This is a genomic window from Pseudonocardia ammonioxydans, assembly GCF_900115005.1.
In the GTDB taxonomy this organism is placed as follows: Bacteria; Actinomycetota; Actinomycetes; order Mycobacteriales; family Pseudonocardiaceae; genus Pseudonocardia; species Pseudonocardia ammonioxydans.
Genome location: NZ_FOUY01000038.1, coordinates 1 through 55,950, shown reverse-complemented (window position 1 = coordinate 55,950; position 55,950 = coordinate 1). Strand labels below are relative to the sequence as shown.

57 protein-coding genes and 1 tRNA gene (1 of these 58 only partly in view) are annotated in these 55,950 nt (G+C 72.1%); 21 read left to right on the top strand and 37 right to left on the bottom strand.

What is annotated here, in order from left to right:
• Both BM093_RS26935 and BM093_RS26930 read left to right on the top strand, forming a co-directional pair.
• Positions 1-739, top strand: the 3' portion of a protein-coding gene (locus tag BM093_RS26935) for a LysR family transcriptional regulator (RefSeq protein ID WP_177238730.1). 149 nt of this gene lie to the left of the window's left edge; 739 of the gene's 888 nt are visible here — the last part of the coding sequence; its start codon lies beyond the left edge, outside the window; its stop codon occupies positions 737-739.
• Positions 736-1,632 (top strand): serine hydrolase, encoded by an 897-nt coding sequence (locus BM093_RS26930; RefSeq protein ID WP_093352056.1) that lies wholly within the window; start codon positions 736-738, stop codon positions 1,630-1,632. Before BM093_RS26935 ends, BM093_RS26930 begins: the two co-directional genes overlap by 4 nt.
• A 19-nt stretch (positions 1,633-1,651) precedes the next feature.
• Here the strand turns inward: BM093_RS26930 and BM093_RS26925 are convergent, their stop codons facing one another.
• A complete protein-coding gene (locus tag BM093_RS26925; protein ID WP_093352053.1) occupies positions 1,652-2,881 on the bottom strand; it encodes an amidohydrolase in 1,230 nt (409 codons plus the stop codon).
• A 60-nt stretch (positions 2,882-2,941) separates the two neighbouring features.
• A complete protein-coding gene (locus BM093_RS26920; protein WP_245773828.1) occupies positions 2,942-3,175 on the bottom strand; it encodes a type II toxin-antitoxin system Phd/YefM family antitoxin in 234 nt (77 codons plus the stop codon).
• Positions 3,176-3,395: 220 nt separating this feature from the next.
• On the opposite strand from BM093_RS26920, the gene BM093_RS26915 reads away from it, so the two are divergent.
• Entirely contained in the window at positions 3,396-4,715 is a 1,320-nt protein-coding gene (locus BM093_RS26915) for an MFS transporter (RefSeq protein WP_093352044.1), read from the top strand.
• Here the strand turns inward: BM093_RS26915 and BM093_RS26910 are convergent.
• The 7 genes from BM093_RS26910 to BM093_RS26880 form a co-directional block, all read right to left on the bottom strand.
• Positions 4,639-6,201 carry an FAD-dependent monooxygenase gene (locus BM093_RS26910; RefSeq protein ID WP_093352040.1) on the bottom strand — a complete coding sequence of 521 codons (1,563 nt, stop codon included), beginning with the start codon at positions 6,199-6,201 and terminating at the stop codon, positions 4,639-4,641. The two genes, BM093_RS26915 and BM093_RS26910, sit on opposite strands and share 77 nt — an antisense overlap.
• Entirely contained in the window at positions 6,198-6,698 is a 501-nt protein-coding gene (locus BM093_RS26905; protein ID WP_093352036.1) for a cupin domain-containing protein, read from the bottom strand. The genes BM093_RS26910 and BM093_RS26905 overlap by 4 nt, the downstream gene beginning before the upstream one ends.
• On the bottom strand, positions 6,695-7,333 hold the full coding sequence (locus BM093_RS26900; RefSeq protein ID WP_218162945.1) for a class I SAM-dependent methyltransferase: 639 nt from the start codon (positions 7,331-7,333) through the stop codon (positions 6,695-6,697). Before BM093_RS26900 ends, BM093_RS26905 begins: the two co-directional genes overlap by 4 nt.
• Before the next feature lie 161 nt (positions 7,334-7,494).
• The gene (locus tag BM093_RS26895) at positions 7,495-8,103 is read right to left on the bottom strand and encodes a plasmid pRiA4b ORF-3 family protein (RefSeq protein WP_245773827.1); all 609 of its coding nucleotides are present in this window, start codon (positions 8,101-8,103) and stop codon (positions 7,495-7,497) included.
• Positions 8,104-8,332: 229 nt separating this feature from the next.
• Positions 8,333-8,659, bottom strand: a complete 327-nt coding sequence (locus BM093_RS26890; protein WP_093352026.1) for a HepT-like ribonuclease domain-containing protein — start codon at positions 8,657-8,659, stop codon at positions 8,333-8,335.
• A complete protein-coding gene (locus BM093_RS36785; protein WP_218162944.1) occupies positions 8,656-9,597 on the bottom strand; it encodes a nucleotidyltransferase family protein in 942 nt (313 codons plus the stop codon). Before BM093_RS36785 ends, BM093_RS26890 begins: the two co-directional genes overlap by 4 nt.
• 214 nt (positions 9,598-9,811) lie before the next feature.
• The gene (locus BM093_RS26880; protein WP_093352021.1) at positions 9,812-10,417 is read right to left on the bottom strand and encodes a TetR/AcrR family transcriptional regulator; all 606 of its coding nucleotides are present in this window, start codon (positions 10,415-10,417) and stop codon (positions 9,812-9,814) included.
• Between the two features lie 72 nt (positions 10,418-10,489).
• Here BM093_RS26880 and BM093_RS26875 point away from each other — a divergent pair, with 72 nt between their 5' ends.
• Positions 10,490-11,584, top strand: a complete 1,095-nt coding sequence (locus tag BM093_RS26875) for a DUF2332 domain-containing protein (RefSeq protein ID WP_177238729.1) — start codon at positions 10,490-10,492, stop codon at positions 11,582-11,584.
• 19 nt (positions 11,585-11,603) lie between these two features.
• Here BM093_RS26875 and BM093_RS26870 read toward each other — a convergent pair whose 3' ends face one another.
• Entirely contained in the window at positions 11,604-13,163 is a 1,560-nt protein-coding gene (locus BM093_RS26870; RefSeq protein ID WP_093352014.1) for a class I adenylate-forming enzyme family protein, read from the bottom strand.
• Between the two features lie 48 nt (positions 13,164-13,211).
• Entirely contained in the window at positions 13,212-13,862 is a 651-nt protein-coding gene (locus BM093_RS26865; RefSeq protein WP_093352009.1) for a nitroreductase family protein, read from the bottom strand.
• Positions 13,863-14,026: 164 nt separating this feature from the next.
• On the opposite strand from BM093_RS26865, the gene BM093_RS26860 reads away from it, so the two are divergent.
• Together BM093_RS26860 and BM093_RS26855 are read left to right on the top strand one after the other, a co-directional pair.
• Positions 14,027-15,934 carry a flavin-containing monooxygenase gene (locus BM093_RS26860; RefSeq protein ID WP_245773826.1) on the top strand — a complete coding sequence of 636 codons (1,908 nt, stop codon included), beginning with the start codon at positions 14,027-14,029 and terminating at the stop codon, positions 15,932-15,934.
• 47 nt (positions 15,935-15,981) lie between these two features.
• Positions 15,982-16,581 (top strand): TetR/AcrR family transcriptional regulator, encoded by a 600-nt coding sequence (locus tag BM093_RS26855; protein ID WP_245773825.1) that lies wholly within the window; start codon positions 15,982-15,984, stop codon positions 16,579-16,581.
• A gap of 18 nt (positions 16,582-16,599) precedes the next feature.
• Here BM093_RS26855 and BM093_RS26850 read toward each other — a convergent pair whose 3' ends face one another.
• Both BM093_RS26850 and BM093_RS26845 read right to left on the bottom strand, forming a co-directional pair.
• Positions 16,600-17,316 (bottom strand): YwaF family protein, encoded by a 717-nt coding sequence (locus BM093_RS26850; RefSeq protein WP_093352004.1) that lies wholly within the window; start codon positions 17,314-17,316, stop codon positions 16,600-16,602.
• 17 nt (positions 17,317-17,333) lie between these two features.
• Positions 17,334-18,290, bottom strand: coding sequence for a DUF808 domain-containing protein (locus BM093_RS26845; RefSeq protein WP_093351998.1), 957 nt, complete (start codon positions 18,288-18,290; stop codon positions 17,334-17,336).
• 166 nt (positions 18,291-18,456) lie between these two features.
• Here BM093_RS26845 and BM093_RS26840 point away from each other — a divergent pair, with 166 nt between their 5' ends.
• Positions 18,457-19,857, top strand: coding sequence for a glycoside hydrolase family 140 protein (locus BM093_RS26840; protein ID WP_093351993.1), 1,401 nt, complete (start codon positions 18,457-18,459; stop codon positions 19,855-19,857).
• 39 nt (positions 19,858-19,896) lie between these two features.
• Here BM093_RS26840 and wrbA read toward each other — a convergent pair whose 3' ends face one another.
• Positions 19,897-20,502: an NAD(P)H:quinone oxidoreductase gene (wrbA, locus tag BM093_RS26835; RefSeq protein WP_093351983.1), complete on the bottom strand. Its 606-nt coding sequence runs from the start codon at positions 20,500-20,502 to the stop codon at positions 19,897-19,899.
• Positions 20,503-20,586: 84 nt separating this feature from the next.
• On the bottom strand, positions 20,587-21,294 hold the full coding sequence (locus BM093_RS26830; RefSeq protein ID WP_177238728.1) for a type 1 glutamine amidotransferase: 708 nt from the start codon (positions 21,292-21,294) through the stop codon (positions 20,587-20,589).
• A 163-nt stretch (positions 21,295-21,457) separates the two neighbouring features.
• Between BM093_RS26830 and BM093_RS26825 the strand changes: the two genes are divergently transcribed.
• The gene (locus tag BM093_RS26825; protein WP_093351973.1) at positions 21,458-22,210 is read left to right on the top strand and encodes an IclR family transcriptional regulator; all 753 of its coding nucleotides are present in this window, start codon (positions 21,458-21,460) and stop codon (positions 22,208-22,210) included.
• Between the two features lies 1 nt (position 22,211).
• Here BM093_RS26825 and BM093_RS26820 read toward each other — a convergent pair whose 3' ends face one another.
• The 5 genes from BM093_RS26820 to BM093_RS26800 are packed head-to-tail and all read right to left on the bottom strand — an operon-like array spanning position 22,212 to position 26,449.
• A complete protein-coding gene (locus BM093_RS26820) occupies positions 22,212-22,859 on the bottom strand; it encodes a TetR/AcrR family transcriptional regulator (protein ID WP_093351968.1) in 648 nt (215 codons plus the stop codon).
• 41 nt (positions 22,860-22,900) lie between these two features.
• Complete coding sequence (locus BM093_RS26815) at positions 22,901-23,680, bottom strand: SDR family NAD(P)-dependent oxidoreductase (protein ID WP_093351965.1); 780 nt, start codon at positions 23,678-23,680, stop codon at positions 22,901-22,903.
• A complete protein-coding gene (locus BM093_RS26810) occupies positions 23,677-24,939 on the bottom strand; it encodes a cytochrome P450 (protein ID WP_093351960.1) in 1,263 nt (420 codons plus the stop codon). Before BM093_RS26810 ends, BM093_RS26815 begins: the two co-directional genes overlap by 4 nt.
• The gene (locus BM093_RS26805; RefSeq protein ID WP_093351956.1) at positions 24,936-26,066 is read right to left on the bottom strand and encodes a thiolase family protein; all 1,131 of its coding nucleotides are present in this window, start codon (positions 26,064-26,066) and stop codon (positions 24,936-24,938) included. Before BM093_RS26805 ends, BM093_RS26810 begins: the two co-directional genes overlap by 4 nt.
• Complete coding sequence (locus tag BM093_RS26800; RefSeq protein ID WP_093351951.1) at positions 26,063-26,449, bottom strand: Zn-ribbon domain-containing OB-fold protein; 387 nt, start codon at positions 26,447-26,449, stop codon at positions 26,063-26,065. Before BM093_RS26800 ends, BM093_RS26805 begins: the two co-directional genes overlap by 4 nt.
• Positions 26,450-26,663: 214 nt before the next feature.
• On the opposite strand from BM093_RS26800, the gene BM093_RS26795 reads away from it, so the two are divergent.
• The 6 genes from BM093_RS26795 to BM093_RS26770 all read left to right on the top strand — a co-directional run bounded on the left by BM093_RS26795 (position 26,664) and on the right by BM093_RS26770 (position 32,884).
• A complete protein-coding gene (locus BM093_RS26795; protein ID WP_093351946.1) occupies positions 26,664-27,773 on the top strand; it encodes an LLM class flavin-dependent oxidoreductase in 1,110 nt (369 codons plus the stop codon).
• Positions 27,774-27,816: 43 nt separating this feature from the next.
• The gene (locus BM093_RS26790) at positions 27,817-28,686 is read left to right on the top strand and encodes an SDR family NAD(P)-dependent oxidoreductase (protein ID WP_245773824.1); all 870 of its coding nucleotides are present in this window, start codon (positions 27,817-27,819) and stop codon (positions 28,684-28,686) included.
• Positions 28,687-28,732: 46 nt separating this feature from the next.
• Positions 28,733-30,157: a phenylacetate--CoA ligase family protein gene (locus BM093_RS26785; RefSeq protein WP_093351940.1), complete on the top strand. Its 1,425-nt coding sequence runs from the start codon at positions 28,733-28,735 to the stop codon at positions 30,155-30,157.
• A 28-nt stretch (positions 30,158-30,185) separates the two neighbouring features.
• Entirely contained in the window at positions 30,186-30,509 is a 324-nt protein-coding gene (locus tag BM093_RS26780; protein WP_093351936.1) for a hypothetical protein, read from the top strand.
• 156 nt (positions 30,510-30,665) lie between these two features.
• Positions 30,666-31,910, top strand: coding sequence for a glycosyltransferase (locus BM093_RS26775; RefSeq protein ID WP_093351931.1), 1,245 nt, complete (start codon positions 30,666-30,668; stop codon positions 31,908-31,910).
• A gap of 101 nt (positions 31,911-32,011) precedes the next feature.
• Entirely contained in the window at positions 32,012-32,884 is an 873-nt protein-coding gene (locus BM093_RS26770) for an alpha/beta fold hydrolase (RefSeq protein ID WP_143105538.1), read from the top strand.
• A 12-nt stretch (positions 32,885-32,896) separates the two neighbouring features.
• Here BM093_RS26770 and BM093_RS26765 read toward each other — a convergent pair whose 3' ends face one another.
• The 9 genes from BM093_RS26765 to BM093_RS26725 all read right to left on the bottom strand — a co-directional run bounded on the left by BM093_RS26765 (position 32,897) and on the right by BM093_RS26725 (position 41,855).
• The gene (locus tag BM093_RS26765) at positions 32,897-34,060 is read right to left on the bottom strand and encodes an NAD(P)/FAD-dependent oxidoreductase (protein WP_218162943.1); all 1,164 of its coding nucleotides are present in this window, start codon (positions 34,058-34,060) and stop codon (positions 32,897-32,899) included.
• Between the two features lie 17 nt (positions 34,061-34,077).
• A complete protein-coding gene (locus BM093_RS26760) occupies positions 34,078-34,272 on the bottom strand; it encodes a ferredoxin (protein WP_093351918.1) in 195 nt (64 codons plus the stop codon).
• 44 nt (positions 34,273-34,316) lie between these two features.
• Positions 34,317-35,600, bottom strand: coding sequence for a cytochrome P450 (locus BM093_RS26755; protein WP_093351914.1), 1,284 nt, complete (start codon positions 35,598-35,600; stop codon positions 34,317-34,319).
• 241 nt (positions 35,601-35,841) lie between these two features.
• Positions 35,842-37,101 (bottom strand): acyl-CoA dehydrogenase family protein, encoded by a 1,260-nt coding sequence (locus BM093_RS26750; RefSeq protein WP_218162942.1) that lies wholly within the window; start codon positions 37,099-37,101, stop codon positions 35,842-35,844.
• A 165-nt stretch (positions 37,102-37,266) separates the two neighbouring features.
• Positions 37,267-38,073, bottom strand: a complete 807-nt coding sequence (locus tag BM093_RS26745) for an IclR family transcriptional regulator (RefSeq protein ID WP_218162941.1) — start codon at positions 38,071-38,073, stop codon at positions 37,267-37,269.
• A 174-nt stretch (positions 38,074-38,247) separates the two neighbouring features.
• Positions 38,248-39,330, bottom strand: coding sequence for a helix-turn-helix transcriptional regulator (locus BM093_RS26740; RefSeq protein ID WP_093351905.1), 1,083 nt, complete (start codon positions 39,328-39,330; stop codon positions 38,248-38,250).
• A gap of 29 nt (positions 39,331-39,359) precedes the next feature.
• Positions 39,360-40,445: a VOC family protein gene (locus BM093_RS26735; protein ID WP_093351901.1), complete on the bottom strand. Its 1,086-nt coding sequence runs from the start codon at positions 40,443-40,445 to the stop codon at positions 39,360-39,362.
• A 226-nt stretch (positions 40,446-40,671) separates the two neighbouring features.
• Positions 40,672-41,439 (bottom strand): SDR family NAD(P)-dependent oxidoreductase, encoded by a 768-nt coding sequence (locus tag BM093_RS26730; RefSeq protein ID WP_093351897.1) that lies wholly within the window; start codon positions 41,437-41,439, stop codon positions 40,672-40,674.
• Positions 41,436-41,855, bottom strand: a complete 420-nt coding sequence (locus BM093_RS26725; RefSeq protein WP_093351892.1) for a tautomerase family protein — start codon at positions 41,853-41,855, stop codon at positions 41,436-41,438. Before BM093_RS26725 ends, BM093_RS26730 begins: the two co-directional genes overlap by 4 nt.
• Positions 41,856-42,053: 198 nt before the next feature.
• Here BM093_RS26725 and BM093_RS26720 point away from each other — a divergent pair, with 198 nt between their 5' ends.
• The 6 genes from BM093_RS26720 to BM093_RS26695 all read left to right on the top strand — a co-directional run bounded on the left by BM093_RS26720 (position 42,054) and on the right by BM093_RS26695 (position 47,542).
• Positions 42,054-42,953 carry an acetaldehyde dehydrogenase (acetylating) gene (locus BM093_RS26720; protein WP_093351888.1) on the top strand — a complete coding sequence of 300 codons (900 nt, stop codon included), beginning with the start codon at positions 42,054-42,056 and terminating at the stop codon, positions 42,951-42,953.
• A complete protein-coding gene (gene dmpG / locus BM093_RS26715; protein WP_093351885.1) occupies positions 42,950-43,996 on the top strand; it encodes a 4-hydroxy-2-oxovalerate aldolase in 1,047 nt (348 codons plus the stop codon). Before BM093_RS26720 ends, dmpG begins: the two co-directional genes overlap by 4 nt.
• The gene (locus tag BM093_RS26710) at positions 43,993-45,456 is read left to right on the top strand and encodes an aldehyde dehydrogenase (protein WP_093351877.1); all 1,464 of its coding nucleotides are present in this window, start codon (positions 43,993-43,995) and stop codon (positions 45,454-45,456) included. The genes dmpG and BM093_RS26710 overlap by 4 nt, the downstream gene beginning before the upstream one ends.
• A gap of 70 nt (positions 45,457-45,526) precedes the next feature.
• A complete protein-coding gene (locus BM093_RS26705) occupies positions 45,527-45,910 on the top strand; it encodes a RidA family protein (protein ID WP_093351871.1) in 384 nt (127 codons plus the stop codon).
• A gap of 46 nt (positions 45,911-45,956) precedes the next feature.
• Entirely contained in the window at positions 45,957-46,760 is an 804-nt protein-coding gene (locus BM093_RS26700) for a 2-keto-4-pentenoate hydratase (protein WP_093351869.1), read from the top strand.
• Positions 46,760-47,542 (top strand): 2-keto-4-pentenoate hydratase, encoded by a 783-nt coding sequence (locus tag BM093_RS26695; RefSeq protein WP_093351866.1) that lies wholly within the window; start codon positions 46,760-46,762, stop codon positions 47,540-47,542. The genes BM093_RS26700 and BM093_RS26695 overlap by 1 nt, the downstream gene beginning before the upstream one ends.
• Before the next feature lie 68 nt (positions 47,543-47,610).
• On the opposite strand, the gene BM093_RS26690 is transcribed toward BM093_RS26695, so the two are convergent.
• On the bottom strand, positions 47,611-48,399 hold the full coding sequence (locus BM093_RS26690; RefSeq protein WP_093351862.1) for a hypothetical protein: 789 nt from the start codon (positions 48,397-48,399) through the stop codon (positions 47,611-47,613).
• A complete protein-coding gene (locus tag BM093_RS26685; protein WP_093351859.1) occupies positions 48,396-49,211 on the bottom strand; it encodes an IclR family transcriptional regulator in 816 nt (271 codons plus the stop codon). The genes BM093_RS26690 and BM093_RS26685 overlap by 4 nt, the downstream gene beginning before the upstream one ends.
• A 104-nt stretch (positions 49,212-49,315) precedes the next feature.
• Here BM093_RS26685 and BM093_RS26680 point away from each other — a divergent pair, with 104 nt between their 5' ends.
• Entirely contained in the window at positions 49,316-50,317 is a 1,002-nt protein-coding gene (locus BM093_RS26680) for an AraC family transcriptional regulator (protein WP_093351856.1), read from the top strand.
• Between the two features lie 52 nt (positions 50,318-50,369).
• Here the strand turns inward: BM093_RS26680 and BM093_RS26675 are convergent, their stop codons facing one another.
• The 6 genes from BM093_RS26675 to BM093_RS26645 form a co-directional block, all read right to left on the bottom strand.
• Entirely contained in the window at positions 50,370-50,852 is a 483-nt protein-coding gene (locus BM093_RS26675) for a flavin reductase family protein (RefSeq protein WP_093352077.1), read from the bottom strand.
• Between the two features lie 53 nt (positions 50,853-50,905).
• Positions 50,906-52,489 (bottom strand): 4-hydroxyphenylacetate 3-hydroxylase N-terminal domain-containing protein, encoded by a 1,584-nt coding sequence (locus BM093_RS26670; RefSeq protein WP_093351853.1) that lies wholly within the window; start codon positions 52,487-52,489, stop codon positions 50,906-50,908.
• A gap of 442 nt (positions 52,490-52,931) precedes the next feature.
• Positions 52,932-53,007 (bottom strand) — tRNA-Arg (locus BM093_RS26665).
• 207 nt (positions 53,008-53,214) lie between these two features.
• Positions 53,215-53,862 carry an SRPBCC family protein gene (locus tag BM093_RS26660; protein ID WP_177238727.1) on the bottom strand — a complete coding sequence of 216 codons (648 nt, stop codon included), beginning with the start codon at positions 53,860-53,862 and terminating at the stop codon, positions 53,215-53,217.
• Positions 53,863-54,316: 454 nt separating this feature from the next.
• Positions 54,317-54,949, bottom strand: coding sequence for a maleylpyruvate isomerase family mycothiol-dependent enzyme (locus BM093_RS26650; RefSeq protein ID WP_093352068.1), 633 nt, complete (start codon positions 54,947-54,949; stop codon positions 54,317-54,319).
• A gap of 91 nt (positions 54,950-55,040) precedes the next feature.
• Positions 55,041-55,550, bottom strand: coding sequence for a hypothetical protein (locus tag BM093_RS26645; RefSeq protein ID WP_093351850.1), 510 nt, complete (start codon positions 55,548-55,550; stop codon positions 55,041-55,043).
• Between the last annotated feature and the right edge of the window lie 400 nt (positions 55,551-55,950).

Genomic DNA, 55,950 nt, shown 5'->3' with positions numbered 1-55,950 from the left:
CCGGGGGCCCGGTGGCGTGGCACCGACCGCGGCCGGCCGGGACCTGCTGCCCCGGGCCCGCGCGCTGCTCGAGGACGCCGACGCGCTCGGCCGCGCCGCCCGGCGGCATGCCGAGGCCGCGCAGGTGTTGCGGATCGGCGTCGTCCCCGACCTCGGGCCGCGGGCCTCCGCCCGGCTGGCCACCCGGGCCCGGGCTGCGGCGGGCCGCCGCACCACGCTGCGGGTCGGGCCGACGGTCGGCCTGGTGGACGCGGTGTCGGCGGGCACGCTCGACGTCGCCGTCGTCGCCCACCCGGCCGTCCTGGAGTCGGCCCGGGCGGGTCCGGTCGTGGCGCTGCCGACCGCCGTCCTGCTGCCCGCCGATCATCCGGCCGCGGACGGCGACGGCGAGGTGGTCCTGCGGACGCTACGCGACCTGGACCTCGTCACCGCCCCGCGCACGCACGCCCCGGCCGCGCACGACCTGCTCCTGGACACGTTGGACACCCGGGGGCGCCCGGTCCGCGCGGCCGACGCCACGACACCGGCCGAGGCCCTCGCCCTCGTCGCCACCGGCGCCGCGTTCGCGCTCACCCCCGACCCGGACCTGGGCGCCGACGGGGTGGTCCGGCGGTGGCCGGCGGGGGAGCCGATGCCGTTCCGGGTGCGGGTGGTGTTCCGCGACGACACCCCGGACGGCGTCGTCGACGCCCTCGCCGCCGCGCTCCGGGAAGCCGCCGCACTGCGGGAGCACGGATGAGCGGACCGCAGGAGCAGGTCCGTGCGGTGTTCCGGGACGCCGGTGTGCGCGGCTGGCTGCACGCCCGCCCGGTGACCACCGACGGCCGCGCGCCCGGTGAGGTCGCCGTGGGGGCGGACGTCCCGGTCGTGATGGCGTCGGTCTACAAGATCCTCGTGCTGGTCGCGTACTGCCGGGCGGTCGACGAGGGCACGATCGACCCGCGGGAGCCGGTCGTCGTCCCGCCCGCCCGCACCCCGGGCGGGACCGGGCTCTCCGCGCTCGCCGATCCGGTGACGATGAGCTGGCGGGACCTGGTCACCTCGATGGTCACGGTGTCGGACAACGCCGCCGCGGACGTCGTGCACACGCGGGTGGGGCGCGAGCGGGTCGCGGCGCTGCCCGCGGAGCTGGGGCTACCCGGGACCCGGGTGGCCGGCGGGACCGAGGACGTCTTCGCCGACCTGGTCGCCGACACCGGCACCGACGACGTCGCGGCGGCCTTCGCCGTGCTGGCCGACAACGACGTACCGGTCGAGGTCCGCGCGCTGAACCCGGCCTTCGGGTCGTCGACGACGGCCGCCGACACGACCCGGCTGCTCGCCCTGCTCTGGCGCGGGGAGCTGACCTCGGCCGCGGGGACGGCCTTCGCCCGGCGGGTGCTGGCGGCGCAGATCTGGCCGCACCGGCTGCGGGCCGGGTTCCCGGCCACGGCCGCCGTGGCCGCCAAGACCGGGACCGTCGGGGCGGTGCGCAACGACGTCGGTGTGGTGAGCTACCCGGGGGAGCATCCGGTCGCCGTCGCGGTGTTCACCCATGCCGCCCGCAGCGATGCGAGCGTCCCGCGCGCGGACGCCGCGATCGGTGCCGCCGCGCGGGCCGCGGTGCAGGCACTGCGCACCCCCGCGCTCTGACCCGCGGCGCCGCGAACAGCTACCGCGCGACCGGCAGCCACTCCCGGGCCGCGGCGACCAGCGCGGCGACCCCGGTGCTCAGCGTCGGTTCGATCACCGGGGCGTAGCGCGGGGAGTGGTTGGACGGCAGCTCGGCGATCCGGGCGCGGATGTCGTCGACCGAGGCACAGCCGGCGAACTCCTCCGGGTCCGCCCCGCCGAGCAGCCAGTACACGCACGGCACCCCGGCCGCGGTCGCGAACCGGCCGACGTCCTCGCTGCCGGTGACCGGGCCCGGGTCGAGGACCGGCAGCGCCGTCACCGCCGCGAGCGCACCCCGGGTGCGGTCGACCGCGTCGGCGTCGTTGAGCACCGGCGGGAACGAGTCGACGACCCGGATCTCCGGATCCCGCGGCGCCCCGGAGGTGGCGGCCTCGCCGCGCACGATCCGCTCCACGGCGCCGAGCACCCGGTCCCGGACGGTGGCGGTGTAGGACCGCACCGACAGCCCCAGCTCCGCGGTCTCCGGGATGATGTTCGGCGCGGTCCCCGCACGCAGGGTGCCGACGCTGAGCACCGCGGTATCGGTCGCCGCGACCTCGCGGGAGACGACGGTCTGCAGCCGCAGCACGGTCGCCGCCGCGAGCACCACCGGGTCCACCGTGGTCTCCGGCCGGGAGCCGTGCCCGCCGGTGCCGTGCAGGGTCACGCGGACCGTGTCGCTGCCGGCGAACGCCGGGCCGGCGGCGACCGCGAGGACACCGGCCGGCAGCGGCGCGACGTGCTGGCCGAGCACCACGTGCGGCGTCCCGAACCGGCCGAACAGGTCGTCGTCGAGCATGGCGTCCGCGCCGGCGCCGTGCTCCTCGGCGGGCTGGAACACCACCAGCAGCGTCCCGGCCCAGGTGTCGCGTGTGGACGCCAGCTCGGCCGCGGCCCCGACCAGGCAGGTGACGTGCACGTCGTGGCCGCAGGCGTGCGCGACCGGGGTGGGCTCGCCGTCGGCGCCGGGGGCGTGCACGGTGCTCGCGTAGTCGAGACCGGTGTCCTCGGCGACCGGCAGCGCGTCCATGTCGGCCCGCAGCAGCGCCGTCGGGCCGTCGCCGTTGCGCAGCACGCCGACCACCCCGGTCCGGCCGACGCCCTCGGTGACCTCGTACCCGGCCGCGCGCAGCCGGTCGGCGGCGATCCCGGCCGTGCGGATCTCGGCGAACGAGAGCTCGGGGTGGCGGTGCAGGTCGCGGTAGAGATCGGCGAGGTCGGTGCTCACCGGGCCGAACCTACTGCCCCGCACTGCCGGGGCGGCTCCGCCGGACGTCCGGTGGGTCGCTCAGCTCCCGGACGTACCTCCGCCGTTCTCGAGGCGATCGATCGAGGTCAGGAGCCGCCGTGCGTTCTCCGGGCTCCGGAGCAGGGAGGCGGTCTCCTGGAGGGACTCGTAGTCGTCGAGCGCCACCAGGACCACCGGGTCGTGGCCGGAACGGGTGATCACGACCTCCTCGCGGTCGGCGACGACGGCGTCGAGGGTCTCGGCGTAACGGTCGCGGAACTCGGAGGAGTTCATCGTCCGCACGGCGCCCTCCCTCCACGGCTCGTTCGGCGTCGCTCGACGGGATCGGGCACCACGATGCCGGGCTCACGGACCGTCGTCGAGCGGTTCCGCGAACAACCCGTTTGCGACACAGTATGCAGTATGTTCCGCGTGGCACCGTTACCCTCCGGAACGTAGGGTGCCTCCCACACCAGGACGCAGATTCCGCATCGCGGAAGTCGCGGAGGATCCGATGACGCATCCCGCCCCGACGACACCCACGCCGAAGGAGACCCGCCGGGTCGCCCTCGCGACGCTGATCGGCACGTCGATCGAGTGGTTCGACTTCTTCGTCTACGGCGCGGCCGCCGCGCTCGTGTTCAACGAGCTGTTCTTCCCGACGGCGAACCCGCTCACCGGCACGCTGCTGGCCCTGTCGACGTTCGGTGTCGGCTTCGTCGCGCGACCGTTCGGCGGAGTGATCTTCGCGCACTTCGGTGACCGGATCGGCCGCAAGTCGATGCTCGTGCTGTCGGTGGTCTTGATGGGCGGCGGCACGTTCCTGGTCGGGCTGATGCCGACCTACGAGACGATCGGGATCGCGGCACCGATCCTGCTCGTGCTGCTCCGGATCATCCAGGGCATCGGGCTCGGTGGTGAGTGGGGCGCGGCCGCGGTGATGGCGGTGGAGTACGCGCCGCCGCACCGGCGCGGGTTCTTCGGCAGCTTCCCGCAGACGGGCGTGCCGGCCGGGATGCTCACCGCCAACCTGTCGCTGCTGGTGATGTCGGTCGTGATGTCCGACGCGGCGTTCGTGTCCTGGGGCTGGCGGGTGCCGTTCCTGGCCTCGATCGTGCTGGTCGTGCTGGGGATCGTCATCCGGCTGAAGGTCCACGAGTCGCCGGTGTTCGAGGCGGCCCGCTCGGCCGGGAAGATCGAGCGCCAGCCGGTGCTCGCGGTGCTGCGCCGCCAGCCCGGGAACGTGCTGCGGGCCGCGGGCCTGCGGTTCGCCGAGAACAGCACCTTCTACATCCACACCACGTTCGTGCTGACCTACGGCACGGTCGTGCTCACCATGGAGCGCAGCCAGCTGCTGCTGGCGGTGATCATCTCGTCGGCGATCGGGCTGGCGAGCATCCCGTTCTACGGCTGGGCGTGCGACCGCTGGGGGCGCCGCCGGACCGTGCTCTGGGGCTCGTTCGTGCTGCTCGCGATGAGCTGGCCGTACTTCTGGGCGCTCGACACCCGGTCCCTGCCGCTGATCGTGCTGGCCACCGTGATCGCGGTGAACGTGGGCAACTCCGCGGTCTACGCGCCGCAGCCGGCGTACTTCTCCGAGCTGTTCGAGCCGGAGGTCCGCTACAGCGGCGCGTCGATCGGTGCGCAGAGCGCGAGCGTGTTCGCCGGCGGGCTGGCGCCGGTGATCGCGACGGCGTTGCTGAACGCCACCGGCGGCTACGACATGATCGCCGTCTACATGTCGGCGATGGTGCTGATCACGATCGTGGCGGCCGCGCTGTCGCCCGATCCGTACCGGGCGGCGTTGAAGAAGGGCGAGGTGGCCCCGGTCTGATCCCCGCCGTGGCGAGCCGCCGGGCCAGCCGGGCCGGGTCCGTCCCGCGCCACAGCAGGTGGCCGTCCGGGCGGACGAGCAGCACCTCGTCGCCGTCGTGCGCGGAGTCGGTGGCCGTGGCGACGGCGCCGGGCAGGGCGTCGCGCAGGACGTCGTGGAAGCGCTCCGGCGCCCCGGCGTCCCCGCTGAGCAGCACCCAGTCCGGGCCGAGCGCACCGGTCAGGCTGCCCGGTACGCCGCCCGCGAGCAGCACCGCACGGTCGCGGACCCGGTCCCCGGGGCGTGGTGACCGGCCGCGGCCGCCGAGCGGGCCCCGGCGGTAGGTCAGGCCCAGCTGGGACGCGGTGCGGGTCGCCTGCCGCTGGGCCGCGGGCAGGTTCAGGATCCGGACGACGACGTGGTCGCGCAGCAGCCGGGCCACGGCGCCCTCGGCGACCAGGGCGCGGGTGCTGGTCGTGGTGCGCCGCAGCACCTCGGCGGCGGCCGGCCGCCGCTCGGCGGTGTAGGTGTCGAGCAGCTCGCCACCGGCGTCGCCGCGCACCACGAGCGCGAGCTTCCAGGCCAGGTTCTCGGCGTCGCCGATGCCGGTGTTCATCCCCTGCCCGCCGAACGGGGAGTGGATGTGCGCCGCGTCGCCGGCGAGCAGGACGCGCCCGGCCCGGTAGTCCGCCGCCAACCGGCGGTGGATGCGGAACACCGAGGTCCACACGGCGTCCCGGACCCGCGCGCCGGTGATCCCCGCCCGCACCGGGAGCATCCCGGCCAAGGCCCGGACGATCTCGTCGGCGGTGAGGGTGCGGCCGTCGTCCGGGACGTTGGCCATCAGCCGCCACAGGTTCCCGGACGCGTCCGGCATCGGCATCGCCATCAGGATCCCGTCGCGGTGGTACCAGCCGGCGGAGTGCTCGCGGTCGGCGATGTCGTCGGCGTGCACGTCGGCGAGCAGGAAGCGCTCGACGACGGGTGTGCCGGGGAAGTCGATCCCGGCTAGCTCGCGGACCCGGCTGTGCGCGCCGTCGCAGCCGGCCAGCCAGGACGCCCGCACCGCGCCGCCACCGGCCGTCCGGACGGTGACGCCGTCGGCGTCCTGCCCCAGGTGTTCGACGCCGTGCCCCCACTCGACCTCGACACCGAGGGCGCCCAGGCGCGCGCGCAGGCGCTGCTCGACGACCGCCTGCGAGACGAACAGGGCCTGCACGGTCTCCCGCTCGTCGGGGGCGAAGGTCATCGTGGTGAGGTGGCGGCCCTTGACGTGCATCCGGATGCCCACCGGGGCCACGGCCCGCTCGCGCAGGTCGGCGAGGGCGTCCAGGCGGGCGAGCACCTCGGCCCCGCGGGCGTGCAGGATGTTGGCCCGCGAGGTGGTGGCCGGGCCGGCGGCGCGGTCCAGCACGCGGACCCGGGTCCCGGCCGCGGCGAGGCCGCAGGCGAGCGCGAGACCGGTCGGCCCGGCCCCGGCGACGACGACCTCGGCCGTCCCGTTCATGTGCTGTCCTTCCCGGATGGTGCCGGCAGCGCGGCGAGCAGGCGCCACAGTGGACGCTGGAGCGCTTCGGGCACGCCGTGCAGCACGAAGTCGAGGTCGTGGGCGACGTTGATCCGGGCGAGCCGGCGCAGCGGCGGGAGCCGGCCCGCCGCGGCGAGCGCGTGGAACTGCTCCTCCAGCGGTCCGGCCGGTGTCTCGCAGGTCCGGATCCGGACCGGCCGGTCGGTCGGGTTGGCGAAGGCGTGCACGACCCCGGGGGGCACGGTCACCGCCTCGCCGGGGCGGAGCAGGCGGTGCTCCCGGCCGACGCGGACCTGCAGTTCGCCGTCGAGCACGGTGAACGTCTCGGACTCGAGCCGGTGCCGGTGTGCGGGCGGGCCGGCGAGCCCGGGCGGGAGCACGGCCTCGAACTCGAACCCGGCCCCGCCGCTGCTCGCGCCGTTGCGCAGCACGGTCAGCGTCTCGCCGGTCGGCAGGTCGATGCGGTCGAGACTCATGGTGCCTCCGTGGGCGTGGGGCGGACGGTGTCGGTGCTATCGGGGCCGGACGGCAGGTGGAACCGGTACCAGCACGGGTTTGTCCGGTTCATCGGCCACCCCAGCCCGGTGGTGCCCGCCGCGTCGGCCGTGTCGAGCTCCCAGTCCGGGAACGCGGACTCGACCTCGGCCTGCGACACGCCGCCCACGAGCGACCGCCAGCGGCTCGCGCCGAAGCTCAGCTGCAGCATCGTCGCGCCGGGCGCGGCCAGCCGGGTGACCGCCCGGCCGTACGCCGACCGCCGGCCGGCGTCGAACCCCTGGAAGCAGCCGATGTCGAGGAGCAGGTCGAAGGCCCCCAGCCCGTCCGGCGGGTCGAGCACGTCCCCGAGGACGTAGGTGACGCCGTCGGGGGCCCGCTCGCGTGCCGCCTCGATCGCGGCCGGGACGTTGTCGATGCCCACGGCCGCTCCGCCCCGCCGGGCCAGTTCCGGTGTGAACAGCCCGCGGCCGCACCCCAGGTCGAGGGCCCGGCCGGGCTGCGGTCGTCGGGCCCGCTCCTGGTCCAGCCGCGTCGCGAGTTCCGCACGCGCGGTCGCCGCGTAGCGCTCCCACGGGGTGATCCCGAAGCGGTACAGGCGGGCGTAGTCCGGCACGTGCGGCCTCCTGGGGCTCAGGCTGTGCGCTCCCTCGGCGGCGAGCGGAAAGCGCGCCAGTGAGTGCAATAGTGCACGAGATGTAGTTGTTCAGCGAGTGCTTTACAGGTCGTTGCCGGAGCCGGTGCGTGCCACGCACCTCGACCGGGTTCGTCCCGGGGTCAGGACCTCGACGTCGAGCTCGACCCGCTCAGCGGGGTCCAGGCCAGCCGCGCCAGCGCCTGGTTGGTCGCGTCGAGGTCGAAGTGGTGCGGGTCGAACCGGTCCGATCCCCACCACTCGACCCGATCAGCATGATCGGCGTGGTCCGGGTCGGCGAGCGCGTCGAGGAACTTCGGGTAGCCGAACGTCCCGCCCACGTTCTCGGGTGGGCAGGCTCCCTGGCCATCGACACAACGCGGGTAGCGCACTCCGGGTTCGGGGACGCTGACAGCCTCGACGACGAGCAGGTGGTGCCAGTTGTCGCCGAAGTCGTAGACATAGCCCGCGTCGTCCCCGGCAGCGAGGACCCGGAACAGCTTCGTCCTGGCCCCGTCGAGCAGGTCCTCGTCCGCATCCGGGTCGAGGGGTCCGTAGCGGGCATGGTCGACCTCGAACTCGTGCAGGTGGGAGTTCGTCCAGCCCATCGACTCCTGCAGGACCTCGTGCAGGGCGGCGAGGCTGGCCTCGCCCGGAACCTCGATCACCCGACGCACGGTCGGTTCGACATCGACCAGCACGATCTCGATCCGGAAGATCTTCGATTTCGCCGTCACCCTGGGCCTCGCCATACCCGCGATGCTCCCATCGGCCCTGTCCGGGCTCGGACCCGCTCCGCTACTTCTGCAACGACCTCTGTCGCCGGCAGGGCAGCCGCCGGTCCGTGGAGATCGGGGCCGACGGTGCCGTGCCGCGAAGACGGGATGACGGGCCGCGAGTCCGATCCAGGCGGGCCGGTCGGGGCGAGAGTCGTCAAAGATCGTCACACCCGGTGTCGCCTGCCTCGAGGGAGGGTATGAGTCACAGCCTTTCGCGTAGTCGCGCGACGGCCTCATCGAGGGCCGGGAGCCGCTGGTCGATGGTGAGTTGGACGATGTCGGGCCGGGTCGCGAAGTAGTGGTGGGCGAGGAAGTCGCGCATGCCGGCGGCTCCGCTCCAGTCCACTTCGGTTTCTGGCGCGGTCAGTTCGGGGCTGAGTCCCTTGACGGCCTCGCCGATCTCCAGCAGCCGCATCGCGACGGCATCGATCACGATCTCGACCGAGATGGGGCCGTGTTCAAGGTGCGATCGGATCGAGGTGATGGCGTTGGCGATGTCGTCGAGCCGGTCGGCGTCGGAGCGACTCACAGTGGCCGCAGGTCCGTCGATGCCGCGGTGCGCACTCGTTCTTTCAAGCCGACACGCGGAATCAGGTCGACGGGTGCTCCAAGGACCTCTTCGAGCTCGCGCTTGATGCGGACCATGTCGAACAGGTCGGTCCCCGGCGCGAGGTCGACGAGCAGGTCAAGGTCACTCCCGTCGCGGTCATCGCCCCGTGCGACGCTGCCGAAGATCTCGGCGTTGGTCACCCCGTGTCGACGCAGAACGTCGAGGAGTTCCTGGCGGTGTTCGACGACGCGACGACCCGTCGGACCGGAGAGCGGTCGGTAGGTCGGACGTGCTGTGGTCGACATGGACCAATCGTATCCGTCGGCGCCGAGGGCGCCGTCGAGTTCGAGCCGGGCGAAGTTGTCGCGCACGGCCCGGTTGTACTCGCCGGGCACGGTCTCGCGCAGGCGCGCGGCGCTGATCTCACCGGAGCTGATGGCGGCACGGACCTTGGCGACGAAAGTCGCCCAGACGGCCTCGACGTAGACCTCGGGGGCGCGCAGCAGTTCCAGCAGCGCGATCTCCTTCTCGTTGAGGTCGGCGCGGGCGAGGTTGCGGCGCGAGTGCTGGACCACGCCGTCGAGCGGCTCGACCGTACGCAGGGTTGCCACGTGCCACACCGGCGGCACCTGGGTGGTCACACCCCAGGCGCGTGCTGCGGAGTAGCCGGCCGGGCCGACGCCGCGAGTGCCGAGCACTGCGCGGGCGATCTCGTCGGGTCGTGGTGCGACCACGCCGTAGCGGGTGCGGAGACCCCGGTAGTACAGCCCTCGGCGTACCGGCAGCAGCAGGCAGTCCTTGGCGGCCCGCGAGGCTGCCTTGCGGGCAGCGGTCGAGGAGCCGGGGAGCCTGTCCACATGGACGAAGGACTTCTCCGGCGTCTCTCGGATCACGGCGGCGGGCGACAACGTGGCCATGTCACTAAAGTATATCGGGAACGTGACATCGTCAGCGGGATAAATCATGAGTGGGCCGCCTTGTCCTCCGCTGAGCCCGGCCAGCCGGGGCGTGGGCACGCTGTGGGGGCGCTACCCGGGACCCGGTCCTCATGCCGAACGGCGGCGCGAGTTCCGCACGGGTGAGCACGTGCCGGGCGGTGTGGAAGACCGGGTCCACCGTGTCCGTGCGCCGCTACCCGTCCCGGCGGCGTCCCCACATCCCGATCTCGACGGCGCGCCGCATCGCCTCCCGCAGGACCGCGGGCGGGTCGCCGCGGTCGATCGAGAGGGTCGCCGCGGCGTAGCTCGCGGCCATGACGGCGGCGACGGTGGCCCGCGCGCCGAGCTCGTCGATCTCGTCGCGGAACCGGTCGTGCAGGGCGGCGGCGAACAGCGCCTCCGTCTCGAGCCGGCGGCGCAGGACGTTCATCCGCACGGTCGGGGCCTCCTGGGCGATCCGGTACCGCAGGTGCCCGAGCCGGGTCTCCTCCGGCCGGCCGTCGTCGATCATCACGCGCATCGCCCGCGCGAACGCCTCGTCGGGGCCCTCGCCGGGGACCTGCTCGGCGATCGCGCGCAACCCCAGCTCCGTCCGGGCGTCGCCCTCACCGGCGAGCACGTCCTCCTTGGTCGGGAAGTGCAGGAAGAACGTGCGGGTGCTGACGTCGGCCTTCTCGGCGATCTGGGCGACGGTCGTCCCGTCGAAGCCGTGCTCGGTGAACAGCTCCGCCGCGGCGTCGATCAGCGCGCGACGGGTGGCCAGCTTCTTGCGCTCCCGTCGCCCCAGCTCTTCCGGCACGCCGCGGAGTATCTCAGTAGGGACCGCGCCGGAACTCCCGCCGGACCTCGGACAGTGGCTAGGGTCGGCCCGGTGTCAGGGTCGGCCGCAGCGGCACCCCGGGGTGGGGTCCGCACCCCCGCGCAGGTCTACCGGCGCTTCGGTGAGGTCGACGCCGCCCGGACGTCACCGCTGTACGCGCACCTCGCCGTCGCCCTGAGCGCGTCGACCGAGGCGATGCGCGCGATCGGTGCGGCGCCGGCCCGCCGGCGGCACCCCGCGCTCGTCCTCGCCGCGCTGCACGACCTCGCCCTCGCCGGGCGCGCACCGGCACTCGCCGCGGCCTACGCCGCCGCGGACCGCGACCGCGCCACCGACGCGGCGATCGAGACCCTGCTGGCCAGGACCGACGAGGTCGTGGCCGTCGCCGGGCGCCGCCGCCTGCTGCCCGACGAGACCGGGCGCCACGCCGTCCTGCACCCGCTCGTCGCCGAGGCGGCACACCGGGTGGGCGCGACGGCCGTCGGGCTGATCGACGTGGGGTGCTCGGCCGGGTTCTCCCTCACCCTCGACCGCGTCGCCCTCACCTACGACGACGGGCCGCCGCTCGGCGACCCGTCGTCGCCCGTCCGGCAGGCGGCGTCGGTCGTGGGCGACCGGCCCGTGCCGGGGCGGGCGGTGCCCGAGGTCGTCGCCCGGATCGGGGTCGATCTCGACCCGGTCGACGTGACCGACCCCGACGACGCCCGGTGGCTGCGCGCCTGCCTGCCCCCGGACCGGCCGGAGCGGGCCGCCCGGCTGGACGCGGAGATCGCCCTGACCGCGTCGGCCCCGCCGGTGCTGCTGCAGGGCGATGCCCTCGACGTGCTGCCCGACGCCGTCGCCCGGGTACCCGCGCACGCCCTGCCCGTCGTGAGCACGACGTGGACGCTGGCGCAGTTCCCGATCGAGGGCCGGCTGCGCTTCCTGCACCGCCTCGACGAGGTGGCCGCCGGACGGCCGGTCGCGTGGGTGTCGGCGGAGGGCGTCGGCGTCGCACCGGCGATACCGACCTTCGGCGACCGCCGCGCCTCGGGCCACAGCATCCTCGGTCTCGCCGTGCTCGGGCACTCGAGGATGCAGGCCGAGGCCGTCGGACGGTGCTGGTCGCGCGGGCGCCTGCTCGCCTGGACGGCCGGCTCCGGCTAGTACGCCGGCCCCGGTCGGGTCAGGGGGTCCGGGCCGCGACCGGCTCGCGCAGCCGCCGCTTGAGGATCTTGCCCTGCGGATCGACCGGGAGCTCCCCGACGAGGTGGACGGCCTTGGGCACCTTGTAGGACGCCAGGTGGGCGCGGCAGTGCTCGAGGAGCTCGTCGGCGGTCAGCTGGTGTCCCGGCCGGACGACGACGAACGCGGTGACGGCCTCGGACCAGTAGGCGTCGGGCAGGCCGACGATCGCGGCCCGCTCCACGGCCGGGTGCTCGTGCACGACCCGCTCGACCTCCTGGGACGACACGTTCATGCCACCGGTCTTGATCATGTCCTTGAGCCGGTCGTGGAAGAACAGGTTGCCGTCGGCGTCGATCCGCACCATGTCGCCGGTCCGTACCCAGCCGCCCCGGAACGCGGCCGCGGTCCGTTCGGGGTCGTCGAGGTATCCCAGCATCGCCGACGGGGTGCGGCAGATCAGCTCGCCGACCTCGGCGTCGTTGTCCTCGGCGTCGACCACCCGGATCTCCAGGTGGGTGACCGGCCTGCCGATCCAGGTCGGGTCCCCGCCCGGGACGTCGTCGAGCGTCCGGAAGAAGCCCACCGTGCCCAGCTGGGACAGCTCGGACTGGCCCCAGTAGGTGCCCCACATGACCTCGGGCGCCGCGGCGGACCAGGCCTCGACGACGTGTGGTGGGATCTGCCCGCCGTAGGTCATGCACCGCCGGACCTGTCCGACCGCCCGGGGGCCGAATCCGTCCTGGGCGGACAGTGCGATGTAGAAGGTCGGGGTCTGGGCGATGACGGTGACCCGCTCGCGCTCGATGATCCGCAGCGCGGCCGCCGGCTCGACGGTGGCGGGCAGTACCAGGGTGGCGCCCATCAGGGTCAGGCTGGTCATCGAGCCGAGACCGGCGATCGTGTGGAACGGCATCACGAACAGCCAGGTGTCGCGCGGACCGGTGTCGAGGCCCCAGCCCCAGGCCGGTGCGGTCGAGGCCAGGTAGTTGCGGTGCGGGATCAGCACGCCCTTGGGTGCGGCCTCGGTCCCGGAGGTGTAGACGATGAGCGCGACGTCGTTCTCGTCGAGCTCGACCTCCGGCTCGGTCACCGGCTGCTCCTCGAGCCGGGCGTCCAGGGCGGTGCCGTACTCGAGGCGGTCCAGACCCTCCGGCCGGGCGGCGTCGACGACGGCGGCGAAGGCCCCGTCGGTGAGGACCAGGTCGGCGCGGCTGTGGGTGAGCTGGTGGGCGACCTCGGGTTCGCGGTACAGCGGGTTGACCCCGGTGAACGCCGCTCCGATCTTCAGGGCGCCGTAGTAGGCGGCGACGACATCGACGGAGTTGCGCGCCATCGACGCGATCCGCCCGCCACGGCCGATCCCGCGCGCGGTGAACAGGTGTGCGAACCGGTTCGCCCGCTCGTCGAGTGCGCCGTAGGTCGTCTCGGTACGGGCCCCGTCGGCGGCGTACGCGACGAACGCGATCTTGTCCGGCTGGGTGCGCGCGTGCCGGCGGAGCTGGTCGCCGATGGTCGCTCGGCCGAGGAGTGTGCGGTGGTGCGGGGCGAGGTCGGCCACGATGTCGTCCTGTTCTCCTGGGCGCGCTGGTCAGACGGTGCTGGGGGTTCAGACGGTGCTGGGGGTGAAGTACGGCTGCCCGTACGTCTCGGCGGAGACGATGTCCTCAACCGGGCTGCGGGTGAGTGCGGTCGGGAACGGCCGTGCCGGGTAGCCGATCGCGATGTGCGCCGCGGTGAGGACGCCGTCGGGGATCGCCAGCAGTGCGCGGACCTGCTCCTCGTGGTGGCACAGCAGTGTGGTCAGCGCCGAACCCACACCCTGGTCGCGCAGCGCCAGGCAGAGGTTCTGCACGGTCGGGTAGATCGACGCGCCGCCCACGACCGAGGGCCGGTCGAGATCGAGGTCGGTCGGGTGCAGGCCGTCGACCTCGGCGCAGACGACCACGATCGCCGGCACGGTCGCGAGGTGCTCGGCGAAGTGGTCGGCGTCGCGCACGGTCTTCGGCAGCGCACCGACGCCGACGGTGCCGTCACCGACGCCGTTCAGGTACGCCTTCCACGTCGGCAGGTACAGCTCGGCGAGAGCCTGCTTGCGCGCCGCGTCCCGCACCACGACCCAGCGGACCGGCTGCCGGTTGCCGCCCTGCGGACCGAAGCGTGCGGCATCGAACGCGCGGTGCAGCACCGCGTCCGGCACCGGGTCGTCCGTGAAGTAGCGGGTGGTCCCCACGGTGCGCATGGCCTCGGTCAGCTCCATCGCCAACTCCTACCTATCAATGGTTAGGTTTCTGCGGCGATCGTGCTGGGACGTCGCCGCCGTGTCAAGAAGTGGGCAGTTCGTCCCTCAGACCTTGACGGCGAGCGGTTCCGGATGGGCAGACTGGTGTCGTCGTTAACCTAACGGTGGATAGATTGATCTGCGTGGGGGATGCCGTGGGAGCAACCGGATCGGCCGGGTCGGGACGGGTCGAGCTCGTCGAGGCGCTGGAGCACGCGAACCTGCCGTCGCTCGTCCCCGTCCTCCACCAGCTGACCGGTGACGAGCGGTGGCTGCACGATCCGTACCGCCCGACCCGCAGCCGGGGGATGGACGACAACGACTCCGGTGGCTTCGCGCCCGAGGTCGGCGCGGAGATCAGGGCGGCGGTGGCCGACGCCGTCGAGCAGTACGAGGCCGGCCGCGCGCCCGCGGTGCCCGCGCCGACCGGGGAGCGCCTGCGGGAGCTGCTGGAGCTGGCCAACGGCGAGCCGACCCCGATCGAGTACGCCGACATGCTGGCCGAGGACATGGGGTTCGTGCCCGCGCCCGCCCGTACCGCCCCGCCGACCGAGATCACGGCAGTGATCATCGGTGCCGGGGTGTCCGGCATGCTCGCCGCCATCCGGCTGGCCGAGGCGGGGATCGAGCACGTCGTCCTGGAGAAGAACGACGACGTCGGTGGCGGCTGGTACGAGAACACCTACCCCGGCGCCGGGGTGGACACCCCCAGCCACCTCTACTCGTACTCGTTCTTCCCGCGGAACTGGTCGACCCACTTCGGCAAGCGCGACGAGGTCCAGCAGTACCTGCGCGACGTCGCCGACGGTCACGAGCTGCGCGAGCGGATCGAGTTCGGCACCGAGGTGGTCGAGGCGGTCCACGACGAGGAGTCGGGGAACTGGACGACGCGGACCGCCGACGGCCGCGCGTTCGTCTCCCGGATCCTGATCAGTGCGACCGGTGCGCTGAACCGGCCCCGGGTGCCGGCCATCCCGGGCCTCGACACGTTCACCGGGCGGATCTTCCACACCGCACAGTGGCCGGACGACGTGGACCTCGACGGCAGGCGGGTGGCCGTCGTCGGCGCGGGTGCCAGTGCGATGCAGGTCGTACCGGCCGTCGCGGCGACGGTCGGGCACCTCACCGTGCTCCAGCGCTCCCCGCAGTGGATCGCCCCGAACGACGTCTACTTCGCACCGATCGACCGGGCGGTGCACCTGCTGATGGACCGGGTGCCCTTCTACCGGCACTGGTACCGCGCGCGGCTGTCCTGGAACTTCAACGACCGGGTGCATCCGAGCCTGCAGGTCGACCCCGCGTGGGAACACCCACAGCGGTCGGTCAACGCGGTGAACGACGCCCACCGGCGCGTCTTCACCCGCTACATCGAGTCCGAACTGGAGGGCCGCCCGGACCTGGTGGAGAAGTCCGTGCCCGGCTACCCGCCCTTCGGGAAGCGGATGCTGCTCGACAACGGCTGGTACCGCACGCTGCGCCGGGAGAACGTCGAGCTGCTCACCGAGGGCGTCGCCGAGATCACCCCGACCGGGCTGCGCGGTGACGACGGCACCGAGGTCGAGGCGGACGTGATCATCCTGGCGACCGGCTTCCACACCCACCGCTACCTGTGGCCGATCGAGGTGCGGGGCCGCGACGGCGCCCGTCTCGCCGACGTGTGGGGCGACCAGGACGCCCGGGCCCATCTCGGCATCACGGTGCCCGGCTTCCCCAACCTGTTCCTGACCTGCGGGCCGGGCACCGTGCTCGGGCACGGCGGCAGCTTCATCACCATCGCCGAGTGCCAGGTCCGCTACATCACCGACCTCGTCGTGACGATGGCGGAGAAGGGACTGCGCACGGTCGAGGTGCGGCCCGAGGTGGAGGACGACTACACCCGGCGCCACGACGAGGCGCACGCCCGGATGCTGTGGACCCACCCGGGGATGACGAACTGGTACCGCAACGCCGACGGCCGCGTCGTCTCCACCATGCCGTGGCGGATCGTCGACTACTGGCGGATGACGCACGAGGCCGACCTGGCCGACTACCGCGTCGTCCCGGGGGTGTGACCGGCCCGCAGGCCCGCCGGACCGCCGGTCCGGAAAGACTGTCCCCCGTGCAGGAGCGCGGTGGCAGGCGGAAGCGGACCGTCGAGCGGCGGGCCGAGATCACGACCAGTGCGGCCCGGATCTTCGCCGACCAGGGCTACGCCCACGTCGGCATGCGCGACATCGCCGAGGCGATCGGGATCCGCGGGGCGAGCCTCTACCACCACTTCCCCTCGAAGGAGGAGATCCTCTACGCGATCTGCCTGACGGTCACCAAGGAGCCGGTGGAGGAGAACCTCCCCCTGCTCGACGCCGCCGGGACCCCGACCGAACGGTTGACCGCGCTGGTCGGCGCGCACGTCCGGCACCTGCTGCGGCGGCGCACGGAGTACCTCGTCGGCCTGCACGAGCGCCCGTCGCTCACCCCGGAGCACCGCGCGGACATCGACGGACACCTGCAGTACTACAACCGCCGGGTCAAGGACGTCCTGGCCGCGGGGATGCGCAGCGGCGAGTTCCGCACGATGAACCCGTCGCTGGCCTCGCTGGGCATCCTCGACATGCTCAACGGCGTGAGCAGCTGGATCCGGGGCGAGGCCGACTCCGATGCCGATGAGGTGGTCGACACCTACGTCGCCCTGCTGTTCGCGGGGCTGCGCGCGGACTGAGCGCCGGCAGGTGCGGTGTCAGCGAACATCCTCCTGCCGCGCGGTGCTGCGCCGCCGGGTCCACGGCAGGGTGATCAGGCTCCACCCGGCGACGACGAGCGCGAACTCCACCGCGACGTACCACGGCCACGGCCCGAGCAGGTCGAGCAGCGACGGGTTGGTCGGCTTGTGGTTGAGGAACCCGTAGTTGGTGCCCGCGACGGCGTTGAACGTCATCGTCACGGCCGCCCAGGCCAGGGTGATCGCGAGCGTGCTGCGCATGCCCCGCCAGGTCGGGCGGATGCCCATGCCCCAGGTCAGGTGGATCGCCGCCCAGGACACCAGCAGGTGCAGGCCCCAGAAGGCGACGAAGTCGGTGTGCGGGAAGTCGGGTGCGTCCAGCGCCGGGGTGAACATGGCCTGCGGGGTCAGGGTCAGGCCCCAGTAGTAGACGGCCGCGCACGCCCACCGGCGCCCCGTCCACAACGCGTACGCCGAGGTCATCCAGGCAAGGTCGGACAGCTGCAGCGGCAGCGAGGTGTGGATGTCCCACTGCTGCGGGGTCAGCGCCCGGATCTGCATCGCGATCTCGAAGGCGCCGATCACGAGCGCGAACCCCCGGGCGAACGTCCGCGCCGCCGGCCGGTCGCGCAGCCGTCGCCCGATCAGCACCAGCGCCACCGCGCCGGCCACCCCGATCCCGAGCACCACCAGGTGGGAGGGGCCGTAGGGCACGAAGACGTCGTCGGGCGCCATCGGGTGATCGTGCCCGATCAGGCGTGCGTCGTGTCCTTCCGCCGCCTCGGCAGCAGGTGCGCGACCGCGACGACGAGCGCGCCCACGACGATCCCGAGGATCGCCGAGCCGACGGTGTTGGTGAGCCAGCCGAGGAACCCGCCGAGCGCGCCGGTGGCGTCGTGCACGGCCACCTCGAGGTGGTGCACGAGCGCGTACGGCGGTCCGAAGCCGAGCTCGTCGAGGCCGACCAGCAGGATGTGCCCGCCGACCCAGAGCATCGCGACCACCCCGACGACCGAGAGCACCGTGAGCACGATCGGCATGGCCCGGACCAGCCCGCGGCCGAACGCACTCAGCGCACCCGAGCCCCGCGCGGCGAGGGCGAGCCCCAGGTCGTCCATCTTCACGATGAGCCCGACCACGCCGTAGACCAGCACGGTGATCGCGACCGCGACCACGGCCAGGATGAGCGCCCGGCTGACGAAGCCCTCCGACGCGACCTCGTTCAGCGCGATGACCATGATCTCGGCCGAGAGGATGAGGTCGGTGCGCACCGCGCCCGAGACGACCTTCTTCTCGTGCTCGGCCGGGTCGGCGGCGGCCTGCTCGTCCTGGGTCTCGGCGGCGGGTGCGTGCCCGGCGAGCTTCTCCCAGATCTTCTCCGCGCCCTCGTAGCAGAGGTAGGCGCCGCCCAGCATGAGGATCGGGGTCAGCAGCCAGGGCGCGAACTGGCTCAGGATCAGCGCGACCGGCAGGATGATCAGCAGCTTGTTGCGCAGCGAGCCCTTGGCGATCCGCCAGATGATCGACAGCTCGCGCTCGGGCTTCAGGCCGTGCACGTAGCGCGGGGTGACGGCCGCGTCGTCGACGACCACCCCGGCGGCCTTCGCGCCGGCCCGCCCGGCCGCGCCGGCGACGTCGTCGAGCGAGGTCGCGGTCAGCCGCACGAGCGCCGCGACGTCGTCGAGCAGCGCGAACAGCCCGCCGCTCACCGGTTCGCCGTCCGTCGCAGGGCCGTCTGGGTCATCCGCACGGGCGAAGCCTAGAGCGTTGCAGGGCGACACCACACGATCGACGCCGCGTCGGATCACCCCGGCCCGACATCGGGGCGGGTACGTTCGCGTCGATCATGAGCCGGACGACTCGCACGGAGGGCACATGTCGGGCACGACCCCGGGGCGGACCCGGCGCATGCTGCGGGCACTGGGGGTCGCGACGTCGCTGGGCGTCCTCGCGGCGGCCTGCGTGACCGGGGCCGGATCACCGCCCCCACCGGCCGGGCCCGACGAGAAGACGCCGGCGCCCCCGCCCGCGGCCGCCGGGCCGCCGCCGCTGGAGATCGACGGCCGCTACTTCACGGCCGGCGGGAAGCCGTTCTTCTGGCTGGGCGACACGGCGTGGGCGCTGCTGGGCAAGCTGGACCGTGAGGAGACCGTGCGCTACCTGGACGCGCGCCGCGCCCAGGGCTACAACGTGATCCAGACGGTGGCGATCTTCCCGCAGGCCGGGGCCGACCGGCCGATCAGCGGCGACGTCGGCAGCGTCGACCGGCACGGCGAGTTCTGGGACCACCTGGAGTTCGTGATCGACGCCGCCGCGCAGCGCGGCATGTACCTGGCGATCCACCCGGTCTGGGGCGACAAGCAGACCGGGACGGTCGTGCGCGAGAGCAACGCCGGCGAGTACGGCCGGTTCCTGGGCGAGCGGTTCGGCGACCGGCCCAACGTCACCTGGACCCTCGGTGGTGACCATCCGGCCGACGGCGAGGAGACGCTGTGGGGCAACCTCGCCAAGGGTCTGGACGCCGGCGGCGCCACCCAGCTCACGACCTACCACCCGCAGGGCGACCAGTCGTCGGCCCAGTGGTTCGCCGGTGCCGAGTGGCTGGACTTCCACATGATCCAGGGCGGGCACTGCCTGCGCTACGGCGTCCGCCGGGAGCTCGTCGAGTCGACCTACGGGGCCCGCCCGGTGAAGCCGTTCATCGACGGCGAGCCGATCTACGAGGACCATCCGTACTGCTGGAAGCCGGAGAAGGGCTTCTCCACCGCGCAGGACGTGCGCCGCGACGCCTACTGGGCCGTCCTCGGCGGCGCCGCCGGGCACACCTACGGCGCGCACGCCGTGTGGCAGTTCAACGACGGCGGCAGCGGCGAGCTGGGTGCGCGCGGCAGCTGGACCGATGCGCTCGACCTCCCGGCGGGCAAGCAGATGGTCCACCTGCGCGACCTGATGACGTCGTTGCCGTTCCGGCTGGGCGAGCCGGACCAGTCGGTGATCACCTCGGAGACCGGGTCGGGCGCGGACCGGATCGTCGCCAACCGCGCCTCCGACGGCTCCTACCTGCTGGTCTACACGCCGTCCGGGGGCGGATTCGAGCTCGACCCGGCCGCGACCGAGGGGATGACGCGGGTGCAGTGGTTCGACCCGCGCACCGGCGAGTACCGCAACGCGAAGGCCTCCGGCGGGGACGGCCAGGCCTCCGGCGGAGACGCGCAGGCCGCAGGCGGGTACGAGCCGCCCACGGACGAGGACTGGGTGCTGGTGGCGCGCCGGTAGCACCACCAGCACCGGCAGCGGCCGGTCCTCGGGCGGGCGTTAGGCCGCGAGGCGGTCCGCGACGGTCACCACCCGGCCCGCGAGGTGGCGCAGCGCGTCGACCTCGGGGTCGCCGAGCGGGGTGTCGTTGTTCGCACCGGTCACGTGCGAGGCGCCGTAGGGGTTGCCGTCGACGAACTTCAGCGGGTCGGTGTAGCCGGGGGCCACGATGATGCCGCCGAAGTGGTGGATCGTGTTGTAGAGCGCGAGCAGCGTCGTCTCCTGGCCGCCGTGGGCGGTCTGGCTGGCGGTGAACCCGGCGTAGACCTTGTCGGCGAGCAGGCCCTGGCCCCACTGCGGGCCGAGCGAGTCGAGGAAGGTCTTGAGCTGGCCCGCGATGTTGCCGTAGCGGGTGGGGGAGCCGAACAGCACGGCGTCGGCCCAGACGACGTCGTCGGCCGTGGCGGCCGGGGTGTCGAGGGCGTTCTCGGCGTGGGCGGCCTGGGCGTCACTGGTGGCGCGCTCGCCGCCGGTGGCCTGGCGGGCGACCTGGCGCAGGCGTACCTCGGCGCCGGCCTTCTCCGCGGCCTCGGCGGCGTGCCGGGCCATGGCGTCCACGGTGCCGGTGGCCGAGTAGTAGACGACGGCCAGCTTGACGTCGGTCATGTGTCCTCCCGTCGGGATCGCTGTCGGGGGAGCCCCGTTCCCTCGAGGGCTTCCCGGTGCGGACGGGGGAAAACCCGGCCCCGGTCAGACGCGCGAGGTGGACCCGCTCACGGCCCGGGCGAGCACGCGGTCGGTCAGCTCGTAGGCCCGCGCCCGCGCACCGGCGACCGTCCGGTGCGTGAGCGCGGCCATCTCGTCGTAGCTGGTGCCCAGCCCGGGCAGCAGGTCGCGGTAGTGGTCGGCCCAGGACAGGACGCCGTCGGCGGTGGCCTCCGGGTGGAACTGCACCCCGAGGTGGCGGCCCTGGCGGTAGGCGTGGGTGCCCCAGCCGGTCCGCGCGAGCTCCTCGGCGCCCGGCGGCGTGCTCATGACGTCGAGGTGCCAGACCAGCCACGGTCCGGGCTCGATCAGGCCGGCGGCCGCGGGGGTCGTTTCGACCTCCAGCCAGCCGATCTCCGGGCCGATCGGGGACGGGGCGACCTCGCCACCGAGCACCCGCGACAGCAGCTGCGCACCGAAGCAGATGCCGAACACCGCGACGTCGGCCTCGATCGCGCCGGCGAGCAGCTTCCACTCGTTCGCGAGGTAGGGCAGCGAGTCGTCGTAGGCGGAGTCGTAGCAGCCCAGCGGCACGACCAGGTCGTAGTCGGCCGGGTCGGGCAGGCTCGGTGCCTGGGCCCGCACGACCTCGACCGTCGCGCCGTGCTGCGCGACCCGGTCGCCGACGAAGCCGGGCGGGGCGTCGTCCTGGTGCTGGATGAACAGAACGCGGGCACTACGGAAGTCGGTCACGGGAAGCTCCGTCACAAGAGGCGCTACTGACACGGGGCGTCGGATGCGGCTCGCCGAGCGACGACGGTCGGCCCATATCCCTGGTGGAGATAGCATCTCCCCCACGGAGAAAGGTTAACCCGCATCCGAGCGGGATCACCACCGAGCCCGGCAGGGAGGCGTCGTGGCCAGGACCGGGAGACCGGCCGTCCGCCAGGTCGAGTCGGTGCAGCGCGCGATCAGCGTGCTCGACGTGCTCGCCGAGGCCGGTGCCGACCTGGGTACCAGCGAGATCGCCCGCCGGACCGGGGTCAACGTCAGCACCGTGTCCCGGTTGCTGGCCACCCTGGTCCAGGGCGGGCTGCTGCAGTACGTGCCCGCGACCGGGCGCTACCGGATGGGCGTGCGGATCCTGCAGCTCGCCAGCGCCGCGCGGGAGAGCCTCGACCTGCGCGACCTGGCCCGCCCGCACCTCGAGGACCTCGCGGCCGGCACCGGGGAGACCGCGACGCTGTCGATGCCCGGCGAGCACCACGTGTCCACGGTGGACGTCGTGACCAGCGACGCGTCGGTGCGCAGCGTCGCCGCGATCGGATTCACCAGCGCCCCGCACGCCACCGCCGTCGGCAAGGTGTACCTGGCCTGGGGCGGCACCCGGCCCGACGGCGATCCGGTCGCGTTCACCGAGCACACGATCACCGACCCGGCGCTGCTCGAGCAGGAGCTGCGCCGCATCACCGAGCAGGGGTGGGCCGAGGCCGTGCGGGAGCGGGAGCCGGAGCTGTCGGCGATCGCGGTGCCGGTGCTGGACTCCGCGGGCCGGCTGGCCGCCGTCCTGGGGGTGCAGGGGCCCTCGACCCGGTTCACGTCCGAGGCCATGCGCGCCGCCGTGCGGCTGCTGCGGGAACGGGCGGGACTGATCGGCTCGGTGGTGTAGGTCAGCCCCCCGGTGGCACCACCGGTGCCGCGGTGCGCCCGATCCCCTTCGTCACACCGTGCACGCCGCCGGCGGCGTGCAGGCCGCCGAGGGCCAGCGCGAACAGCTGGTCGGCCAGCCGGGCGTCCGCCTCCTCGCCGTGCGGGGTGAACCAGTGCTGCATCCAGTCGAGCATGCCGACGATCGCCCGGGCCGCCACGGCGGGTTCGCCGGCGAGGGAGAACTCGCCGGTGCGGACACCCTCCGCGAGCAGCGACTCGATCGCGGCGATGTAGTCCTTGTCCATGTCGTCGAACTGCGCGAACGCCGGCGACCGGAACCGGCCGACGTGCTGCAGGTAGACGAACGCGGCGGGGTAGTAGTCGGCGAAGATCCGCACCTGGGTGTGGACGAGCTCGCGCAGCCGCATGGCCACGCTGCTGCCGGTGTCGGCGCGCAGCCGGTCGAGCTCGGCCAGCAGCGCGCGGGCCGGCTGCTCCACCACGGCGAGCAGCAGCTCCTCCTTGCTGCCCACGTAGTTGTAGACGCTGCCCTTGAGGATCCCGACGCGCGCGCCGATGCTCTCCAGGGTGGCGTTGTCGTAGCCACGCTCCCGGAACTCCTCCCCGGCGGCGTGCACGAGGTCCGGCCAGCGACTCGGTCGCGGCATCGCTCACTCCTCCCTGAACCGTCCGGGCCGTCCGGCGGCCGTCAGTGCATCGTCCAGCCGCCGTCGACGCACAGCGTCGTGCCGGTGATGTACGAGCCGGCCCGTGATGCCAGGAGCAACAGCGGCCCGGCGAGCTCCTCCTGGTCGCCGAAGCGCCCGAGGGGGATGCGGGCGACCGCGTCCGCCAGCCCTTGCTCGTGCTCGAGCAGCGGCGCCGTCATCTCCGAGGCGAAGTATCCCGGGGCCAGCGTGTTGACCCGGATGCCGTGCCGCCCCGACCACTGCGCCGCGAGGTCCCGGGTCAGGCCCATCAGGCCCGCCTTGGACGCCGAGTAGGCGGCCTGCGGGACGCTACCGGCCGTGAGCCCGAGCGCCGAGGCGATGTTGATGATCGATCCGCCCCGCCCGGCGTCGATCATCACCCGCCCGGCTGCGACGGCCATCTGGTAGGCGCCGAGCAGGTTGACCTCGAGCAGGCCCGCGGCCCGGCCGGGGTCGTCCTTCTCGGCACGGGCGCCGTAGCCCACCCCGGCGTTGTTGACCAGGACGTCCACCCGGCCCCACTCGGTGACCGCGGCGTCGACCAGTGCCCGGCACCGGGCGGGGTCGGACACGTCCGTCGCGACGGCGACACACCGGCCGCCGTCGGCGAGGATCGACCGCCGCACGGTCTCCAGCTCCTCCGCCCGCCGTGCCCCGATCGCGACCGCGGCCCCCGCCGAGGCCAGCAGCCGGGCGAAGTGGGCGCCGAGCCCGGAGGAGGCGCCGGTCACGACGGCCACCTCGCCGTCCAGCCGGAACCCGCCGGGGACCCCGGTCACCGGCCGGCCCGTCCGCGTGCCGGGTCGAACCGGACGGGGAAGCTGTGCATGCCCCGGGAGAGCAGCACGGGCGCCCACTGCAGCTGCTCCTCCGAGTAGCGCAGCGACGGCAGCTTCTCCAGCACCCGCGGGACGGCGACGGACGCCTCCAGCCGGGCCAGCGGTGCGCCGAGGCAGTAGTGCAGCCCGACGCCGAAGCCGAGCTGGCGGCCCTGGCGGCGGGTGATGTCGAAGGTGTCGGGGTCGTCGAACACCTCGGGGTCGCGGTTGGCCGCAGACGGGCTGAGGAACACCCGGTCGCCGCGGCGCAGCGTGCGTCCGCGCAGCTCCACGTCCTCGGCCATCACCCGCGCGACGGTCTTCGCGGGGCCGTCGAACCGCAGGACCTCCTCGATCGTCCCGCCGAGCAGCTCGGGGTCGCCGGAGAGCCGGACCTGCTGCTCGGGGTGGCGCAGCAGGGCCAGGACACCGCTGGCGATGAGGTTGGTGGTCGTCTCGTGGCCGGCGAAGAGCAGCAGCACCCCGGTGGAGATGACCTCGTCGTGGCTGAGCGAGTCCTGCTCGTCGCGCGCGGCGATCAGGGCCGAGAGCAGGTCGTCGGCGGGTTCGCGTTCGTGCGCGGCCACCAGCTCGGACAGGTAGCCGGTCAGCTCGGCCATCCCGGTCGCGCCGGTGGCGTGCCGGTCGGCGTCGCCCATCCCGCCGAAGACCAGGCCGGTGATCTGGTCCGACCACCGCTTGAAGTGGTCCTGGTCCCGGCGGGGGACCCCGAGCATCTCGGCGATCACCGCCGCCGTCAGCGGGTAGGCGTAGTCGTGCACGAGGTCGACGCGGCCGGTCCCGGAGGCGAGCGCGGCGTCGAGCAGCTCCTCGGCCAGCTCCTCGATCCGGGGCCGGATCCGGCTCACCGCCCGCGGGGTGAACCCGCGGCTGAGCAGCTTGCGCAGCCGGGTGTGGTCCGGCGGGTCCTGGAAGACCATCCAGTCCTCGAGCACGCCGAAGGCCGCCCGCAGCGCGGGGTCGGCGTCCGGGCCGTCGAGCTTGGCGCGCCGGTAGGGCGCGATCCGGTCCGAGGAGAACCGGGTGTCGCGCAGCGCGTCGCTGACGTCGTCGAAGCGGGTGATGAACCAGGACCGGTACTTCGCGCTCCAGTGGACCGGGTCGTGCTCGCGCAGCGCGGCGAGGGCCGGGTAGGGGTCGGCGACGGCGTCCGGGCCGAGCAGGTCGATCTGTCCGACGTCGATCCGGGACGTGCTCACGGTGCCTCCAGTACAGCGACAACGCAGGCGTTCCCGTCGAGCACGGACACCCCGCCACCCATGGTCTCGATCAGGCCGATCCGGGCGGAGTCGACCTGCCGCCCGCCGGCCTCTCCCCGCAACTGCCACACGATCTCCGCGAGCTGGGCGAGCCCGGTCGCGCCGAGCGGGTGCCCGCGGGAGAGCAACCCGCCGGACGGGTTGACCGGATGGCGCCCGCCCAGCGCCGTCACGCCGGTGGCCGCGGCCGCGCCGCCCTCGCCCTCCGCGACGAGGCCGAGCGCCTCGGTGGTGACGATCTCGCCGATGGTGAAGGCGTCGTGCACCTCGACGACGTCGACGTCGGTGACCGAGTCCAGGCCGGCCGCGGCGAGCGCGTCGGCGGCGGTGTCGCGCACGATGTCGAAGCCCCACACGTGGGGCGAGTCGTGGTTCCACGGCGCCCCGCTGCGCAGGGCCACACCGCGCAGCCCGACCTCCCGGCCGCCACCGGACGCGGGCGCGAGCACCGCGGCGGCGGCCCCGTCCGAGGTCGGGCAGCACTGCAGGAGGGTCAGCGGATCGGAGATCATCTTCGAGTCGAGCACCTCCTCGACGGTATAGCGGCCCGAGTACTGGGCGCGGGGGTTCTCCAGGGCGTGCGCGTGGTTCTTCACCGACACGGCCGCGAGCTGCTCGGGGGTCACCGCGCCGAGGTGCAGGTAGCGCGCCGCGCTCATGGCGTAGAGCGCGGGCAGCGCGAGGCCCGCGTGCTGCTCGGGGTCGGTGGGCTCGGGGGTGATGGCGCCGGAGAACGCGGTGCTCATCTGCTCGAGGCCCAGCGCGAGGACCCGGCCGAAGCGTCCGGTGCGGACGGCCTCGGCGGCCTCGGCGAAGGCCGTGGTCCCGCTCGCGCAGGCGTTCTCGACGGTGATCACCGGGACGCCGGTGATCCCGAGGGCGCGCAGCGTCCGCTGGGCGATCCCGGGTGGGCCGAAGACCGTGCCGACCCAGACCGCGTCGACGGAGTCCGTGCCGGCGTCGGCGAGGGCCTCGGTGACGGCGTCGTGGGCGAGGGCGAGGTAGTCCCGGTCGGGCTGGCGGCCGAAGTGCGAGGTCCCGACGCCGTGGACGGCGACGGCGGTCATGACGTGCTCCCGGTGGCCGTCTCGACCGCCAGGTCGTCCGACCCGGTCGGGGCGATCAGCCGGGCCCGCCCGCCGACGGCGGGGGCCGTGTCCGCGCCCGGGACGTGGGCGAGTACGCGCGGCCCGTCGTCGAGGTCGACGTAGGCCAGGGTGAACGGCGGTGTCCGTCCCGGGACCGGGATGCGCACCACGGTGCTGCTCCACACGGTGCCGGCCGGGCCGAACGCGGCGGGCTCGGCGGGCCCGGCGCACGCGGGGCAGCGCGGCCAGGCGTAGGCGGCGACCGTTCCGCACCGCCGGCAGCGCAGGCCGTGGACCCGCCACGCGTCGTCGGCGTCGAGCCGGCAACGGGGTCGGGGATCGACGGTGTTGGCGTGGGACACGGGAACTCCCCTGAGTCGAAGTCGACCTCATGTAAGCAAACGCAAAGTCAGTTATCAATCACGGTGCCAGGACCGCATCGGGCACTTTCCCGGCCAGCGTGGGGAAGATCTTGACACTTCCGGTGAACCACGTCACTCTGTGCCGGACAGAAACGACCGGGCGTTTGCCAACGCTCGATGTCGGCGCTGGATGACGTCCCAGGAGGTCCGACCCATGCGGTTCGGCTTGTTCGCCATGCCCGAGCACCCCCCGATCGAGAACTGGACGCTGTCCTACGACCGGGACATCGACGACATCGTGCTCGCCGAGAAGCTCGGCTTCTCCGAGTACTGGATCGGCGAGCACCACACCGGCGGCTTCGAGAACGTGCCGGTCCCCGAGTACATGATCGCCAAGGCGTCCGCGCTGACCAGCCGGATCCGGCTGGGGACCGGCGTGATCAACCTGCCGTACCAGGACCCGTTCCAGGTCGCCGAGCGCATGGCGTTCCTCGACCACCTCACCCACGGCCGGCTCGAGTACGGCTTCGGCGGCGGCGGGCTGCCCACCGACCAGGCCCTGTTCGGCCTGGAGCGGTCCGAGGCGGCCCCGCGGACCAACGAGGCACTGGAGATCATCTGGCGGTTGCTGACCTCCGAGGACCCGGTCGACTACGAGGGCGTGTACTGGAAGTACGAGAACCGCCAGCTCCAGGTCGGCCCCTACCAGGAGGTGCCGCCGTTCGCGATCGCCGGCCTGACCGGCACGCACAACTACGCCCGCTGCGGGTCGAACGGCTGGAAGGCGCTCTCGGTCTACTTCGCACCGACCGACAACCGGGGCTACGAGAACGCCCCGGACCTGCTCGCGCACGGCAAGGCCCTGACCGACGCCGCGGCTGAGGCCGGTCTCGACCCGGCCGTCGCGCGGGAGAACTGGCGGGTCAGCCGCGAGGTCTACGTCTCGGACAGCAAGAACCAGGCGATGAACGAGATCCGGGAGGGCGTCAAGCGCTCCTACGAGTACCTGCTGGGCCTCGGCCTGGGCGCCCTGATGAAGAAGGGTGAGGGCATGGACGATGCCGACCTCACCTTCGAGTGGATGGCCGAGGAGATCCCCTGGATCATCGGCAGCCCGGACGACTGCATCCGCCAGATCCGTGAGCTCGAGGAGCAGACCGGCGGGTTCGGCACCTTCCTGATCAACGCCCGCGACTGGGTCACCACCGACAAGTGGAACCGCTCGCTGGAGCTGTTCGCCCGCTACGTCACCCCGCAGTTCACCCCGCGGGAGAACATGGCCCGCCGGCAGCGGCTGGCGAACGTCGCCCTCGGCCGGTCCTGAGGTCCCGACGTCCGACGAGCCCGGTGCTGCCACGACGACCGGCGTGGCAGCGCCCGGGTGGCCCGCCCAGCAGATCGAGGAGGAATCCGAGATGGTCGAGGAGAACGTGTTCGCCGGCCGGACGGCACTCGTCACCGGTGGGGGCAGCGGGATCGGGAAGGCGATCACCGCGGCCCTGCTGGAGCGGGGCAGCAACGTCGTGGTGCTCGAGGTGTCCCCGGAGAACGCCAAGTCCGCCGCGGACGAGCTCGACGGCGGCGACCGGCTCACGTTCGTCGAGGGCTCGGTGAGCGTGCGGGCGGACGTCGAGGAGGCGTTCCAGGTCGCGGCGGAGCGCTACGGCACCGTCCACCATCTGGTCAACAACGCCGGGACCGCATCCCTGTCGCTGATCCGGGACTGCTCCGACGAGGAGTGGGACCTGGTCGTGGACACCCTGCTGAAGGGGACGTTCCTGTGCACCCGGTCGTTCGCGCGGCAGGCGATCGAGGCGGGGGAGGGCGGCACGATCGTCAACATCTCCTCGCTCAACGCCGTCGCCGCGACCGACGGGCTCGGCCACTACTGCGCGGCCAAGGCGGGCGTCATGCAGTTCACCCAGGTCACCGCCGGTGAGCTGGGCCGGCACGGGATCCGTGCCAACGCGATCGGACCGGGCACCGTCAACACCCCGCTCGGTGCGGGTTTCACCGTCGGCCGGATCGGCCAGGAGTTCCTCGACCGGACGCTGATCGCTCCGCCCCGCCACCAGGAGGCGAGCGACATCGCCGACGTCGCGTTGTTCCTGATGTCGCCTGCCGCGCAGCGGATCACCGGACACTTCATCCCGGTCGACGGCGGCCAGCACGTCCGCGGCCTGCACTCCTACTGGGACGTCGCCGCCGCGCAGGGTCTGGTGACCCGTCCCGAATGAAACCCGCCGTGCCACCGGAACCACCACACCTGACGATGGGAAACCCATGAGCACCGTTGCCGGACCTCGTTCGGTCGCTCGTGACGCGCGCGGCTTCCCGCGCTTCTGGGACGAGGAACGCGAGACCCGTGACCCGCGCCTGCGCGACGCGGTGATCCTCGAGCGGATCCGGCACCAGCTGCACTACGCCTACGCCGAGCTCCCGTTCTACCGGCGGCACTACGACGCGCACGGCTTCCACCCGGACCAGGTGCGCTCGCTCGAGGACTTCACCACGAAGGTCCCGGTGATCACCAAGAAGATGCTGGTCGCCGACCAGGCCGAGCATCCGCCGTTCGGCAGCTACACCCGGGACTTCACCGGTCCGGACGGCTCGACCGGGCTCGCGCGGGTCCACGGCTCCTCGGGGACCTCCGGCACTCCCACCATGTACGCGGTCTCCCGCGCGGACTGGGAGCGGGCCGCGGACGTGCACGCCATGGCCCAGTGGTGCGCCGGGATCCGGCCCGACGACATCGCCCAGATCGGGTTCCCGTTCGGGCTGTTCTTCGGCGGCTGGGGTGTGCTGCAGGGGTTGGAGCGGATCGGCGCGACGGTGTTCCCGCTGGGCGTCACCGACTCCGAGAAGCACCTGGAGCTGATCACCCGGCTCGGTTCGACGGTGTTCACCGCGACCCCGTCGTACTGCATCCACCTGCTGTCGGTGGCCGAGCGGATGGGCATCGACCTGCGCGAGAGCACCGTCCGCACCCTGCTGGTGGGCGGCGAGCCCGGGGGCTCCCTGCCCGGGACCCGGCGGATCATCGAGGAGGGCTGGGGCGCCACGGCGGTCGACGCGGGCTCCACCTCGGAGATGTACCCGTTCCAGACCAGCGTGGGCTGCCCGGCCGGGACCGGCACCCATCTGATCAACGACGAGGTGCACGTCGAGGTGGTCGCCGCGGACGACCTCAACACCCCGGTCCCGACCGGCGAGCGCGGCGCCGTCGTCTACACCCATCTCTGGCGCGAGTCCCAGCCCATGATCCGGTTCGCGCCCGGCGACGAGACCTACGTCCACGACGACCCCTGCCCGTGCGGCCGTACCTACCCGCGGATGCCGGAGGGCGTGCTGGGGCGGCTCGACGACATGCTCGTCATCCGCGGGGCGAACATCTTCCCGTCGGCGATCGAGACCGCGCTGCGCACCCTGGACGAGCTCGGGCCGGAGTACCAGATCCGGGTCGGACGCTCCGGCGCGCTCGACGAGATCAGCGTCCACACCGAACTCGCGCACCATGCCGCCGCGGCGCTGTCCGCGCTGCCGGCCGAGGCTGCGCAGGCCGAGCGGCTCGCGCTGGCCCGCCGCGCGGAGAGCGCGCTGCGGCTCGCGGTGAACATCAAGGTGCCGGTCGAGCTGCTCGAGCCCGGCACGCTGCCCGAGACCACCTTCAAGGCCCGGCGGGTCGTCGACGAGCGTCCACGCGGCTGACCGCGTCCCCGCGTCAGGAGGACATGGCGTGATCATCGAACTCACCACGGACGGCGCGGCGGTCGTCGCCGCCGACGACTGCACCCGGTTGCACGTCGCGACCGGGCTCGCTCCCGACGAGGTCGACGCCGCACTGCGCCGCTCCGGCATCGGCTCCCTGGATGCCGGCGGCCGCGCCGTGCTCGACCTCGACGTGCTGCACGACCGCGCCGCCGCGGCGGCCACCACGCGGGACTGGGGCGAGCGCTGGCAGGCGATGGTCGACTACGCCCGGGCCGAGGGCTGGGTCTCCGCCGACGACCGGTTCGTCCGGGCCCACGTCGAGTCGACGGCGCCGGCCACCCGCCGGTGACCCGCGGCCCGCGGGCCGGGCACCGCGGCCGCCTTCGGCCGACCGCCCGCCCTGGCCGGAGCCCGTCGAAACAGGATTGACCACCGACGTCCGACGCACGTTCACTGCTCGGATCCACGAGGCCCGTGTTCGGGTCCGGACGACGGGGGTGGGGCCGTGCGGGTGGTCGTCGTCGCGATCGGTTCGACCGGTGACGTCCTGCCCTACACGGGGCTCGCGGCCCGGCTGCGCGCCGACGGGCACGAGGTGGCGATCGCGACCCATGCCCCGTTCGACGCGGCGGTGCGGGCCAGCGGGGCGAGGTTCCACCCGTTGCCGATGGACATGGAACGGGAGCTGGCCTCGCCGCGCGGGCAACGTTCGCTGCGGTACTCGGCGACCGGCTCGGCCGGCACCGTGGCCCTCTACCGGCGGCACTGGCGGGAGATGGGGGCCGCGATCACCCGGGCGGCCGCGGGCGCCGACGTACTGCTGGTCTCGATGCTGGGCTGGCAGGGCATCCACGTCGCCGAGGCGATGGGGATCCCCAGCATGGGCGTCTACCTGCAGCCCTTCGACCCGACCGCGGAGTTCCCGCCCTGGGCGCTGACCCGGCGCTCGCTGGGCCGGTGGGGGAACCGGGCCGCGGCTCGCGCGCTGCGCGTGCTGGGGCAGGTGCCGTTCCGGTCGGCCACGGCCGAGCTGCGCCGCGACCTCGGGCTGGCCCCGCTGGGGATTCGCGAGCACTTCGCCCGGCTCGACCGCGACCGCTGGCCGGTGTTCTACGGGTTCGGCTCCGCGGTGCTCGGTGCGCCGCGCGACTGGCCGGCGTGGCGCCGCGTCGTCGGCTACTGGTGGCCCGAGGCCGAGCCCGGGCGGGAGCTCCCGCCGGAGCTCACCGCATTCCTCGCGACCGGCGATCCGCCGGTAGTGGTCACCCTCGGCAGCATGGCGCCGGGAGACGCCGGCTCCCGCCTGGCGGCGATCCGGGCCGCGCTGCGAGCGACAGGCCGCCGCGCCGTCGTCCAGGCGGGCTGGGCCGGGCTGGACCCGATCGGCGACGAGCGCCTGCTCACGATCGGCCCGGCCCGGCACGATCTGCTGTTCCCGCAGGCCGCCGCGGTCGTGCACCACGCCGGTGCGGGGACCACCGCGGCCGGGCTGCGGGCGGGTGTCCCGGCGGTCCCGCTGCCGCTGGCCGCGGACCAGCCGCTGTGGGCGCGACGCCTGGTCGAGCTGGGCGTCGCACCCGCGGAGATCCCGCTGCGTCGCGTCACCGCGGCGGCGCTCGCGGGCGCCGTCGGCGATGCGGTGCAGCGGCCGGGCCCCCGGCAGCAGGCAGGCCGGCTCGCCGAGCGGCTGGCCGGCGAGGACGGCGCCGGGGCGGTCGCCGAGGCGCTGCGCACCGGCCGGTACTGGTGAGCCCGGGGCACGACCCGCCCGTCCCGCCCGTCGGGCCCGTCGACGAGAACTTGGTCGAGAACCCGATCGAGAACCGGCCGGCGGGTGGCTACCGTCCGGGAATGGTCGCCGGGGGAGGGCAGGAGCTGCGCGTCCGGTCCCGGACGGGGCGGGTGCTGACCGGGGCGAGCTTCGGCCCGGTCGACGGGACGCCGGTGCTCTTCGTCGCCGGGGCCGCGACCGGCAGGAGCATGAGCTTCGGCCGGGAGCACCTCGCAGCGACGGGGGTGCGGCTGTTGACCATGGACCGCCCGGGCATGGGCGGGTCGTCGTTCGATCCGGAGCGCACCGTCGGGTCCACGGCAGCCGACTACCGCGATGTCGTCTGCGGGGTGCTCGGTGCCGGGATGGATGCGGTGCCGGTCGTCGCGAACTCGCAAGGGGCGGTGTTCGGCCTGGCGGCGGCTCTGGACGGCTGGGTCTCGAGTCTCACCCTCGTCTCACCGGCGGACGAGGTCGCCCACCCCGGCATCCGTCCGCTGCTGCCGCGCGAGGCCGGGGCCCTGGCCGACCTGGCGCTGCACGCGCCCGAGCAGGCCCGCGCGGTGCTCGGGTCGTTCACCCCCGAGGCCATGGAACAGATGGTGCTCGCCGGCGCCGGCGAGCGGGACCGCGACCTCTACACCTCGGCGGAATTCCTGGCCACCTACCGCGACGCGCTGCGGGAGGGGTTCGCGAACAACGGGGCGGCCTACGTCCAGGACACCCTTCTGGCGATGCGGCCGTGGGGACTGGACCTGAGCGCCGTGCGGTGCGGTGTGACCGTTCTGTTCGGAGCCGAGGATGCGGGGCACTCGCCGGACCACGGCGCGATCCTGGCCGCGCGCATCCCGGGGGCGCGGCGGGAGGTGATCGCCGAGGCCGGTGGGGGACTGCTCTGGACCCACGCCGGGCTCGTGCTCGACCGGGTGCTGGAGCGCCGCTTGGCACCGTAGGGCGGGCGGTCCTCAGCACGTCACCGGACCGTACCGCTCGCCGAGGTGACGCCGGTACTTGATGAACTCCTTGTTCCGGTTGATCACGAGCGCTCCGATCAGGCCGTCGGAGCAGTGCCCCTCGGCGATGAGATGTCCGGTCTCCAGATCCTCTTCGAGGATCCGGACCTCTTCCGATCGCCCCCACAGACCGACAGCCTTGATCGCGGCGTCGTACTGGTCGGACCAGAAGGTGGGTACGGGGGCGTACTCCTCGGCGGAGGCGGGGGCGAGCAGGTTCTGCGCCGCGCGCCGGGCCATGTCGCTGGCGTTGGTCCAGTGCTCGACGCGCACAGGGGCCCCATCGACGCGCGGATGGGGCCACGTGGCGACATCACCGGCTGCGACGATGTCGCTGTGCCCGAGGGCGAAGCACCTCGCATCGCACAGCACGTTGCCCTCGCACAGTTCGAGTCCGGAGCCGCTCAGCCATTCCGTGTTCGGTGCCGATCCCAGGGCGATGAGGACGAGATCGGCCGGTATCCGGGTGCCCTCGTCGAGGTGCACCGCTGTGACCCGCTCGGTGCCCTCGAACCGTTCGACGGACGTGTTCATGTGCAGCCTGATCCCTCGTGCCGCGTGCAGCCGCGTCGCGCGCTCTCCGATCGTGTGTCCGAGCGCCGGCATCGGATGCGGTGCGACGTCGATCAGATCGATGTCGTCGATGCCGCGTGTGCGCAATGTGGCAGCGACCTCACAGCCCACGAAGCCGGCCCCGACGATGGCGACCCGTGGGCGGTCCACGACCGCCGCCCGCAGGGCGATCACGTCGTCGAGCCCCCGGAGCACGTGGAATCCGGAGAGGTCCGGACGGTCTGGCCACTCCCGGGCGCGTCGTCCGGTGGCGATCACGAGCCCGTCGTAAGGGAGATCATACCCGTCTGCCAGCCGGAGGACCCGGCCGCCGACGTTCAGGCCGGCAGCCGGGGTACCGAGCATCCAGCGCGCATCGAGGTCGTCGAGCGGGAACGCGCAGTTCTCCGGCTCCATGTCCCCGGCCAGCACCTGCTTGGACAGCGGTGGACGGTTATAGGGCATGTGCGGCTCGTCGCCGACGATCCTCAGATCACCGTCGAACCCTCTCGACCGCAGCTCCTGGGCGGCGCGGAGGCCGGCCAGGCCCGCACCGACGACCACGATGCGTCGCATGGTTTCTAGCCCTCCAGCTGCAGGGCAACGATCGGGCAGATCTTCACTGCCTCCACGACCTTCTCCCGCAGTTCCTCGTCCGGTTCCTCCTGGAGCAGGACGACCTTCTCACCGGCATCGTCGAGGTCGAAGACCTCCGGCGCGGCAATGACGCACTCGCCGTGACCCTCACACAGGTCGTAGTCGAGCAGCACCTTCATGGCATGACTCCTCGTCGCGTGGTGGGACTGGTTGCCGGTGGGCGTCAGGGACGGTCGGCGGGGACGGGGTTCGCGGCGGGGTCCCAGGTGACCTTGACGTTCTCGACGCCGCGGTGGGAGATGTTCTCCCCGTAGATCCAGGGCTGGCCCTCGACGAGCTGGATGTGGGGGAGGCGATGGACGAGCTCTTCGAGAATCACACGAACCTCCAGCCGTGCGAGTGCCTCGCCGAGGCAACGGTGCCGGCCCTTGCCGAAAGCCAGGTGGTGCCGGGCGTTCTTGCGGCAGATGTCGAGCTTGTTCGGGTCGTCGAACACGTCCTCGTCGTGGTTCGCCGAGTGCAACGCGATCATCACTGTCTCGCCGGCCGGAATCGTGACCCCCTGGATCGTCACCTCTTCGGTCGTCGTGCGCCGCCAGTGCGGGACCGGCGTCGCGTAGCGGAGGACCTCGTCGATCGCCTGCGGGATCAGGGAGGGGTCATTGCAGATCATCTCCCACTGGTCGCGGTTCTCCAGCAGGTGTCGGAAGGCGTTTCCTGAAGTGTTCGTCGTGGTCTCGTGCCCGGCGAACAGAAGTTGGAGCATGACCGTGTAGGCATCCTGGATGTCGTAGAGGCTCGCGTCCTCTTCCTGCAGGCGCCGGATGTAGTGACTCATGATGTCGTCGCCGGGGTTGGCGATCAGGTTGTCGACATGGGACTGGGCGTACTCCCAGTACTTCGCAATGCCCTTGGCGTCCTCGACCTGCTCCTCGTCGGTGGGGATGCCGAAGCCGAACTTCCCGTTGCCCTTGGCGTACTCGCGAATACGCTCCATGTCGGACTCGGGGACGTTCATCAGCTGGAAGATGACCCACGCCGGGATCTCGAACACGTAGTCGGTGACCAGGTCACATTCGCCACGTGTGACCAAGCTGTCGAGCTTGCGGTTGACGAGATCCCGGATCTGCGGCTCGAAACGATTGATCGTGTCCTCGTGCAGGTACTCACGAAGGATCTTGCGCTTGACCGTGTGTTCGGGCGGGTCCTCGTCGACGATCGAGTTGTCGACCTTGATGCCGGCGTTCACGATGACGTCCAGTGCTTCCGGGCACGGCATCTTCACCAGGTTCAGTGCGCCCTTCGCCGTGAATTTCTGCGTACCGACCAGGCGCTCGATCTCGTTGATGTCGTCGTACCTGGTCACGACCCATACGTTCAGCCGCGGGTTGTAGAACACGGGTTGCTCGCTACGGGCCCGGGTGTAGTACTCGAGCGCGGTGTGCGGGTTCAGCGGGTCGAAGTTCTCCCCGATCTCGCCGACCGGGCGTTCCTCGAGAGTGCTCATCTGGTGCAGTCCTCCTGGATCGTCAGTCCGAGGGGCCACCGCCGCGTGGTTCCGCTCGGTGGTGACCCGACCTGTGCGGGAGACCGGCCCAACCGGGACGGCTGCGCCTTCGTGTCGTGGTCATGACCAGGGTCCGAGTACGCGACGCCGGTCACAATCGAGAGTCGGGAATGGTGAACCGGACAGCCCGCGATCTGGGTCGTGTACGGGCTTTCCGACACCGCCCGCCGGAGGGGGCAGCTCAACCGGTGATCTCGCGTCCGAAGATCTGGCGCGCGATGACCCACTTCTGGACCTCGTTGGCGCCCTCGTAGATCTCGCCGATCTTGGAGTCCCGGTAGATGGCCTCCACCGGCCCCGGGGCGTCGTCGGCGCCGCGCCGGGACGTGAAGCCGAGACCGCCGAACGCCTGGACGGCATCGCGGGCGATGTCCGCGGACAGGCGGGTTCCGAAGAGTTTCGCCATTGCTGCCTCCGGTTCCGGGAACGGGATGCCGGAGTCCAGGCGCAGGGCGGCCTTCAGGTACAGGTCGCGCGCGACCTCCAATTCCGTGGCCCGATCGGCCATCAGGAACTGCCAATGCTGCTTGGCGGCGAGCGGGCCGCCGAACGCTTCGCGCGTCCCCAGGTGTGCGGCCATCTGGTCGAACGCTGCTTGGGCCAGACCGACCCCGGCGGCGGCGATACCGATCCGGCCGTACGTGAGGGTCTGCAGCGCGATCTTGAGACCACCGCCTTCGGTGCCGAGCACGGCTTCCGGCCCGAGCCGGACGCGGTCGAGGATGACGTCTGCGGTGATCTGGCCGCGGTTGCCGAGTTTGCGGTCGGGCGTCCCGATCGTGACTCCCTGCGCGTCCGTGGGAACGATGAAGGTGGTCAGTCCGGCCGCGGTCCGGGCCAGCACGATCACGACTCCGGCCACGACCGAGTTCGTGATCCAGCGCTTTCGGCCGTCGAGAACCCATCCGTCGTCGTCCGGAACCGCGGTGGTACGGACGGCCTCCGGTGACAGGTCGCTCGAGGCTCCGGGCTCACTGGTGGCGAAGGAGCCGATGAGCTCGCCGGTCACGAGGGGACGCAGCCACTGGTCCCGCTGCGCCGAGCTGCCCTGGGCGAGCGCGTTGCCGGCGAGGATGCAGTGCACGTCGAAGATCGCCGCCACGCTGTTGGAGTAGTAGGCGAGTTCCTCGACGGCGACCGCGGTCGCGGCCGCGGGATGGGCGAGGCCCTCGCCTCCGACGTCGGTACCGAAGGGGATCCGGTACAGGCCGTCGGTGGCGAGGGACTCGAACACATCTCGCGGAAAGCCGTCGATCCGCTCGTCACCGTTGGCAATCCGGTGGGCGACCGGGGCGACGACGCGGCCGGCGGTGTCCCGCACACGGCGCCGGACGTCCCGAACCTCGTCGGGGACGATCAGGTCGTGGTGGAGCCGGTCCGCGATCCGCGGAGGTTCGGAACAGATCGGCTGGAAGGCGGTCTCGTCGTCGACTGTGGTCACTGGTTCACTCCTGACGCACTGCTCATGGGACGTCGGACGACGTCTCATGAGCAGGTACGTGCCGAGGCCGCGAATGAGCAAGGCTGCTTCGGAACTTCTGTCCCGAGCCGCCGAGTCACTACGCGACGTTCCGGTTGGCCGAACGCCACGGAGTGCCGGAGGTGATCAGGAGGTCGCGGCGAGCCGGTCGCAGGGGTCGTCGCGGACCACGGCCAGTCGCGGGGGTTCGGCCGCTGTCGCGATGCGTCGCGAGATCTCCGACGCCCCAGTGACCACCGCTCGCTTGTACTCGCTCTGTGCAGGCGCGAACCGACCCGCCGGTACGGTCATGCTGATCGCGCCGACGACCGCGCCCAAGTCGTCCCGCACGGGCGCGGCGACGCAGTGGACCTCGAGGACGGCCTCGCCACGGTCGAATGCGCAACCGGCCCGCCGGACGGTTTCCAGCTCCTTCGCCAGCGCGCGCGGCTCGGTGATGGTCGAGGGGGTGAGTCTGCGCAGCGGTGTGTCGACGAAGCGTTCGATCTCCGCCGGGGTTCGATGAGCGAGGAGGACCTTGCCGACGGCGTTGCAGTGCGGGTCCAGGCTGGCTCCGACCCGCGCCCCGAGCACGTTGATCACGTGCGTCCCGATGACCTTGTCGACGTAGAGGACACGGTTGCGTTCCATCACCGCGAGGTGGGTCGTCTCCCCGTAGCGCTCGACCATGTCCTGCAGTACCGGAGCCGCCGCTGCCCGGAGATCGTACGAGCCGCGCAGCGTCTCACCGAGCTCGACGATGCGCCACCCGATCCGGTATCGGCCCCGGGAACGGCAGTGCAGCAGGCCGACCTCGACCAGGCTGGACAGGAGTGCGTGAGCGCTCGATCGGGGAACGCCGATCGACTCGGCCACCTCCGAGACGCCCCACTCGGGCCGCTCGATCGTGAACAGATCGAGCACGGGCCCGATCTTCTGGACGGTCTGCAGCATCCGGATCCGCCTTTCGACTTCTCGCCGCGGCCGGCATCGGTGTGCCGGCCCGCACCGGGCGAAGCGCCCGTCACCGGTGCTCCGCCCTGTGCACCACGGTATGGCGACAGTCACAACGTTCCGAGCCGGAGAACGCAGGCAGGTGGTCCCGAATGCGAAGCCGCGACGCCGGGGTCAGCTCCCCGACCGCAGGGCCACTGACGGGGACGTGCCGTACCGGGCCCGGTAGTGCGCGGCGAAGCGACCGACGTGCGTGAAACCCCAGCGATGCGCAACCTGGGCGACGGTGGCGACAGCGGGGTCCGCGGTGATCAGGTCTGCGTGAGCCCGTTCCAGGCGGACCCGGCGCAGATACTCGATCGGCGTCAGGCCCAGGTGCTGACGGAACGCGGCCTGCAACCCACGCGTGCTCAGCCCGGTCGCCCGGGCGACATCGGGCACCGACAGCGGTTCTGCGGCGCGGTCGTGCATGATGTCCTGCGCGCGGCGGACGGTCCCGGGCAGGTGCACCTCGGCCGGCTCCAGTAGTCGTGGCAGCAGCGGATGGTCGGCGGCCAGGAGCATGCCGGTCAGCAGGCTCTGGGTGAGTGGGCGCATGACGAGCTCGTTGTGTACGAGGGAGCTGCGGTCGTCGAAGCCGGACAACAGGTCGAGCAGTGAGCGGAGAACCAGCCACCACTCCCTGCCCCGACCGGTGGTGAGGTCGACCAGCGGAGCCGCTCGAAGCGGCTCCGACGCCCCAGCGAGATCGGCCAACGTGTGCTCGACGGCGACGCGGTCGAGCCGCACCCCGAGGATCGGCCGTCCTCGGCCGAAGCCGGTCATCGACGTGGGGCCGTCCGGACCGAACAGCACTGCCCGGTCAGGGGACGCCACGAATCTCTCCGTGCCGGCTTCGCAGCCCAGCTCCCCGGCGAGCGGCACGTTGGCCTCGTAGGCCACCTCCATGTCGTCCGTTTCGATCCGGACAGGTCCCGCGTAGGACAACTTGCCCACAGTGACCGGGCCGTAGGTGACGGCTCGCAGACGCATGTCGAACGGGCGGGATTCGTCCAGCAGACGGAGGCGGTGCGGATGGTAGACGTCGGTTCCCACACGGAGGGCATCGTCGACGGTGGTACTGGTGACGGCCACCGAACCGGTCCGTGACGCAACCTGCCCCATCGACACCTCCTCGGGCCAACGGAGGTCCAGCGTAGCGCCGGTGGCCGAGATGTCGAGGCTGCGGAAGCAGCGTTCCGATCCGGTGGCCGTCACCGAGCGGGCGGCCCGACCATCCGGGAGCGTCAGTGTGCGGGCACGCCGCTGGCGTGCTCCGAACTCCCGATCGCGTCCGGGATGTTCTCGGCGGCAGTGACCGCCTGCGGTGTCGGCTCCGGCCCACCGGCGAACTGCGCGATGTGGTCGGCCAGCGTGAGCCTGCTCGGCGTGCCGTAGGTGAAGTACGTCTCGAACGGCAGCTTGGCGCCGCCGATGGCCAGGCCGGTGTCGATGTCGGACATCTGCCAGGTGCGGGTGCCGGCGTCGGGGTCGAGGTGCAGGTATCCGGTGTCGCCGAACAGCTCGATCCGGTTGCCGCCGGGTTCGAAGACGTAGAGGAACGAGCCCTGGGTGATGCCGTGCTTGTCCGGGCCGGTCTCGATCTCGATGTCGTATTCACGGAACATCTCGGCCGCGTCGATGTTGTGCTGCGGGATGCCGTAGTACATGGCGACGTGGTGGAAGCGTCCGCGCTCGCCCAACATGTCGCGCATGCAGGCGACCTCGTGGCCGAGGATGTTGGAGCTCATCCAGGCACCGATCTCGACCTGCCCGTCGACCACCCGCTCGGTCGTGGTGAAGCCCAGGTGCCGCTCGAAGGACTCCTTGACCGGGGTCACGTCGCTGGCCATCAGGTTGATGTGGTCGATGCGCTTCACCGGAAGGCCTCGGAGCGGACGCTTCGACGGCCGGGTGAGGATCTTGCTCTGCAGCTCCGGCGGGGCCTGGTACTTCTCGGCCTCCCACAGCAGGGAGAAATGGTGCCCGTCCGGCGTCTGGAACTGCAGCGTCTTGCCGTAGCCGAATTCGTCCTCGGTCCAGCGGACATCGACGTTGTCGTCCTTCAGCGCCTTCGCGCGGCGCTCGAGCGCTTCCGGCGACGTCGTGCGCAGCCCGGCGCGGCAGAGGCCGGCGTGCGGCGCCTCGGTGATCTTGATGCTCCACTGGTACGGGTCCTCGTAGGCCCGCAGGTAGACCGACTGGCCCGCGCGGTGGGTCTCGTACATGCCCAGGAGCTGGGTGAAGAACCACAGCGTTCCGTCGGGGTCGGGGGTGTACAGCTCGGTCCGGGCGAGGTGCGCGACCTCGTGGCGGGGAGTGCTGTCACTCATCGTGGGCTCCTCGGAGGGTGTGTGCGGTAGGGCCGGGCCGGAGAGGGATGTGCCGGACGACCGGTTGGGGTCACTGCTCCCGGGGTCCGGGGGAGGTCCGCCGTCGGTGCCCGCGTCGCGACGACCATCGCACCGCGTTGTGGGACGGACCACGCGTGTCCGGGCACCCCGAACGGGCGGTGGCCCGGTGTCGCGGGCGTTCGGCACTCAGGGATGCCGGAGGGCATCAGAACAGGCCCCGACGTGCACCGCTGTCGAGCGCGACGGTCGACCCGAGCAGCGCGTCGGCCTCGGGGGCGAGCAGCAGCGCAACAGCCCACGCGACCTGCCCGACGGTGGTGAGCCGGTTCAGCGGCGAGTGGCTCCGGAACCCGTCGAGCACGGTCTCGGTATCGACGCCCCGATCCGCGGCCGTCGCCGCCGCGATGCCGTGCAGCCGCGCGGTGTCCAGCGGTCCCGGCGCGACCAGGTGTGCGGTCACGCCGCGCGGCCCGTAGTGGTCCGCCAGCTGCCGGACGAGGTTGGCGAGCGCCGCGTTGGTGACCCCGGCACCACAGGTCCGAGGCACCGGCTCGGAGCCGAAGTGGCCGCCGATCGCGACGATCCGGCTGCCGGGTGCCAGCCGGTCCTCGACCGCCCGCACCGCGCGCAGCAGACCGCCCAGCTTCAGCGCGACGACGACGCCGAGGTCCTCCGGCACGATCCGGTCCAGCGGCCCGGTCGGGGGCAGCCCGGTGGCCTGGACGATCATCCGGACCGGCCCGCCCACCTCGGCACAGGTGGCTGCGATGGTGGAACCGGCGTCGTCCGAGCCGATGTCGGCAGGGCAGGCCACGACACCGGGATCGGCGTCGGTGAGCTCGGTCAGCGCCGCGGCGTCGCGAGCCACCGCGACCACGGTGAGGCCTTCGCGGCGGAGGCGTTGCCGGATCGCGCCGCCGACCGCGCCTGTCGCACCGACGACGACAGCGGTCCCGGCCCCGTTCGCGGTCACCGCGCACCGCCGCGTGCCGCGATCTCCGCCGAGCGGACCTCGGCGGCCGGGACGCCCCCGATCGCCCAGTCCGTTGGGTCAAGCTCGGTCGCGCGCCCGCGGACGACGGCCCGCTCGACGCCGAGGTGCTCAACCACGAGATCGGTGAAGGCTGCCAGCAACCGCGTCCGGTGCTCCGGCGGGCGCCCGGCGAGGACGACGAACTCGAAGATCGGCGCCACAGGCGTGGTCGGGTCGTCTGCGAAGGCGCCGGCGACCCAGCTCAGCGCGGGGTCGTGGGTACGGACGGAGACCCGCACCCGCTCGACCGGTGCGCCCAGGACATCGGCGTAGATGCGACCGGCGGCTGCCACCAACGCACGGACGTCGTCTCGGGCGTGCTGTCCCTCGCCGAGATGGAAGGTCAGAACGGGCACGGAGGTCTCCTCGCGGTCGGGTGCCGGCCGTGGCCGAGCGTTTCGCGCATCGGGCGGTGCCGGTGAACTCGTCGCCGATATCCGGACACCGGCGGCACACAGGGCGGCGCCGTTCCGCGATCCGGGAGACCGGTCGTCGTCGCTCGCTCCGCACCTAGCTTCGGCAGCCGACTACCCGCTCGAACGGAAGTGGTAACGATGACTGCGCGACTGCACGCAGCGATCGTCGGATCCGGCAACATCGGAACCGACCTGCTCTACAAGCTCCGCCGATCGGAGCTCGTCGAGCCGCGCTACATGATCGGTATCGACCCGGCGAGCGAGGGGCTGCAGCGGGCGGCGGAGATGGGGCTCGAGACCTCCGCCGAGGGTGTCGACTGGCTGCTGTCCCGGCCCGAGCTGCCGCACATCGTGTTCGAGGCGACCTCGGCGAAGGTGCACGCCGCTGCCGCGCCCCGGTACGCCGAGGCCGGCATCCGCGCGATCGACCTCACCCCGGCCTCGGTCGGGCCGTACGTCGTGCCGGCGGTCAACCTCGACGAGCACGTCGGCTCCGGGAACACGACCGGCGCAGTGAACATGAACATGGTCAGCTGTGCCGGGCAGGCCACCATCCCGGTGCTGTGGGCGATCAACCAGGTCGCCGACGCCTCCTACGGGGAGATCGTCGCTGCGATCGCCAGCGCGAGCGCCGGCCCCGGGACGCGACAGAACCTGTCGGAGTTCAGCGAGAAAACCGGTCGCGCACTCGCGCAGGTCGCCGGTGCCGACCAGGCCAAGGCGATCTCGGTGATCAATCCGGCGGAGCCGCCGATGATCATGCGAGACACCGTGTACGCGATCGTCCGGGAGCCGGACGACACGCGGATCGAGCAAGCGGTCCGGGACATCGTGGCGAAGGTCCAGGAGTACGTGCCGGGGTACCGGCTTCGCCTGGTCGACGTCGACGGCGACCGGGTCACCGTCATGCTCGAGGTCGAGGGCGCGGGTGACTTCCTGCCGCGCTACGCGGGCAACCTCGACATCATCACCGCCGCCGCCGTCCAGGTCGCCGAAGCGGTCGCGACGAAGGCTCTCACGGACGGAGTCCCGGCATGAGTACGAACGACGCCACCGCGCGCAGGTCGGTGACCTTGGTCGACACCAGCCTCCGTGACGGCATGAGCAGCGTGTCCCACAAGTTCACGCCCGCACAGGTCGCCGAGATCTCGTCCGGACTCGACAAGGCGGGGGTCTCGACGATCGAGGTCGCCCACGGGATCGGCCTGGGAGCCTCGTCGATCCAGTACGGCTTCGCCGCCGCGACCGACCCGGAGTACGTGCGAGCCGCGGTCGAGGCCACCGGGCAAGCTGATATCGCCGTGCTGTACGTGCCCGGCATCGCGACACTCGCCGAGCTGGGCGGTGCGATCGAGGCCGGTGCCCGCACCGTGCGGGTCGCCGTGCACTGCACCGAGGCCGACTGCGCGGAGCAGCCAGTCGTGTGGGCCCGCGAGCAGGGCATGCGGGTCATGTGCTTCCTCATGATGAGCCACAAGCTGGAGCCGGCGGCACTGGCCGAGCAGGCCCGCAAGCTGGAGTCCTACGGCGCCCAAGTCGTCTACGTGGTCGACTCGGCCGGCGCGATGGTCCCGGCGCACGCCGGCGCCCGGGTCGCGGCGCTGCGCGAGGCGATCTCGGCCGACATCGGCTTCCACGCCCACAACAACCTCGGCGTCGGTGTCGCCAACGCGCTGACCGCGGCCGAGCAGGGCGCCACCTACATCGACGGCTCGCTGCGCGGGCTCGGCGCCAGCGCGGGCAACGCGCAGACCGAGGTCCTCGCGGCCGCGTTCGACCGGGCGGGCTGGGGCACCGGCGTCGACCTGTTCGGACTCGTCGACACCGCGGAGCGCGTCGTCGCCCCGCTGATGAGCGAGCCACAGATCATCGACGAGACCGCGCTGATCCTCGGCTACGCCGGGGTGTACTCGACGTTCTTCCACCCGACCAAGCGGGCCGCACGCAAGTACGGGGTCGCGGAGCGCGACATCCTCGTCGAGCTCGGGCGGCGCGGTGTCATCGGTGGACAGGAAGACATGATCATCGACGTGGCGGCGGAGCTCGCGGGTCGCGGCGAGAAGGCGGAGGCGACCCGATGAGTACAGCGCCACAGCAGGTTCGGCACCTCATCGGTGCCGACTGGACGGACTCCGCGGACGGGGCGGTCTTCGAGACCCGCGATCCGCACGACGGTTCGTTGCTGGGCACCGTCGCGCGCGGCGGCGCCGCCGACGGCGAGCGGGCGATCACCGCCGCGCGCACCGCCTTCGACGAGGGCCCGTGGCCGTCGATGACACCGAAGGAACGGCAGCGCGTGCTACACGCGGTGGCCGACGCGATCGACGCGCACCGCGACGAGCTGGCCCTGCTCGAGACCCGCGACGCCGGCAAGGTGCTCGGGCACATGCAACACGCGGAGATCCCCCGGGCGGCGCAGAACCTGCGCTTCTTCGGCGACTACGCCGCCATGGCGGCGAACGACGCCTACCCTGACGGCGCGCTGCTGTCCTACGTGCTGCATCCGCCGGCCGGCGTGGTGTCGGCGATCAGCCCGTGGAACGCGCCGCTGATGCTGGCGTCCTGGAAGTTCGCCCCAGCGCTGGCGTTCGGTAACACGGTCATCCTCAAGCCGGCTCCGCAGACCCCGCTCACCGCCGCCCGCTTCGCCGAGCTGGCGCTCGAGGCCGGTCTGCCCGAAGGCGTTCTCAATGTGGTCCAGGGCTTCGGCGGGGACGAGGTGGCGGGCCCGCTGACCAGCGACCCGCGCGTCGACCGGATCACCTTCACCGGCTCCACGGCGACCGGAAAGAAGGTCGCCGGCGCCGCCGCACAGAACCTCACCCCGATCTCGCTCGAGTTGGGCGGCAAGTCGGCCAACATCGTGTTCGACGACGCCGACCTCGACGTCGCGACCGACGTCGCGATCAAGGGCGTCTTCGCGGGCAGCGGCCAGGTCTGCCTGGCCGGGACCCGGCTGCTGGTCCAGCGCGGCATCTACGACGAGTTCCTCGCCCGGTTCACCGAGAAGGCGCAGAAGCTCGTCGTCGGCGACCCGAAACAGGCCGGAACGTTCATGGGTCCGTTGATCGAGGAGCCGGCACTGGACAAGGTCCACGGCTACGTCGAACTCGCACAGTCGGAGGGCGGTGAGGTCGTCACCGGCGGTGCTCGGCTGACCGACGACGGGCTCGCCAATGGCTTCTACTACCCACCCACGGTGATCACCGGTCTCACCAACATTGCGCGCACCGCGCGCGAGGAGATCTTCGGTCCGGTGCAGACGGTCATCCCGTTCGACACCGAGGACGAGGCGCTGCGGATCGCCAACGACAGCGATTACGGCCTCGCCGGGATCCTCTGCACGCAGAACCTGGACCGCGCGCACCGGTTGGCTGCGCAGTGGCGGACCGGGATGGTCTGGATCAACTGCTTCTTCGAGCGTGACCTGCGGCTGCCCTTCGGCGGGGAAGGCATCAGCGGGGTCGGCAGGGAGGGCGGGCAGTACTCGCGGGAGTTCTTCACCGACCCCCGCGCTGTCACACTGAGGCTGCGCGGATGAGCGAGCATGCGAGCGAATCATCGACACAGCGCTCCGCGAAGCGTCGACCGAGCGCCAGCGAGGGAATGCGATGAGCCGGGAGTCGGTCGACGCGCCGGGGTGCGGGCACGCCACCCCGATCCCGGCGGCGAGCCGGATCGGTCCGCTGCTGGCCTCGAGTGTCGTCGCGCCATACGACGTCGGTACCCGGGAGGTCCCCGCCGACGCGGGGGAGCAGGTAGCCAACGTCTTCCGGCGGGCCGGGCTGATCCTCGCCGCGGCCGATGCGGGCTGGGCGGACGTCCTGCGCATCACGTTCTTCACGACCGGACCCGCGACCAGGGACGCGATCGATCGCGTCTGGACCGAGCACTTCCCGGACCCGGAGAGCCGCCCGGCGCGGCACACCCAGCTCGTGACCCTGCCTGCCGGGATGGAGGTCCAGTGCGAGTTCCTCGCCGTCCTTCCCGCCTGAGCCCTCCCCGCACGAACCCCGCCCAGCTCACGAGGGAGCGCACCCGATGACCAGTGTCGAGTCCGCACTGCACACCGAAGCCGCCCGCCACCTGCTGTCGGCGTATGCGACCGGGAAGCCGGTCGCTCCGATCATCGAGGAGTTCCCCGGCGCCACGATCGACGACGCCTACCGCATCCAGCAGGCCCAGGTCGCCGACTGGGTGGCGGGCGGGGACCGGATCCGGGGTCACAAGGTCGGCCTGGCCTCCGCCGCGATGCAGCGCCAGGCCGGGGTGGACCAGCCCGACTACGGTCACCTCACGGAGAGCATGTTCTTCCTCGATCACGAGCCGATCCCAGCGGGCACATTCCTGCAGCCGCGGATCGAGCCGGAGATCGCGTTCGTACTGAAGCGGCCGCTGCGCGGGCCCGGTGTCACTGTCGCCGAGGCGATCGCCGCCGTGGACTTCGTGCTTCCGGCGCTGGAGATTGTCGACTCGCGGGTGCGGGACTGGAAGATCTCGATCGTCGACACGATCGCGGACAACGCCTCGTCCGGCGGCGTCGTCCTCGGCTCGACGCCGGTCTCGCCGCACGCGGTCGACCTGCGACTGACGGGATGCGTCCTGTACCACGGCGGCCGGGTTGCGGGCACCGGTGCCGGTGGCGCCGTGCTCGGGTCACCGATCAACAGCCTGGTCTGGCTCGCCAACACGGTCGGTCCACTCGGGATCGAACTGGAGTCCGGACACGTCGTCCTGCCGGGGTCGATGACGGCCGCTCAGCCGATGGCCCCCGGCGACACGTTCTCGACCACGATCGCCGGGATCGGCACCGTCACCGCCGTGCTCGGCCGGGAGGAGTCCTGATGGACACAGCATGGGACATCGGCCGGGTCGCCGACACCCTGCTCGAGGCGGAGCGGTCGCGCACCGCCCGAACCTCGCTCGCCGAGGAGTGGCCCGACCTCGACGTCGAGCGCGCCTACCGGGCGCAGGACCTCGCCCTGCGACGCCGGCACGAGCAGGGCGAGACCACGGTGGGGATCAAGCTGGGCCTCACCTCGAAGGCGAAGCAGCAACAGATGAAGGGCACCGAGCCCTCGGTCGCCTGGCTCACCGACGCGATGGAACTCGACGGCGACCGCCCGATCCCGCACGACTCGATGATCCACCCGCGGGCCGAGCCCGAGATCGTGTTCGTGATGCGGGACCGGCTGCGCGGTCCTGGGGTCACCGCGGCCTCGGCACTGGCGGCGGTGGGCTCCGTCGTCGCCGGACTGGAGATCATCGACAGCCGGTTCGCCGGGTACGGGTTCACCCTCCCGGACGCCATCGCCGACAACAACTCGTCGGGGGTGTTCGCGACCGGTCCGGTGGTCCGCTCCACCGAAGGCCTGGACCTCGCGTTGGAGGGGTGTCTGCTCGAGGTCGACGGCGCGGTCGTCGACAGCGCGGCAGGTGCGTCGGTGCTGGGGCATCCGGCGCAGGCGCTGGCGTTCGCCGCGAACCAGCTGGCCCGGCGCGGCCACGCGATCGAGCCCGGCTGGCTCGTGCTCACCGGTGGGATGACCAACGCCGTGCCGGTCGAGCCGGGGGCGCGCATCGCCGCGCACTTCACCTCGCTGGGGTCGATCGTCCTCAGCGCCTGACGGGGCGTGCACTCCGGCCCCGCCCGGCTCGCCCGGGCGGGGCCGACGTTCGTTGGGCCCCTCGGCTGTCAGGGCAGTAGGTCGACCGCGACGGATCCGGCCGCGTGCCCGGGGAGCCGGAGTACCTCGCCGTCGACCTCGGCCGTCACCGGCCGGCCGTCGGCGAGTGCAGCCCACTGTCCGGACGGAGGCAGGGCGGGTGCGCGTCGCGTGTGCACCACACCGTCGACGAGCACGCCGTCGACCCGGTGCGGGCGCCCCAGTGCCCGGGCGGCCGCCGCGAGGTCGCCGTGGCGGACACACCGGCGTACGTAGGACGACGAGCAGACCGTGTCATCGGTGGCAACCGGGTGCAGGCCCACCGGGTGCACGCCGAACCCGCACCGGGCGCCGAGATCGCCGAGCGTCGTCACCGTGCCCGCACCACGACGGCCGAAGGTGAAGTTCGTGCCGACCACGATCTCCCGGGTGCCGAGCCGGTCCCGCAGCACCGACCTGGCGAAGTCGGTGGGGGAGCGGGCGGCGAGCACGTCGTCGAACGTCAGGACGACGACAGCATCGACGCCGAGCGCGCCGGCGAGCTCGGCCCGGCGACGGGGTGTGCTGAGTGCCCCGGTGTCCTTGCGCAGGCCGAGTACGGCGGCGGGATGCGGATCGAAGGTGACCAGCAGTGTCGGCATCCTGAGCGATCGGCCGAGTGCGACGGCCGAACCGATCAGGCGCGCGTGGCCGCGGTGCACCCCGTCGAAGACCCCGATCGTCGCGACTCCGCCGCGGAGAGCGACCGGTAGGCCGTCGGGTTCGCAGAGCGGTGGTGGGCCGGCCCGGGCGGTGCGCGGCCGGGCGAGGACGGTCATGACGCACTGCCGTAGGCGTCGGTGGCCTCTTGCAGCGATCGCGACGGCGCGGTGTCGGCGGCGACGTCCACCAGGCTCCGGGAGACCGCCCGTGTCGTGTCCAGCACGGCTCGGGCCATCTCGTCCCGGCGCAGGCGGAACCGCGAGGACGGGACGCTCATGCTCACCGCGGCGACCACCGAGCCCAGATCGTCCCGGATCGGTGCGGCCACGCAGTGCACCTCGTGTACCGACTCACCCAGATCCATGGCGTATCCGGTGGAGCGGCACCGGTCGAGCTCGGTGCGGAGCCGGCTCGGATCGGTGACCGTGGACGGGGTGAAGCGGCGCAGCGGCTCCTGGTCGACGATCCGGCTCAGCTCCTGGTCGGAGAGCCGAGCGAGCAGGGCCTTGCCGACCGCGGTGCAATGTGCGTGTCGGCGGGATCCGACCTGGGCGCCCTGGACGGAGATGTTGTGGGTGCCGGGCACCTTGTCGAGGTAGAGGACCTGACCGCGTTCGAGCACCGCCAGGTGCGTGGTCTCCCCGAACCGGTCCACGAGGCGCTCGAGGTGCGGTGCCGCGCAGGACCGGACGTCGACCGAGCCCCGTAGGGCCTCGGCGAGTTCGACGACCCTCCAGCCGATGCGGTAGCGACCGCGGGCGCGGCAGTGCAGGAGCCCGGTCTGGACCAGGCTCGCCAGCACGGCGTGCGCACTCGAGCGCGGGATCCCGACCGCCGTGGCGACCTCGCGGACGCCCCACTCGGGGCGCTCCACGGTGAACAGGTCCAGAATCGGGCCGATCTTCTGAATCGTCTGGAGACTTGCCATCCGGTCCTCCCTGTGAGCGTCGTCGCTCTGTGCCCGAGGGCCTAGACTTCGGGCTTGCAGGTACGGTGATCTGCAAATGTAGGAGATCGGAGCAGATCTTCCCCATGGCCACACGCGCACCGGATCCTGGCGCTGCGCGCACCGGATCCGAACTGGATGTCCTGGTCTCGACCGAGGGGGTCTCCGCCCGGCGGGCACCGACCGTCTGGGGCGACGCGATCAACTCCCAGTACTGTGAGATGGACCTGCAGGTGCTCGGCCGGCGGGACACGTTCGACGGGCTGCTGCACGCGGTGCCGGTCGGGCGGCTGGACTTCAGCCGGATGCGGTCCTCCCCGCACCGGGTCGTCCGTACGCCTGCCATGATCCGGTCCGACGACCGGTCCGAGATCCTGCTCTGCATGGTGACCCGCGGCGTCGCCGAGGTGCAGCAGAACGGGCGTACGTGCACCGTGGAGGGCGGCGCGCTCACCCTGGTCGACTGCGACAGCCCGTTCCTGTTCGCGCTACCGGAGGACTTCGAGCAGGTCATCGTGCGCATCCCGCGTCGACAGCTGCTCGCCTGCCTGCCCGAACGAGCGGTCGCGGGTGCGACCGCGCGGACGTTGACCACCCACACCGGGATGGGGAGCGTGCTGGGTGCGTTCATCCGTCAGGTGCTCGTGCTCGACGACGACAGCTTGCAGCGCTCGGCCGGCACGCTGGCGGCCTCGACGCTCAATCTGCTGTCCGAGGCCCTGGCGGCCGAGCCGGGCGGCGCCGTCACCCCGGCAGAGGCGGCCCGGCGGCACGACCTGCAACGGGCGAAGGACGCGTTGCGGGACAACCTGCACGATGCCGAACACACGATGGACGACCTCTGTCGGGACCTCGGGGTCTCCCGCCGATACCTCCAGACGCTTTTCCGGGACGGTGGCAGCACTCCTTCCGGGTGGCTGCGCGAGGCCCGGATGGAGCGGGCCCGGCAGCTCCTGCGCACCACGGATCTGACCACGGAGGCGGTCGCCGAGCGGTGCGGGTTCAAGGACTACTCGCACTTCCACCGGACGTTCAAGGCCCACTCCGGGAGGGCTCCCGGGGCGTTCCGCAGGGGCGGAGACGGGTGAGGCCGGGCCGCATCGGGTGCGGCCCGGCCTCAGATCCGGAGTGCGGAGACGGTCAGAAGCCCCAGGGGTCCGGCTGCGGGGTCGTCTCGAGCCACTGGAAGCTGCCGGTGTAGAAGACCAGCGGCTGACCGTGGTCGTACCAGAGCCGATCGACGTACCCGATGTGCAGTGTGTGGTCGCCCGCGGGGTGCGATGCCTGCACCGTGCAGGCCAGATGGACGAGTGCGCCGTCGAGAAGCGGCACGTCCCCCCGCCACACGAACCGCGCCGGGCCGGGATCCTGCGGTACTCCGGCGAAGTGCAGCGACAGCGGTTCCTGGTCCCTGGCCAGCACGGAGACCCCGTAGCGGCCGGTCTCGAGAATGCGGGCGTTCATTCGGGCCCGGTTGGCGATCGACACCAGGACCAGCGGCGGGTCCAGCGACACCGAGGTGAACGCGTTGGCCGTCATACCGTGCACCGAGGCCTCATCGGGGCCGTCCGCCGTGGTCACGATCGTGACGCCGCTGGCGAACCTGCCGAGCGCCTGCCGCATCCGGGGCGGTGTCGCTGCCAGGATGTCGGGGTGGTCCGGCGCCGTCACGATGCTCACCGGGCCCCGGTCGCCCGCCGCACGACCTCGAGGTCGTCGTTGTTGATGAGGTCGGGCCGGGACCAGCCGTCGACGTCGTACTCGGCCATGCACTGCTCGGCGAAGCCCTTCAGCTCGAGGTCCTGTCCGGAGGCCTGGTAGGCGAACAGGGTCTGGAACCGGACCGCCTCGTGGTCCCCGCCGTAGTTGAGCTCGTAGAGCTCGTGCCGGCCCCCGAACTCGGTGCCCACGGCGTCCCACAGCAGCTTGAGGAGCTTGACCCGGTCGATCGCCTCGATCCCGTTCGATCCGCGAACGTACTGGTCGAGGTAGGGCCGCACGTCCGGGTTGTTCCAGTCGCTCTGGTGCGAGTTGAGGTAGATCAAGCTGCTGCCCAGCGTCTGCTGGATGATCTCCTTGATCCGCGGGTATCCGACGCCCATGAACGTCCGGTAGGCGAGGCCGTAGTTGAGGTTCGGCTGCACCGACCCGTTCACCCACTCCTGCGGCGACTTGGCCATCGCGTCGGACAGACCCCAGAACATGTCGCGCCAGTTGAGGATCTCACCGACCTGCTTCTGCACCCCGCGGAAGCTCGAGGTCCCGGTCGTCTCCACGGCCTTCATCACACACCCGGCGATGAAGTCGAGCTTGACGGCCAGCCGGGCGCAGCCGTGGAACGTGAAGCGTGGCAGGAAGCCCGAGGCCATGACGAAGTTGTTCGCCGCGTCGGCGTCGTACATGAACACGTTCTCCCACGGCACCAGCACCCGGTCGAGAACCATGATCGCGTCGTTCTCGTCGAGCCGGCTCGAGAGCGGGTAGTCGAACGGGCTGCCGGTGACGGCAGCGTTCCACTCGTAGGAGGTGCGGCAGAACAGCTTCATCCCCGGCGAGTCCATCGGCGCCGTGAAGATGACACCGAACTCCTTCTTCTTCAGCGGTAGCCCGTAGTGGGCGATGAAGTTCGCGTTGGTCAGTGCCGAGCCGGTCGCGACGACCTTCGCGCCGGAGACGATCAGACCGGCGTCGGTCTCTTCCTCGACGTGCACGCACACGTCGGCGGTCTGGTCGGCGGGCTTGTCGCGGTCGATCGGCGGATGCACGATCGCGTGGTTCAGGTACAGGATCCGCTCCTGGGTCTCCCTGTACCAGCGCAGCGCGTTCTCTTTGAACGGACCGTAGAAGTCCGAATTCGCGCCCAGCGTTCCGAGGAACGACGCCTTGTAGTCCGGGGTACGCCCCATCCAGCCGTAGACCATCCGCTGCCAGGCGACGATCGCATCCCGCCCGGCCACCAGGTCGTCCGCGCTCGTCGCGGTCTTGAAGAACGGGTGGGTGAACCCGCCGTTCCCGGTGTCGGTGGGGGCGGTCAGCTCGCTGGGCCCGTTCGGGTCGTGCAGCGCGTCGTACAGCCGGGCGACCGAGCGCGCCGAGTTGCGGAACGCCGGGTGTGTGGTGACGTCGTCGACCCGCTCGCCGCGGAAGTACACCTCGCGGCCGTCCCGCAGGGACTCCAGGTACTCGGAACCGGTCATCGGCCGGGTGCCTGAGCCCGCTCCCTTCGCGTTGCTGTCGCCCCGGAGCTCGGTCGTGGTCATCGTTGGCCTCCCTGGTCGTGGCACGACGGCGACCGCAGCGCGACGCCATGTCGTGTGGTCGCGCCCACCCTGTGTTCGGATGCCGGCCGGTCGGTCGGACGTCCGTCATGGCGGGCCCCGACCGACTGGAGGGACCTACACGTCCGGATCCGCCGGACGGGCACTCGCTACGCAGCTCCGCCGAACGGACTGTGGCGGTAGGACGTCCGACCGGCACGCGACGCGGCGCCGACGGTCCGAACTCGTCGGCGTCGAACGAGCCGGCGACGACGGTCATCGGACGCCCCGGCGTGGATCTCGTCGATGCTCTGCGACTGCGTCGGCAGCAGGTTGCGTGTCCGTCGAGGTCGACGTGGCCCGGGCATCCGGCATCGTGGACCGCTTGGTCAGCAGGCGATAGTCATCTGCTGCGTTCGCGACAGCATGATCACTGCTCAGGTTGTGGCGCCCCCGGCAGGATTCGAACCTGCGACACCCGCTTTAGGAGAGCGGTGCTCTATCCCCTGAGCTACGAGGGCCTTTCTGAAGGCTACCTGGGAGTCTCCGGAGCCTTCTCATCGCCGTCGGCGTCCCAGGGCAAATCTGGTGCCATCGGCACCACGCTCACGATCCGTCCGCCGGCACGTGCTGCAGTGCCAGGCCCTGCGGCCGCTTCGGCATGTGCGCCGGGTCCGCGAGCGACGGCTCCCGCGACGGGACGAGCTCGATCGGGATGGTGTGCCCCGTCAGGCGTCCCCTCCGGGGGCGTAGAACGCGGTGGTGGCCGTGACGGCGGCCGCCACGTGCCCCGGATCCCCGCCGGCGGCCAGGTGAGCTTCGCCCCATGCAGCAGCGCTGCGCCGCAGGAACTCGCGCCCCGTGGGCGAGGTCGGGAAGTCCTCGTGATCGAGGGCCTCCCCGCCTGTCAGGAACCGGGCCAGGGCGAGGAGATGCAGGTCCCAGCCCACACCGCCGGCACCGGGGCCATAGGTCGGGAACATGGGCTCCCCGACGGCCGCTGCATGGATCAGTTCGAGTTCGGTGTCCCCGGCAGGGCCCGGGGACAGGCGCACCTCGACCTCGCTCGTGCCCGGCCACTCGTCGGCGTCCGGCCCGAACAGCCAGGACACCCGCAGCAGATGCGGCGGCTCGCACCGGAGGATCTCCCCGTGCTCACCGCCGTCCAACTCGAACGACCCGCCGAGCCGTAGGTCTCCGGTGACCGGCTTCAGCCAACGGCCCAGCCGCTCGGGGTCGGTGATGGCGTTCCACACGTCGTCGACCGGCGCGTCGTAGCGACGCCGCAACTCCATCGTGTACGCATCGCCGGCGGGCAGGGTCGCTGTTCCCATCGCCCGGCGCGCAGCGGCCAGTTCGTCCAGCACGTCCTTCATGTCATGTTCCTTTCACTGGCGGATCGATCGTGCCGATGTCGAGCCGTTGGTCCCAGAATCCGCGAAGCCGGTCCAGTCGCACGTCGACCTCGCCCTGCGACGTCGGGTCGACGGCATGGAACCGGCGAGCCCTCGGCCCGGAGCGGCGCGAACCCGTTCGCACGCAGAACATGAGGACGCGGGGAAACAGCCGGTTGGGGCAGCGCGAGCGCAGCCCGGATCACGTCTGTGATCGCCCCGGAGGTCTGCTCACCCTCGGCGATCAGCTCCAGAATGCGCCGGCGCACCGGGCCGCCGAGAAGGTCGAACGCGTGCACGAATCCGAAGTATACCGGTCTACACTTATATAAGCTAGGACTGTATCAGTGCGCGACGCCCGATTCCGGTGTCGGGCGCGGCGGCTGGGCACGGGCCGGGACGACCGGTATGTGTCGAAAGCGCCTGGGGGTCGTGGTCACGCCGCTCCGCGGGCGCGGACCAGCTCGGCAAGGCCCGGGCCATCGAGCTCCCCGGGCTCGACGGGCCTGCCCGAGATCGCCAGGAGCAGCGCGAGCGCGCCTCCGGTGATCTCCGGGCCGTCGCCGAGACAGATTTCGGCGTCGGTCGCCGACAGCCGGATCCCGGCGATCAGCTCCCGGGCCCCGCCGAACGAGGTCGACGTCCGGGCCTGCAGCGCGAGTGCCCGGTGGACGGCCTCGGGCCGGTAGGCCCGGCTGATTCGCAGCGGGCGGCGGATGTCCTCACCGTGCACGACCATCTCGACCAGCCTCGTGTCCAGCGGCGCCGGCGGCCTGCGCGTCAGCGACCGGCACGCGTCGAACCGGCGCAGCGTCTGCCCGGGGCTCGCGCCGCGTTCGCGGGCGACCCCCGTCGCGTTCTGTCGGTCGAAGTCCATCCGCGCACGGATCATCCCGACGACGAAGCCGGTCCGGCCGGTGCGGGCGGTGTCGACGAGGTGGGCCAGCACGTCGTGCACGGTCCACCCCGGACAGAACGAGGGCGTGTCCCACAGTGCGTCGGGAACGTCCCGCAGGTCGTCGGCGAGCGCGGCCCGTTCCTCGTGTACGAGCTCCCAGACATCGGTCACGGTCATCCTCCACCGGCGATCAGGTCGTTGACACACGACGGGACCGCCCGGCGCCCGCGAACTCATCGGCCGGGCGGCGGAGGAGCCCTGTTCAGCCGGCGGCGGGCCAGTCGCGCGGCCAGGGCTGGTCGAGCGCGCCGGGGTCGACGCGGGCGTGCTCGGCGGCGGCATACAGGCGACCGCCGGACTCGGTGAAGGCGCCGCTGCGGCGCATGGTCGCCACGAGCTCGTCGGCGATCCCGTCGGCCGGGCGGTCCAGCTGGTCCGCAGTGTCGGTGAGCCAGGCGCGGGCGAGCAGGTAGCCGTGCACATCGTCGAGAGCCATGCCGTCGCGGATCATCAGGGCGTAGCCGAAGATGCGCCGAGCGGCGTACCAGACGGCGCCCTGCGGGTCGTCGACCAGGCGCTGTGCGCGGCGGTGGGCGTGCGCGAGCGCCGCGGCCGGGTCGGTGGGCAGGGGGCCGTGCGCCGGGATGATCACCCGCGGGTCCAGCGCGTCGAGCCGCTCCAGGGAGGCCTTGGCGATCGCCGTGGCCTCGTGGTCGTCGAGCGCGCGGTCGACCGTGTAGGGGCTGACCGGCTGGTCGAGGTACTCGGCCATGCAGCACCCCGGGTCGCGGCGGCGGACCGCGTCGGCGTCGGGCCCGCTCGCGGCTGGTGGAGCACCCTGCCGGGGAGGCAGGGCCCCGGCAAAGTCAGGATGAGCGACTGCTGACCTGCGGCGACACGCGGGCGTAGGTACGAAGGCGGGCACGGGGCCCGACGTGATCATGAGGGTGTCGAAGTCCTTGATCACGTCAGGAAGCCCGTGCCCGCGTTGTCAGTGTCCCCGATCGTTGCTGCCCTGGATCAGGTGGAGGTCGACCTCGATGAGGTGATCGCCACCGCTGCGACCGAGCCGGCGCCAGCTGTGATGTTGTCGCTGGTAGAGGCGTTGTCGCAGGTTCCCGACCCGCGCAAAGCGCGAGGAGTGCGCCACGACGTGCTCGCGGTGCTGCTAC

What these genes read in the sequence shown, in the direction of transcription:
- BM093_RS26930 (WP_093352056.1), top strand. Translation starts at nt 736, where the DNA reads ATGAGCGGACCGCAGGAGCAGGTCCGTGCGGTGTTCCGGGACGCCGGT.
- BM093_RS26920 (WP_245773828.1), bottom strand. Translation starts at nt 3,175, where the DNA reads ATGAACTCCTCCGAGTTCCGCGACCGTTACGCCGAGACCCTCGACGCC.
- BM093_RS26915 (WP_093352044.1), top strand. Translation starts at nt 3,396, where the DNA reads ATGACGCATCCCGCCCCGACGACACCCACGCCGAAGGAGACCCGCCGG.
- BM093_RS26910 (WP_093352040.1), bottom strand. Translation starts at nt 6,201, where the DNA reads ATGAACGGGACGGCCGAGGTCGTCGTCGCCGGGGCCGGGCCGACCGGT.
- BM093_RS26905 (WP_093352036.1), bottom strand. Translation starts at nt 6,698, where the DNA reads ATGAGTCTCGACCGCATCGACCTGCCGACCGGCGAGACGCTGACCGTG.
- BM093_RS26895 (WP_245773827.1), bottom strand. Translation starts at nt 8,103, where the DNA reads ATGGCGAGGCCCAGGGTGACGGCGAAATCGAAGATCTTCCGGATCGAG.
- BM093_RS36785 (WP_218162944.1), bottom strand. Translation starts at nt 9,597, where the DNA reads ATGGCCACGTTGTCGCCCGCCGCCGTGATCCGAGAGACGCCGGAGAAG.
- BM093_RS26865 (WP_093352009.1), bottom strand. Translation starts at nt 13,862, where the DNA reads ATGGAGCTGACCGAGGCCATGCGCACCGTGGGGACCACCCGCTACTTC.
- BM093_RS26850 (WP_093352004.1), bottom strand. Translation starts at nt 17,316, where the DNA reads ATGGCGCCCGACGACGTCTTCGTGCCCTACGGCCCCTCCCACCTGGTG.
- BM093_RS26840 (WP_093351993.1), top strand. Translation starts at nt 18,457, where the DNA reads ATGTCGGGCACGACCCCGGGGCGGACCCGGCGCATGCTGCGGGCACTG.
- wrbA (WP_093351983.1), bottom strand. Translation starts at nt 20,502, where the DNA reads ATGACCGACGTCAAGCTGGCCGTCGTCTACTACTCGGCCACCGGCACC.
- BM093_RS26820 (WP_093351968.1), bottom strand. Translation starts at nt 22,859, where the DNA reads ATGCCGCGACCGAGTCGCTGGCCGGACCTCGTGCACGCCGCCGGGGAG.
- BM093_RS26805 (WP_093351956.1), bottom strand. Translation starts at nt 26,066, where the DNA reads ATGACCGCCGTCGCCGTCCACGGCGTCGGGACCTCGCACTTCGGCCGC.
- BM093_RS26795 (WP_093351946.1), top strand. Translation starts at nt 26,664, where the DNA reads ATGCGGTTCGGCTTGTTCGCCATGCCCGAGCACCCCCCGATCGAGAAC.
- BM093_RS26785 (WP_093351940.1), top strand. Translation starts at nt 28,733, where the DNA reads ATGAGCACCGTTGCCGGACCTCGTTCGGTCGCTCGTGACGCGCGCGGC.
- BM093_RS26770 (WP_143105538.1), top strand. Translation starts at nt 32,012, where the DNA reads ATGGTCGCCGGGGGAGGGCAGGAGCTGCGCGTCCGGTCCCGGACGGGG.
- BM093_RS26760 (WP_093351918.1), bottom strand. Translation starts at nt 34,272, where the DNA reads ATGAAGGTGCTGCTCGACTACGACCTGTGTGAGGGTCACGGCGAGTGC.
- BM093_RS26755 (WP_093351914.1), bottom strand. Translation starts at nt 35,600, where the DNA reads ATGAGCACTCTCGAGGAACGCCCGGTCGGCGAGATCGGGGAGAACTTC.
- BM093_RS26745 (WP_218162941.1), bottom strand. Translation starts at nt 38,073, where the DNA reads ATGCTGCAGACCGTCCAGAAGATCGGGCCCGTGCTCGATCTGTTCACG.
- BM093_RS26735 (WP_093351901.1), bottom strand. Translation starts at nt 40,445, where the DNA reads ATGAGTGACAGCACTCCCCGCCACGAGGTCGCGCACCTCGCCCGGACC.
- BM093_RS26720 (WP_093351888.1), top strand. Translation starts at nt 42,054, where the DNA reads ATGACTGCGCGACTGCACGCAGCGATCGTCGGATCCGGCAACATCGGA.
- dmpG (WP_093351885.1), top strand. Translation starts at nt 42,950, where the DNA reads ATGAGTACGAACGACGCCACCGCGCGCAGGTCGGTGACCTTGGTCGAC.
- BM093_RS26710 (WP_093351877.1), top strand. Translation starts at nt 43,993, where the DNA reads ATGAGTACAGCGCCACAGCAGGTTCGGCACCTCATCGGTGCCGACTGG.
- BM093_RS26705 (WP_093351871.1), top strand. Translation starts at nt 45,527, where the DNA reads ATGAGCCGGGAGTCGGTCGACGCGCCGGGGTGCGGGCACGCCACCCCG.
- BM093_RS26700 (WP_093351869.1), top strand. Translation starts at nt 45,957, where the DNA reads ATGACCAGTGTCGAGTCCGCACTGCACACCGAAGCCGCCCGCCACCTG.
- BM093_RS26695 (WP_093351866.1), top strand. Translation starts at nt 46,760, where the DNA reads ATGGACACAGCATGGGACATCGGCCGGGTCGCCGACACCCTGCTCGAG.
- BM093_RS26690 (WP_093351862.1), bottom strand. Translation starts at nt 48,399, where the DNA reads ATGACCGTCCTCGCCCGGCCGCGCACCGCCCGGGCCGGCCCACCACCG.
- BM093_RS26685 (WP_093351859.1), bottom strand. Translation starts at nt 49,211, where the DNA reads ATGGCAAGTCTCCAGACGATTCAGAAGATCGGCCCGATTCTGGACCTG.
- BM093_RS26680 (WP_093351856.1), top strand. Translation starts at nt 49,316, where the DNA reads ATGGCCACACGCGCACCGGATCCTGGCGCTGCGCGCACCGGATCCGAA.
- BM093_RS26675 (WP_093352077.1), bottom strand. Translation starts at nt 50,852, where the DNA reads ATGCGGCAGGCGCTCGGCAGGTTCGCCAGCGGCGTCACGATCGTGACC.
- BM093_RS26670 (WP_093351853.1), bottom strand. Translation starts at nt 52,489, where the DNA reads ATGACCACGACCGAGCTCCGGGGCGACAGCAACGCGAAGGGAGCGGGC.
- BM093_RS26660 (WP_177238727.1), bottom strand. Translation starts at nt 53,862, where the DNA reads ATGAAGGACGTGCTGGACGAACTGGCCGCTGCGCGCCGGGCGATGGGA.
- BM093_RS26645 (WP_093351850.1), bottom strand. Translation starts at nt 55,550, where the DNA reads ATGGCCGAGTACCTCGACCAGCCGGTCAGCCCCTACACGGTCGACCGC.